The organism is Sporosarcina sp. P32b (assembly GCF_002743335.1).
Taxonomy (GTDB): Bacteria; Bacillota; Bacilli; order Bacillales_A; family Planococcaceae; genus Sporosarcina.
The window spans coordinates 56,552-114,222 of record NZ_PDZB01000005.1 but is presented as its reverse complement, the minus strand read 5'-3'; the positions used below and the strand labels follow the sequence as shown (position 1 = coordinate 114,222).

At 40.8% G+C, this 57,671-nt stretch carries 58 protein-coding genes, 5 tRNA genes and 1 riboswitch (2 of these 64 running past the window's edge); of the genes, 12 read left to right on the top strand and 51 right to left on the bottom strand.

Going from position 1 to position 57,671, the window contains the following annotated elements; all coding sequences use genetic code 11:
• On the bottom strand, window positions 1-474 hold the 5' portion of the coding sequence (locus CSV64_RS06050; RefSeq protein WP_099633862.1) for a DsbA family oxidoreductase. Its footprint begins 237 nt before the window's first position; 474 of the gene's 711 nt are visible here — the first part of the coding sequence; it begins with the start codon at window positions 472-474; its stop codon lies off the left edge, out of view.
• 99 nt (window positions 475-573) lie between these two features.
• Here CSV64_RS06050 and CSV64_RS06045 point away from each other — a divergent pair, with 99 nt between their 5' ends.
• Entirely contained in the window at window positions 574-1,953 is a 1,380-nt protein-coding gene (locus tag CSV64_RS06045; RefSeq protein WP_099633861.1) for an FAD-dependent oxidoreductase, read from the top strand.
• Between the two features lie 50 nt (window positions 1,954-2,003).
• Here the strand turns inward: CSV64_RS06045 and CSV64_RS06040 are convergent, their stop codons facing one another.
• On the bottom strand, window positions 2,004-2,930 hold the full coding sequence (locus CSV64_RS06040) for a manganese-dependent inorganic pyrophosphatase (RefSeq protein WP_099633860.1): 927 nt from the start codon (window positions 2,928-2,930) through the stop codon (window positions 2,004-2,006).
• A gap of 53 nt (window positions 2,931-2,983) precedes the next feature.
• On the bottom strand, window positions 2,984-3,430 hold the full coding sequence (locus tag CSV64_RS06035) for an RrF2 family transcriptional regulator (protein WP_099633859.1): 447 nt from the start codon (window positions 3,428-3,430) through the stop codon (window positions 2,984-2,986).
• A 214-nt stretch (window positions 3,431-3,644) separates the two neighbouring features.
• Between CSV64_RS06035 and hmpA the strand changes: the two genes are divergently transcribed.
• Entirely contained in the window at window positions 3,645-4,832 is a 1,188-nt protein-coding gene (gene hmpA / locus CSV64_RS06030; RefSeq protein WP_099633858.1) for an NO-inducible flavohemoprotein, read from the top strand.
• Window positions 4,833-4,874: 42 nt separating this feature from the next.
• Here the strand turns inward: hmpA and CSV64_RS06025 are convergent, their stop codons facing one another.
• The 12 genes from CSV64_RS06025 to CSV64_RS05965 all read right to left on the bottom strand — a co-directional run bounded on the left by CSV64_RS06025 (window position 4,875) and on the right by CSV64_RS05965 (window position 17,938).
• Entirely contained in the window at window positions 4,875-5,924 is a 1,050-nt protein-coding gene (locus CSV64_RS06025) for a YkvI family membrane protein (protein ID WP_099633857.1), read from the bottom strand.
• Between the two features lie 51 nt (window positions 5,925-5,975).
• Window positions 5,976-6,572: a DNA-3-methyladenine glycosylase gene (locus CSV64_RS06020; RefSeq protein WP_099633856.1), complete on the bottom strand. Its 597-nt coding sequence runs from the start codon at window positions 6,570-6,572 to the stop codon at window positions 5,976-5,978.
• Between the two features lie 21 nt (window positions 6,573-6,593).
• Window positions 6,594-8,330, bottom strand: a complete 1,737-nt coding sequence (locus tag CSV64_RS06015; RefSeq protein ID WP_099633855.1) for an ABC transporter ATP-binding protein — start codon at window positions 8,328-8,330, stop codon at window positions 6,594-6,596.
• 20 nt (window positions 8,331-8,350) lie between these two features.
• Window positions 8,351-9,013, bottom strand: coding sequence for a uracil-DNA glycosylase (locus tag CSV64_RS06010; protein ID WP_099633854.1), 663 nt, complete (start codon window positions 9,011-9,013; stop codon window positions 8,351-8,353).
• A gap of 108 nt (window positions 9,014-9,121) precedes the next feature.
• The gene (locus CSV64_RS06005; RefSeq protein ID WP_199168441.1) at window positions 9,122-10,264 is read right to left on the bottom strand and encodes an MFS transporter; all 1,143 of its coding nucleotides are present in this window, start codon (window positions 10,262-10,264) and stop codon (window positions 9,122-9,124) included.
• Between the two features lie 649 nt (window positions 10,265-10,913).
• Entirely contained in the window at window positions 10,914-11,876 is a 963-nt protein-coding gene (locus CSV64_RS05995) for a siderophore ABC transporter substrate-binding protein (protein WP_099633851.1), read from the bottom strand.
• A 33-nt stretch (window positions 11,877-11,909) separates the two neighbouring features.
• A complete protein-coding gene (locus tag CSV64_RS05990) occupies window positions 11,910-12,671 on the bottom strand; it encodes an iron ABC transporter ATP-binding protein (RefSeq protein WP_099633850.1) in 762 nt (253 codons plus the stop codon).
• Complete coding sequence (locus CSV64_RS05985; protein WP_099633849.1) at window positions 12,668-13,618, bottom strand: iron chelate uptake ABC transporter family permease subunit; 951 nt, start codon at window positions 13,616-13,618, stop codon at window positions 12,668-12,670. The genes CSV64_RS05990 and CSV64_RS05985 overlap by 4 nt, the downstream gene beginning before the upstream one ends.
• Window positions 13,611-14,561: an ABC transporter permease gene (locus CSV64_RS05980; protein ID WP_099633848.1), complete on the bottom strand. Its 951-nt coding sequence runs from the start codon at window positions 14,559-14,561 to the stop codon at window positions 13,611-13,613. The genes CSV64_RS05985 and CSV64_RS05980 overlap by 8 nt, the downstream gene beginning before the upstream one ends.
• 240 nt (window positions 14,562-14,801) lie before the next feature.
• On the bottom strand, window positions 14,802-15,647 hold the full coding sequence (locus tag CSV64_RS05975; RefSeq protein WP_099633847.1) for a DUF6612 family protein: 846 nt from the start codon (window positions 15,645-15,647) through the stop codon (window positions 14,802-14,804).
• Between the two features lie 269 nt (window positions 15,648-15,916).
• On the bottom strand, window positions 15,917-17,185 hold the full coding sequence (gene hflX / locus CSV64_RS05970) for a GTPase HflX (protein ID WP_099633846.1): 1,269 nt from the start codon (window positions 17,183-17,185) through the stop codon (window positions 15,917-15,919).
• A 51-nt stretch (window positions 17,186-17,236) separates the two neighbouring features.
• Entirely contained in the window at window positions 17,237-17,938 is a 702-nt protein-coding gene (locus CSV64_RS05965; protein WP_099633845.1) for a VOC family protein, read from the bottom strand.
• 288 nt (window positions 17,939-18,226) lie between these two features.
• Between CSV64_RS05965 and nfsA the strand changes: the two genes are divergently transcribed.
• Together nfsA and CSV64_RS05955 are read left to right on the top strand one after the other, a co-directional pair.
• Window positions 18,227-18,958 (top strand): oxygen-insensitive NADPH nitroreductase, encoded by a 732-nt coding sequence (gene nfsA, locus CSV64_RS05960; RefSeq protein ID WP_099633844.1) that lies wholly within the window; start codon window positions 18,227-18,229, stop codon window positions 18,956-18,958.
• 22 nt (window positions 18,959-18,980) lie between these two features.
• Window positions 18,981-20,174, top strand: a complete 1,194-nt coding sequence (locus CSV64_RS05955; protein WP_099633843.1) for a class I SAM-dependent methyltransferase — start codon at window positions 18,981-18,983, stop codon at window positions 20,172-20,174.
• Between the two features lie 56 nt (window positions 20,175-20,230).
• On the opposite strand, the gene CSV64_RS05950 is transcribed toward CSV64_RS05955, so the two are convergent.
• Window positions 20,231-21,415 carry a MalY/PatB family protein gene (locus CSV64_RS05950; protein WP_099633842.1) on the bottom strand — a complete coding sequence of 395 codons (1,185 nt, stop codon included), beginning with the start codon at window positions 21,413-21,415 and terminating at the stop codon, window positions 20,231-20,233.
• Window positions 21,416-21,561: 146 nt separating this feature from the next.
• Between CSV64_RS05950 and CSV64_RS05945 the strand changes: the two genes are divergently transcribed.
• Complete coding sequence (locus tag CSV64_RS05945; protein ID WP_158233006.1) at window positions 21,562-23,790, top strand: S-layer homology domain-containing protein; 2,229 nt, start codon at window positions 21,562-21,564, stop codon at window positions 23,788-23,790.
• A gap of 51 nt (window positions 23,791-23,841) precedes the next feature.
• On the opposite strand, the gene putP is transcribed toward CSV64_RS05945, so the two are convergent.
• Window positions 23,842-25,323 (bottom strand): sodium/proline symporter PutP, encoded by a 1,482-nt coding sequence (gene putP / locus CSV64_RS05940; protein WP_099633840.1) that lies wholly within the window; start codon window positions 25,321-25,323, stop codon window positions 23,842-23,844.
• 227 nt (window positions 25,324-25,550) lie between these two features.
• Between putP and CSV64_RS05935 the strand changes: the two genes are divergently transcribed.
• Window positions 25,551-25,874 carry a YbjQ family protein gene (locus CSV64_RS05935; protein WP_099633839.1) on the top strand — a complete coding sequence of 108 codons (324 nt, stop codon included), beginning with the start codon at window positions 25,551-25,553 and terminating at the stop codon, window positions 25,872-25,874.
• Between the two features lie 45 nt (window positions 25,875-25,919).
• Here CSV64_RS05935 and CSV64_RS05930 read toward each other — a convergent pair whose 3' ends face one another.
• Entirely contained in the window at window positions 25,920-26,114 is a 195-nt protein-coding gene (locus CSV64_RS05930; protein ID WP_099633838.1) for a YwbE family protein, read from the bottom strand.
• 124 nt (window positions 26,115-26,238) lie between these two features.
• Here CSV64_RS05930 and CSV64_RS05925 point away from each other — a divergent pair, with 124 nt between their 5' ends.
• The gene (locus CSV64_RS05925) at window positions 26,239-26,679 is read left to right on the top strand and encodes a YtoQ family protein (RefSeq protein ID WP_099633837.1); all 441 of its coding nucleotides are present in this window, start codon (window positions 26,239-26,241) and stop codon (window positions 26,677-26,679) included.
• Window positions 26,680-26,922: 243 nt separating this feature from the next.
• The gene (locus CSV64_RS05920) at window positions 26,923-29,751 is read left to right on the top strand and encodes an ATP-binding protein (RefSeq protein ID WP_099633836.1); all 2,829 of its coding nucleotides are present in this window, start codon (window positions 26,923-26,925) and stop codon (window positions 29,749-29,751) included.
• A 55-nt stretch (window positions 29,752-29,806) separates the two neighbouring features.
• On the opposite strand, the gene CSV64_RS05915 is transcribed toward CSV64_RS05920, so the two are convergent.
• From CSV64_RS05915 to CSV64_RS05850, 14 genes are all read right to left on the bottom strand, one after another.
• Window positions 29,807-30,172 (bottom strand): response regulator transcription factor, encoded by a 366-nt coding sequence (locus CSV64_RS05915; protein ID WP_099633835.1) that lies wholly within the window; start codon window positions 30,170-30,172, stop codon window positions 29,807-29,809.
• 15 nt (window positions 30,173-30,187) lie between these two features.
• Window positions 30,188-31,807: a diguanylate cyclase gene (locus CSV64_RS05910; RefSeq protein ID WP_099633834.1), complete on the bottom strand. Its 1,620-nt coding sequence runs from the start codon at window positions 31,805-31,807 to the stop codon at window positions 30,188-30,190.
• Window positions 31,808-31,932: 125 nt separating this feature from the next.
• On the bottom strand, window positions 31,933-33,282 hold the full coding sequence (gene glmM / locus CSV64_RS05905; protein ID WP_099633833.1) for a phosphoglucosamine mutase: 1,350 nt from the start codon (window positions 33,280-33,282) through the stop codon (window positions 31,933-31,935).
• A gap of 52 nt (window positions 33,283-33,334) precedes the next feature.
• Entirely contained in the window at window positions 33,335-34,315 is a 981-nt protein-coding gene (locus tag CSV64_RS05900; protein WP_099633832.1) for a CdaR family protein, read from the bottom strand.
• On the bottom strand, window positions 34,308-35,144 hold the full coding sequence (gene cdaA, locus CSV64_RS05895; RefSeq protein ID WP_099630572.1) for a diadenylate cyclase CdaA: 837 nt from the start codon (window positions 35,142-35,144) through the stop codon (window positions 34,308-34,310). Before cdaA ends, CSV64_RS05900 begins: the two co-directional genes overlap by 8 nt.
• 152 nt (window positions 35,145-35,296) lie before the next feature.
• Complete coding sequence (locus tag CSV64_RS05890) at window positions 35,297-35,932, bottom strand: anti-sigma factor family protein (RefSeq protein ID WP_099633831.1); 636 nt, start codon at window positions 35,930-35,932, stop codon at window positions 35,297-35,299.
• A gap of 12 nt (window positions 35,933-35,944) precedes the next feature.
• Entirely contained in the window at window positions 35,945-36,508 is a 564-nt protein-coding gene (gene sigW / locus CSV64_RS05885; protein ID WP_099633830.1) for an RNA polymerase sigma factor SigW, read from the bottom strand.
• 181 nt (window positions 36,509-36,689) lie between these two features.
• Window positions 36,690-37,595, bottom strand: coding sequence for an arginase (gene rocF, locus CSV64_RS05880; RefSeq protein WP_099633829.1), 906 nt, complete (start codon window positions 37,593-37,595; stop codon window positions 36,690-36,692).
• 29 nt (window positions 37,596-37,624) lie between these two features.
• Window positions 37,625-39,730 carry a sensor domain-containing protein gene (locus tag CSV64_RS05875; protein ID WP_099679266.1) on the bottom strand — a complete coding sequence of 702 codons (2,106 nt, stop codon included), beginning with the start codon at window positions 39,728-39,730 and terminating at the stop codon, window positions 37,625-37,627.
• Between the two features lie 202 nt (window positions 39,731-39,932).
• Window positions 39,933-40,007: transfer RNA gene (locus CSV64_RS05870), tRNA-Gln, on the bottom strand.
• Between the two features lie 37 nt (window positions 40,008-40,044).
• Window positions 40,045-40,129, bottom strand: a tRNA-Tyr gene (locus CSV64_RS05865).
• 52 nt (window positions 40,130-40,181) lie between these two features.
• Window positions 40,182-40,256 (bottom strand) — tRNA-Glu (locus CSV64_RS05860).
• A gap of 13 nt (window positions 40,257-40,269) precedes the next feature.
• Window positions 40,270-40,345: transfer RNA gene (locus tag CSV64_RS05855), tRNA-Thr, on the bottom strand.
• Between the two features lie 10 nt (window positions 40,346-40,355).
• Window positions 40,356-40,430 (bottom strand) — tRNA-Asn (locus CSV64_RS05850).
• A 173-nt stretch (window positions 40,431-40,603) separates the two neighbouring features.
• Here CSV64_RS05850 and CSV64_RS05845 point away from each other — a divergent pair.
• Entirely contained in the window at window positions 40,604-41,269 is a 666-nt protein-coding gene (locus CSV64_RS05845) for a polysaccharide deacetylase family protein (protein ID WP_099633827.1), read from the top strand.
• Between the two features lie 25 nt (window positions 41,270-41,294).
• Here the strand turns inward: CSV64_RS05845 and CSV64_RS05840 are convergent, their stop codons facing one another.
• Window positions 41,295-41,984, bottom strand: coding sequence for a KinB-signaling pathway activation protein (locus tag CSV64_RS05840; protein WP_099633826.1), 690 nt, complete (start codon window positions 41,982-41,984; stop codon window positions 41,295-41,297).
• A 138-nt stretch (window positions 41,985-42,122) separates the two neighbouring features.
• On the opposite strand from CSV64_RS05840, the gene gerD reads away from it, so the two are divergent.
• Window positions 42,123-42,713, top strand: coding sequence for a spore germination lipoprotein GerD (gene gerD / locus CSV64_RS05835; RefSeq protein ID WP_099633825.1), 591 nt, complete (start codon window positions 42,123-42,125; stop codon window positions 42,711-42,713).
• A gap of 22 nt (window positions 42,714-42,735) precedes the next feature.
• Here the strand turns inward: gerD and CSV64_RS05830 are convergent, their stop codons facing one another.
• From CSV64_RS05830 to CSV64_RS05815, 4 genes are all read right to left on the bottom strand, one after another.
• Window positions 42,736-43,794 carry an Mrp/NBP35 family ATP-binding protein gene (locus CSV64_RS05830; RefSeq protein WP_099633824.1) on the bottom strand — a complete coding sequence of 353 codons (1,059 nt, stop codon included), beginning with the start codon at window positions 43,792-43,794 and terminating at the stop codon, window positions 42,736-42,738.
• 76 nt (window positions 43,795-43,870) lie between these two features.
• Window positions 43,871-44,584, bottom strand: coding sequence for an N-acetylmuramoyl-L-alanine amidase (locus CSV64_RS05825; protein ID WP_099633823.1), 714 nt, complete (start codon window positions 44,582-44,584; stop codon window positions 43,871-43,873).
• 182 nt (window positions 44,585-44,766) lie between these two features.
• On the bottom strand, window positions 44,767-45,069 hold the full coding sequence (locus CSV64_RS05820) for a rhodanese-like domain-containing protein (protein ID WP_099633822.1): 303 nt from the start codon (window positions 45,067-45,069) through the stop codon (window positions 44,767-44,769).
• A gap of 78 nt (window positions 45,070-45,147) precedes the next feature.
• Window positions 45,148-45,738, bottom strand: coding sequence for a hypothetical protein (locus tag CSV64_RS05815; RefSeq protein ID WP_099633821.1), 591 nt, complete (start codon window positions 45,736-45,738; stop codon window positions 45,148-45,150).
• 157 nt (window positions 45,739-45,895) lie between these two features.
• Between CSV64_RS05815 and hpaB the strand changes: the two genes are divergently transcribed.
• The gene (hpaB, locus tag CSV64_RS05810) at window positions 45,896-47,335 is read left to right on the top strand and encodes a 4-hydroxyphenylacetate 3-monooxygenase, oxygenase component (RefSeq protein WP_099633820.1); all 1,440 of its coding nucleotides are present in this window, start codon (window positions 45,896-45,898) and stop codon (window positions 47,333-47,335) included.
• A 22-nt stretch (window positions 47,336-47,357) separates the two neighbouring features.
• On the top strand, window positions 47,358-47,459 hold the full coding sequence (locus tag CSV64_RS17080) for a nitric oxide synthase oxygenase (protein ID WP_143565194.1): 102 nt from the start codon (window positions 47,358-47,360) through the stop codon (window positions 47,457-47,459).
• Window positions 47,460-47,505: 46 nt separating this feature from the next.
• Here CSV64_RS17080 and CSV64_RS05805 read toward each other — a convergent pair whose 3' ends face one another.
• The 14 genes from CSV64_RS05805 to CSV64_RS05740 form a co-directional block, all read right to left on the bottom strand.
• Window positions 47,506-47,907: a DUF3889 domain-containing protein gene (locus CSV64_RS05805; protein ID WP_233190412.1), complete on the bottom strand. Its 402-nt coding sequence runs from the start codon at window positions 47,905-47,907 to the stop codon at window positions 47,506-47,508.
• Window positions 47,908-47,934: 27 nt separating this feature from the next.
• Window positions 47,935-48,630 (bottom strand): thiaminase II, encoded by a 696-nt coding sequence (gene tenA, locus CSV64_RS05800; RefSeq protein WP_099633819.1) that lies wholly within the window; start codon window positions 48,628-48,630, stop codon window positions 47,935-47,937.
• Between the two features lie 90 nt (window positions 48,631-48,720).
• A riboswitch (TPP riboswitch) is annotated at window positions 48,721-48,823 on the bottom strand.
• A 104-nt stretch (window positions 48,824-48,927) separates the two neighbouring features.
• Complete coding sequence (locus CSV64_RS05795; RefSeq protein ID WP_233190411.1) at window positions 48,928-49,365, bottom strand: HicA family toxin-antitoxin system; 438 nt, start codon at window positions 49,363-49,365, stop codon at window positions 48,928-48,930.
• Between the two features lie 415 nt (window positions 49,366-49,780).
• Window positions 49,781-50,605, bottom strand: coding sequence for an urease accessory protein UreD (locus CSV64_RS05790; RefSeq protein WP_099633817.1), 825 nt, complete (start codon window positions 50,603-50,605; stop codon window positions 49,781-49,783).
• Window positions 50,598-51,218, bottom strand: a complete 621-nt coding sequence (ureG, locus tag CSV64_RS05785) for an urease accessory protein UreG (RefSeq protein ID WP_085427438.1) — start codon at window positions 51,216-51,218, stop codon at window positions 50,598-50,600. The genes CSV64_RS05790 and ureG overlap by 8 nt, the downstream gene beginning before the upstream one ends.
• 37 nt (window positions 51,219-51,255) lie before the next feature.
• The gene (locus CSV64_RS05780) at window positions 51,256-51,942 is read right to left on the bottom strand and encodes an urease accessory protein UreF (RefSeq protein ID WP_099633816.1); all 687 of its coding nucleotides are present in this window, start codon (window positions 51,940-51,942) and stop codon (window positions 51,256-51,258) included.
• On the bottom strand, window positions 51,935-52,390 hold the full coding sequence (ureE, locus tag CSV64_RS05775) for an urease accessory protein UreE (RefSeq protein WP_099633815.1): 456 nt from the start codon (window positions 52,388-52,390) through the stop codon (window positions 51,935-51,937). The genes CSV64_RS05780 and ureE overlap by 8 nt, the downstream gene beginning before the upstream one ends.
• 10 nt (window positions 52,391-52,400) lie before the next feature.
• Window positions 52,401-54,119 carry an urease subunit alpha gene (gene ureC, locus CSV64_RS05770; RefSeq protein ID WP_099633814.1) on the bottom strand — a complete coding sequence of 573 codons (1,719 nt, stop codon included), beginning with the start codon at window positions 54,117-54,119 and terminating at the stop codon, window positions 52,401-52,403.
• Window positions 54,116-54,439 carry an urease subunit beta gene (locus tag CSV64_RS05765; protein ID WP_099633813.1) on the bottom strand — a complete coding sequence of 108 codons (324 nt, stop codon included), beginning with the start codon at window positions 54,437-54,439 and terminating at the stop codon, window positions 54,116-54,118. The genes ureC and CSV64_RS05765 overlap by 4 nt, the downstream gene beginning before the upstream one ends.
• A 30-nt stretch (window positions 54,440-54,469) precedes the next feature.
• Window positions 54,470-54,772 (bottom strand): urease subunit gamma, encoded by a 303-nt coding sequence (locus CSV64_RS05760; protein WP_099633812.1) that lies wholly within the window; start codon window positions 54,770-54,772, stop codon window positions 54,470-54,472.
• Between the two features lie 710 nt (window positions 54,773-55,482).
• Window positions 55,483-55,875, bottom strand: a complete 393-nt coding sequence (rpsI, locus tag CSV64_RS05755) for a 30S ribosomal protein S9 (RefSeq protein ID WP_085131997.1) — start codon at window positions 55,873-55,875, stop codon at window positions 55,483-55,485.
• A gap of 19 nt (window positions 55,876-55,894) precedes the next feature.
• Window positions 55,895-56,332, bottom strand: a complete 438-nt coding sequence (gene rplM, locus CSV64_RS05750; protein WP_029053249.1) for a 50S ribosomal protein L13 — start codon at window positions 56,330-56,332, stop codon at window positions 55,895-55,897.
• A 174-nt stretch (window positions 56,333-56,506) separates the two neighbouring features.
• Entirely contained in the window at window positions 56,507-57,244 is a 738-nt protein-coding gene (truA, locus tag CSV64_RS05745) for a tRNA pseudouridine(38-40) synthase TruA (RefSeq protein WP_099633907.1), read from the bottom strand.
• A gap of 5 nt (window positions 57,245-57,249) precedes the next feature.
• Window positions 57,250-57,671: the 3' portion of an energy-coupling factor transporter transmembrane component T family protein gene (locus CSV64_RS05740; protein ID WP_099633811.1), read on the bottom strand. Its footprint extends 376 nt past the window's final position; the window shows 422 of its 798 coding nt (coding positions 377-798); its start codon lies beyond the right edge, outside the window; the stop codon is at window positions 57,250-57,252.

The window sequence follows — 57,671 nt, the reverse complement described above, 5'->3', positions numbered from 1 at the left end:
ACTATACAGCATCTCTTTAGTTTTCTGAGCATCCAATCCAACTTCTGTTGCGATCGCTACGAGGACTTCTTCCGTATCGATACGCTCTCCTTCCACGAAGTAGCCATGCAAAAGACGTTCTGTTACTTCCTTCTCTACGTCGTGTGACTTAGCGAATTTCGCTAGACGATGTGCATCGAACGTATTAGATGTTTTCATTTTATCCACTTGATAGTGAAGATCAACCGTTTTTGCTTGTTCCTCTATATTTGTCATCATGTTTTCCGCTTGTTGTTTGCTGACATTATATTTACCGGCTAATCCTTCCACTACTGATAGGTCTGAAGCTACTGGTGTATTCGGATCTAGCTGATACGCCTTGAATACAACCTCTGATGTTTCCTCCAGTCCTAATTGTTTCAAAGCATGCTCCAAACGTCTTTTTCCAATATAGCAAAACGGACAAACATAATCCGACCATACTTCAATTTTCATTTTTTTGCCCCACCTTTCTATTCTCTATTTTAGATTCAAGTAAAGTTGGCAACAATGTTAATGCTTGGGCTATGTAATTTTACAGAATGAGGTGTCGGAATGAATGAATCTTTATGGCTTGCCACCGCTTATCCAAAGTCCGCATATCCAACAGTAGATGATGATATAACTTGTGATGTGTTAATCATCGGAGGCGGGTTGAGCGGTATAGCAAATGCTCATTTTTTATCTAAACAAGGAAAGGACGTTGTGTTGCTTGAGAAAAACAGTTTATTGCATGGAGCAACGGGAAATTCTACAGGTAAATTAACCGCCCAACATGACTTAGTATACGCGGACATGATTGAACAGTTTGGTGTGGAGAGCGCAAAACAATATTTCAATGCAAATGAACAGGCTGTTGATTTCGCTCGATCTATTGCGGAGGCGGATCAGCTACAAACTGCACACTCCGCGCTATATTCCCAAACAGCTGAAGGTACGGAACGCTTATTGGCAGAGAAAAAGGCATATGAAGCGATTGGGATTCCATTTACACTTGCAGGCAATGCATCCTATTTACCTTTTGAAACAGCTCACACTTTACTGATTGAAGACGAAGCTCAAATACATCCAGTACGTTTTGGGCAACAATTAGCACAGCTCGCTGTGAAACAAGGTGCACGTATTTTTGAACATGCACAAGTAGCTGCTCTGGATACGGATCGTCATTTTGTCAAACTGTCTTCATCTAAAGTAGTCAGTTATCGACAACTAGTTATCTGTTCCCATTATCCAATTGAAGCACTAGAAGGCATGCAAATTCTTAAACTGGATGTCGAGCGCTCCTATATCGCCGCGGCAAAAACAGATACTCCGTTTGATCATCAATATATCTCGGTTGATGAGCCGAAACGCTCGATACGGACAGCGACGATCGATGACCAATCTTACTTGTTGCTATGCGCTCAATCTCATCCTGCTGGCTCGGAAAAAGAAACTCAACTACATTACGACAGCCTAACAGAGGATATAAAAACGACTTTGGGGCATCCTGAAGTTGTCTACAAATGGTCGGCTCAAGATCCGTCCACACCTGATTTAGTGCCTTATGCAGGAGCTATTTCAAAGTCTTCGCCAGACGTCTATATTAGTACTGGCTATCGAAAATGGGGATTATCTAATTCCTTAGCTTGTGCGGAAATTATCTCGGATGCGATTGTCGGTCGCTCGAATGCCGCGAGCGAGTTATTCTCTCCTGGCAGAACAGATTTCGGCTCTTTATCTAGTCGCGCTTTACTATTAGCGGGACGTACGGTAAAGGAGTTTGCTGGTGGCCATATTGCGCGGACTGACTCCCCTATCTGTACGCATATGGGATGCCGCACCCGTTGGAATAAAGGAGACCAAACGTGGGACTGTCCGTGTCATGGATCACGTTTTCGTGCGGATGGAACCGTGTTAGAAGGTCCTGCCACACAGCCTCTAGATTTAGGATAAAAAAACTGTCATAGAAGATCGGGCTACCGATTTCCATGACAGTATGGGGATTACGAAAGTGCTTCAGTCAATACAGGCACAATTTGCTTCTTACGTGAAACAATACCTTTTAACAATGCCGAATTATTATTGAATGCCACATTAAATGCAGATCCTGCACGTTCAGCTTCTTTTCCTAGCGCAATGATAACAGAATCGCTATTGATGATATCCGTCACAACAAACAGGAATAAATCTAGCCCTTTTTGTTCGATTACTTCATTTAATTCCGCTTCTAGTTCGTCTTGTCGACCAAGGATATCTTGCAAGTCTACTGCATTTACTTGTGCGATTTCCATTTTCACATCACCGAATACAAACTCTTTCGAATCCAGACTAGCCAAATCCTTTACAGGTATAGAGCTTAAGTCTGCTCCAGCTTTCAACATGTCCAAACCGTAGACAGCGGCATCTACTTCTGCAATCGTAGCAAGTTCTTCAGCTGCTGTCTTGTCTTGATCTGTAAATGTTGGAGATTTGAATAATAATGAATCCGATACAATTGCAGAAAGCATTAAGCCCGCAATGTTCTTTGGAATTGCAATGCCATGCTCTTTGAATAATTTGTTCAAAATCGTTGCCGTACAACCTACTGGCTCCGCGCGATAATACAATGGATCGCTTGTCTGGAAGTTCGCGATACGGTGATGATCAATCACTTCCAACACTTGTACATCATCCAAGTCATCCACACTTTGTTGTTTCTCATTATGATCGACTAAGATGACTTGAGATGTTTCAGGTGCCGCTTTTTCAATTAAGCGTGGTGCTTCAAAACCAAATGTTTCAAGCGCATACGCTGTTTCTTTTGTAATATTTCCTAGACGGACAGCTTCTGCATCCACTCCGATTTGTTGCTTGAGATAGGCATACGTAATCGCAGATGCGATAGAATCTGTATCCGGGTTTTTATGCCCAATGACTAACACTTTTGACATTTTTTAATTCCTCCTATTTCACTATGTTTACTCACTATATTCTACCACACTATTCAGGATTGACTAGTGGGAAATAGTAAAGAATGTATTTCTTCCTTATTGTGAAGGAAATCAGCAATCGTGTAACGGTCTAGCACTGCGAAGTACGCTTGAAGTGCTTCATATAATACACCCCTTAGCTGGCAGGCCTGCGATAACACACACATATTTTTATTTGGATCAAAACATTCGACTAAGTGAAAATCGTCTTCTGTTTTTCGAACTAGTTCCCCTACATTAATGCTATTTGGATCAACACTGAGACGAATTCCACCACCACGACCACGAATGGTTTCAATCAATTCCAGTTTTCCTAACTCATGGACTATTTTGGTGAGGTGATTTTTCGAGATTTGATAAGCATCCGAGATTTCTTGAACAGTGGATAATTTATCCGATTGCTTAGTAGCTAAAAAAATCAGAACTCGCAGCGAATAATCTGTATACATCGTTAAACGCATAATATCACCACTTTCTACTCCCTCCCCATTATAGCATTTTCAATCGAAAAATCATTGATTGACACTGAGCATTTCAGGCAAAAGCCTGACTACTTTTTGAATAGAATGTGACAACATTCACATTTCTTTTTTAAACATGTATTTATAATGTATCTTTTGGATTCAAATTGATTTATGATAGAGATATCAAATACGGAGAGGTTGTGCATTATAAATGTTAGATCAAAAAACTATCGACGTTATTAAATCCACAGTACCAGTATTAGAGGAACACGGAACAGCTATTACTACAGTATTCTATAAAAACATGTTCGTGGCTCATCCAGAATTATTAGATATATTCAACCACGCTAATCAATCCCAAGGGCGTCAGCAAACAGCTCTTGCAAACACAGTATACGCAGCAGCGCAACATATCGATAACCTAGAAGCCATTCTACCGGTTGTTGTACAAATCGCGCATAAGCACGTATCTCTTGGAATCTTGCCGGAACATTATCCAATTGTCGGAGAGTATCTGTTAAAAGCCATCAAAGAAGTACTTGGCGATGCAGCGACTCCTGAAATTATGGATGCATGGGAAGCCGCTTACGGTGTAATTGCTGGCGCATTCATCGGTGTAGAAAAAGATATGTATGCGAATACAGAGAAATCCGATGGCGGATGGCACTTATTCAAAGACTTTGAAATCATTGACAAAGTAGAAGAAAGTGACGTCATTACTTCATTTTACTTAAAACCTGTTGACGGCAAAAAATTACCATACTATTTGCCAGGACAATACATTACGATTCGTATGGAAATCCCAGGCGCGAAAAATATTGTCAACCGCCAGTACAGCTTGTCTCAAAAATCAAACGATGAGACTTTCCGTATCTCGGTTAAACGCGAAGATACATTATCACCAAACGGCGTAGTATCATGCTACTTGCATGAAAATGCGAGTGTAGGCGACATCGTGGAAGTGAGCCCACCAGCAGGTGACTTCTACTTAGATCCTACTGGTACAGCACCTGTTACTTTAATCAGTGGTGGAGTTGGTATTACACCAATGAAAGCTATGTATTCAACTATTGCAGACTTGTCTCCAGAACGTGAAGTAGCATTCTTGCACTCCGCACGTACACGTAGTCAACAAGCATTTGCGAATAAACTAGAGCAATTAAATGCAAAACTACCGAACTCTACGTACAAAGCTCTTTATTCAGAAGAGGGAGACGGCATGTTCACACGTGAGTTCCTAGAACAAAACGTTATTGCGGGCAGCGATGTCTATGTATGTGGACCAACTGGCTTCATGGAGTTCGTACTGCAACAACTTACTGCTATGGGTATACCTGAAGATAAACTTCACTTCGAGTTCTTCGGCCCGGCTGTAGCACTTCAATTACAATCTGTTTAAGCAGAAACAACCCCCGCGAATGAATCATTCGCGGGGGTATTTTTATATTCTCTTTGGCATACGAATCGAAGCCCTAATGAGTGCAATTACTAAAAACAGACCTAAATAGCCAACAACCGGATACAGTGTATTGACCAATTTTGTAAATCCAAAAAAGCTTAATGCATAGCCTATTACTAATGAAAATGCTACAAACAGCTTAAACTTCATCGTTCCACTTTGAATGAAGCGAGCACCAAACGCATAGAACATACTAACTGCTGTATTGAAGATCATGCCGTATAAAATAACTGCCATGAAGATCGCAAAGATTGGTGAAATATTATTGATAATGGCAAGCATCGGTAAATCTGCTCCCGCCACATTTTCCACTTGTGAAAAAATAGCCAAGTGACTTAACAGAATTAAAATACCTAACACAAGCCCCCCTACAAATCCACCCCGTGCTGCAATCTTTTCATCTTTTTCCGCCCCACCCATGACAATAGCCATTGAAGCGCCTACCGCAATATTAAATGACACATAGTTAATTGCGGATATGAACCAGTTAGGCAATGTCGTTGGCAATGCTTTTGCAACAGGATCAAGAACTGCGAATGTTGTATCCATCGTGACGATACTGTAAACAGATACGGCAACTACTGTAATAATTAAAAACGGTGTCACACTCCCGATTATAGCCACCACTTTATCTACATTTAATAATATCGTCAAGAACACCAAGATGATCATAAGCAAACTACCTACAAACGTCGGCAAGCCAAATTGCTGATGTAAGTTGGCACCGGCACCCGCTAGCATCACTACACCCACGCCAAATAGGGTAAAAATGATAATACCATCCACAATTACACCTAAGTAGCGGCCACTAATTTTATAAATCACTTCTTTATGTGAAGGTGTTCGCATTCGACTTCCAAGACGTGTTAATGTCATGCCTAAGTAAGCGAATAGTGCCGTACAAATCACTGCGCCAATCATGCCTAAGTAACCGAAACTCGTAAAATACGTCATGATTTCATTACCGGAAGCAAATCCCGCCCCTACGATAATCCCAATAAACGCACTACCCATTCTCAATATTTTCTTCATAATTTCCCCTATTCTTCTCTATAACCACACAAATTCGAGATGTTCTATAATCTATTTTCTGTATTTTGAGACGAACGGGTTGTCTTTTTCATAGAAACGCCAAGGATAATGCACGGCTTCACCAGTGTTGCCAATCCCTACCCGCGGACCCGCTTCTATTTCAGCCTGTGGAAAGCCTTCTGCTATATAGAGAGGCCTCTGTGTCCAATGATGGCCGTAGTATGCCATCGTCACGCCAAGAGCTTTGGAGAGCTTGCCGGGCCCATTTGTAAGATCCGTTTCTTTCTTAATGTGTATGCCGCGGCGTTGTTGCATATGACTTACTCCCTCTATTGGTTCGCCCGCCCGTAGTAACACAGCATGCGGTGTTCCCTCTTGTGCACAGACAACATTCATTAGTGTGTGGGTATGCATCTGATATGTATAGACAGAACCAGGACGGCCAAACATCACTTCTGTGCGCTTCGTTCTCCGATTGCCATAACTATGCGCAGCACGGTCTTCAGCTCCGTGATACGCTTCTGTTTCCACAATTCTCACCACTGATAATCCTTCAGGTTGCTCATGGACAATATATTGTCCGACTAAATTACGAGCAAGTTCGAGTACGGGTACATTAAAGAAAGATGAATCAATCGGTTCATACATATTTTCTTCTCCCTTCAGTTTTCACGCCAATCCTTGTCCTCTCGCAAATTCACGGTAAAGATCATGTGTTTTCAATAGTTCGGCGTGATTTCCTCTACCGGTAATCTGTCCATTCTCTAAAAACAGTAATTGATCCGCATGCACTACAGTTGCCAGCCGGTGTGCAATAATAAGCGTAGTTCTGCCTTGCATCAAGTGGCGTAATGCTTCTTGTACATGTGTCTCCGAACCGCTATCTAAATTCGATGTAGCTTCATCTAATAATAAAATCTCAGGGTTATGCAATAAGGCACGCGCGATCGCAATACGTTGGCGCTGGCCGCCTGATAACTTCATACCACGCTCTCCTACCATCGTATCAAATTGATCCGGCATATCTTTGATGAATGTATACGCATTGGCTGCTTTTGCCGCTTCAATGATCTGTTCAAGGGGTGGTCTCTTTTCCAAACCGTACGCAATATTATCTACTATGGTTCCGCTCAATAACGGGCTTTCCTGCGATACGTAACCTATACGTTGGCGCCAATCAGATAACGGAATCATTTGGATTGGATCTGCTCCAAGCCGTATTTCCCCCGCAGTCGGTTGATAAAATCTCTCCATCAAGGAAAAGATTGTGGTCTTCCCTCCACCGCTTGGTCCGACGAATGCCGTTACAGTTCCTTTCTCAGCAATGAATGAAATTCCGTTCACTACTCCTTTTCCCTCTTCATATGAAAAATGAACATTTGAAAATGCAATGGCACCTTCCGTCTCCGATGAACGTTCACCGTCAGACGGCTCAGAATTCATTCGCAGAATCCCTTGAATTCTTTCTGTCGCCCCTACTGCTTTTTGAAATGAAGTGAAAAATTGAGCCATTTGTGCGAACGGCACGATAATCTGAAATAGCAAGAAAATAATTGCAACCAACGTTCCTGCAGATAATTCTCCTTTTGCAACTTGAGCTCCTCCATATCCGAGAATCACTACTAGGATACCCATCATCGTCAACATCATGATAGGTGAAATAACCGCCTGGATTTTCGCTTCTTTCAGCCCATATCGGAATAGCGATTGAATGGCAACTTTGCCTTTCTCTCCTTCAGTAGGTTCTGCGCGGTATGCTTTCACTAAACGGATATCTCCAAGCACACGGCCAAGATGCCCCGAAAATTTTGCCATCTCAGCCTGTGTCGCTTTTGCTACTTTGTGCATTAGGCGCCCAAGCGGATACAAGATCGCCATACTTACAGGCACACTGATCAACATGATAATCGTCATCTTCCAATCGAGTACCAATAAAATAATGATCGCCCCAACAATCGAAATCATCCCCGAGATGAACGATACTAGGTGCTCTGAAACAAGGGATTTTAATACGGTCGTATCTTGCGTAATCCGACTCATCGTTTCACCCGTTTCATTTCGATCAAAATATGGAACAGGTAAGCGCAGTACTTTTTGCCATAATTGATTACGCAAATCCGCAACTACCGTCTCACCGATAAAGGCTAGCATATAGTAGGAGAAACCTCCGGCGATTGCTTGTACCACGAATAAAACGAGCAGAAAAACACCCGTTTTCCAGTTCAATAATTCACTTGTAAACGAGTCCACTAAATCTTTAGTAATCAGTGGCACAGCTAGTCCCGCAGCTGTTTCAACTAGGGATAACAAGAGGGCAAAGATTGTTACAGCTACCGGCCAATGCAATGTCTTGACCAGGCTCATAAAGTTTTTAACGGATCCTTTAGGTTTTACTTGAGCATTCATGATGTTTCCTCATTTCTATCTCATTCAAACGGATGTTGCACTTTTCTTTGAAGGTATTCACCTATGCGGTGCCAATCGGCTTCCAAGTCAGGTCTAAGGGATGGGCGATAAAACACGGATGCCGGATGGAATGTCGGTAATATAGTGTACGATTCGTCCGTTAAACTATATTGTTTATCTTCTAATGCTGCTAAATATTGCACAGGTTGCGTCAGTACTTGCCCATGAAGAGCTGTAACCTTCGCATGTTTTCCTAGCAATCGTTGCAAGCCAATATTCCCTAGTGTTACGATGAGCTTTGGTTGAAGATTGGCTACTTCAAAATCGAGCACTTGCGCATGAGCCAATTGCTCTTTTTGTGTGGGTGGACGATTATACTTACGTTCCGTCAAACTACCATCCCGTTCTTTCTTTGTCCCCCATTTGTACGGTCTACTGCGAAACGAACTCGTCATATAAACATCTTCACGTGTTAACCCAATCGATGCAAGGGATTTCATCAATTCATCACCTGCACGACCGATGAACGGAACACCATGTATTGCTTCATGTTCCCCCGGTGCTTCTCCAATTAGTAAGAGTGTCGGTGATTTCGGACCTTCCCCGTGAACAAAGCCTTCTACTGGAAATCCTTCGCTGCGTTCTAAAGCTATACGCGCAATTTCATCTGGTACACGAAACATCGTATCCACTCCTTTCTGTAATTATAAAGGTTTCGATGTCGAATCAAAAATGTTAACCATCGAAAAAGCCGCCCCCATTTATGTAAAATGGAAACGACTTACTTTATACTATGTTAACTCAGTTTGTTTTGTTTCTGTTCCAAGGAAAATAACAGCCAGTACACCTACCATAATTGCTGCGCAGAATATGCCAAAGATAATTCCGAAGCCGTATCCTGCCGTTAACAAGGAACCAACGAGAAGCGGTCCGAAAATACCTCCTACACGCCCCACTGCAGCTGCAACCCCGGAGCCTGTCGCTCGGATCGCTGTAGGGTATTGTTCCGGAGAATAAGCATAAAGAGCTCCCCAAGCACCCAAGTTAAAGAAGGATAGAAACGCACCAGCCACCATCAACGTAGTCAATGTCTCCGCATTACCGAAAGCAAGAGCACTGAGCGCCGTTCCAAATAAATAGGTAGCGAGGACGAATTTACGCCCCATGCGCTCGATCAACCATGCGGCACTGAAATAACCTGGTAACTGTGCCAATGTCATCAATAATACATAGCCGAAACTCTTAATTAGACTAAAACCCTTGATCACCATAACGCTCGGTAGCCAGAGGAACATGCCATAATACGAGAAGACCACAGCAAACCAAACGATCCACAACATAATTGTCCGCTTTCTAAATGCAGGAGCCAGTAATTGCTTTAGTTTCTGTCCTGTCGTTTGCGATGTTTTTTCTTGCTCTTCAAACTTCTTGGAGTCAGGCAAATTACGTCGTAAGTAAATTGCATAAAATGCCGGTAGTGCTGTGATAATCAGAGCTACTCTCCAACCGAATTCCGGGATAACGAAATACGCTATTAAAGCCGCTATGAGCCAACCCGCTGCCCAAAAGCTTTCGAGTAAAACTACTACACGTCCCCGCTCTTTTGCAGACACGCTTTCCGAAACTAATGTAGAAGCAACGGGCAACTCTCCACCTAACCCTGCTCCTACTAAGAAACGCAAAGCTAAAAATGCCCATAATGTCGTTGTCAACGCGGATAAGCCACTCGCAACTGAAAATAAAACCAAAGTCATCATAAATACTTGCTTGCGCCCAATCCGATCGGCCAATAAACCGAATCCGAATGCTCCTATTGCCATACCGATGGAGTTTACGCTACCAATCCAGCCCATCTCAGTCGAAGTCAGATTCCACTCTACAGCTAATGCAGCAATAACAAATGACAGAATTCCAACATCCATCGCGTCGAACATCCAGCCTGTCCCAGCGATACCTAGTAATTTATTCCGAGATATTTCTTTCTTTTTCACAAGGCTTCTACCTTTCTATTGTGCAATCTTTATATGTCTTTACAGGTGTCATTATAGCACTTTTTATTTGTATTTGACTAGTTTTGTTTTTTGGTTTGTTTTGGTGGTTTTGGATGTGGGCTAGGGCGAGCGAATGCGGAACATGATTGAGCGGGTAGGCCGAGGTAATGAGCGAATACGGAACGTGATTGAGCGGGTAGGCCGAGGTATGAGCGGATGCGGAACATGATTGAGCGGGTAGGCCGAGGTAATGAGCGAATACGGAACATGATTGAGCGGGTAGGCCGAGGTAATGAGCGAATACGGAACGTGATTGAGCGGGTAGGCTGAGGTAATGAGCGAATACGGAACGTGATTGAGCGAGTAGGCCAAGGTAATGAGCGAATACGGAACGTGATTGAGCGGGTAGGCTAAGGTATGAGCGAATGCGGAACATGATTGAGCGGGTAGGCCGAGGGGATGAGCGGATTCTTAACACGATTGAGCGGCCAAACATCGTAATTGGGCTCAATCCAACAAATTAAAGCTAAAGAACAATCAACAAGCATATAAAAACCCCGGAAGACAGAGTCTCCCGGGGTTTCATTCGTTCTTATAGTCCAGCTTCTACTTCTTTGATCATTTCTTTGATTGATTGAAGCCCGCCACCAGATAGGTACCAGTATTCACCGTTCAAATAAACCATTTTGTCATTTTGGAATGCGTTTGTTTTCTTCACAAGATCGTTTTCAACAGAATCTTTTGCTGTTGCGCCGTTACCAATAGCTGCGTCACGGTCGATTATGAAGAGAATATCCGGGTTTGTTTCTAAGATATATTCAAACGTAATATTTTGTCCATGTGTAGAAACTTCAATTTTTTCGTCAGCGGGTTCAAAACCGAATACGTCATGTACTAGTCCGAAACGTGAGCTCGGGCCGTATGCACTTACTTTTCCTTCAGTTGCTAAGATGATCAATGCATTGCTGTCGATACCTTCAGTCTTAGTTTTGATGTCTTCGATGCTTGCATCTACATCTGCTAATTCAGTATTCATCTCATCTTCTTTATCGAAGATTGTAGCGATTTTGCCCATGTTCTCTTTGAAAGAATCCATGTAGTTAGCTGTATCAATACCCATGTAAACTGTTGGTGCAATTTCAGATAACTGATCATACAAGTCTGTTTGACGTCCAGAGATGAAGATCACGTCTGGCTTCATTGCATTGATTGCTTCAAAGTCAGGCTCTTTCAAACTACCAAGATTTTCATATTTCTCATCTTCGTATTTAGAAAGGTAACCTGGTACGTTTGATTGTGGAAGACCTGCAACTTCAATTCCTAGCTCATCCAACGTATCTAATGTTCCAAAGTCAAAAACGACTACCTTTTCAGGGTTCTTTTCAAGTGTTGTTTCACCAAGTTCATGTGTAATCGTTACTTCCTTGCTTTCTTCAGCTGGCTTGTCTTCAGGTGTTGCATTGTCTGCAGGTTTTTCTTCGTCTTTCGCACCGCCACAAGCAGCTAGTGCAAGCATTAAGATTAATGCGAATAGGGAAAGGGTAAGTTTCTTCATTTCAGTATAATTCCTCACTTTTTATGATTTATTTTAAGAGTTAAAATACACACAAATACGGCAATCTTTCATTTGTTGAATCGGGATTTCCATATCATAAATTTCACGTAATGAATCTGAGGTAATAATATCGTTTGTTACTCCGTCCTTGACGACTTTTCCGTTTTTCAACGCAACGATACGGTCTGAATAGACAGAGGCAAAGTTGATGTCATGCAAGACGATGACCACCGTTTTGCCAAGATCGTCGACTAGTTGGCGCAAGATTTTCATGATTTGCACGGAGTGTTTCATATCCAGGTTATTCAGTGGTTCATCGAGCAAGATATAATCGGTGTCTTGTGCAATCGTCATCGCAATGAAAGCTCGCTGACGCTGACCGCCGGATAATTCATCCAAATAAGCTTCTTGCATGTCTGTCAGGCCCATATACTCCAACGCCTGATCCACCATCCGCTCATCTTCTTCCTGAAGACGGCCCTTACTATGCGGGAAACGGCCGAACGAAACAAGTTCACGGATGGTAAGTTTGACATTCATAAAGTTGGATTGCTTTAAAATCGCGACGCGCTTAGCAAAATCATTGGATTTCATATCTTTCACTTTGCTTTTATCGAGCAATACCTCGCCCGTGTCGGCATCCATTAAACGACTTACCATTGATAGAAGAGTAGATTTACCAGCCCCGTTCGGTCCAATGAAAGATGTGATTTTTCCACGGTGAATATTTACACTGACCTTTTCGACGACTGCTTTTTTCCCATAAAACTTCGTTATCTCACGAACTTGAATCATGAAGATCGACTCTCCTTTAATAATAAGTAGATAAAGTAAATGCCACCGACAAAGTTAATGATCACACTGAGTGTGGTCGAGAAAGAGAAAAGACGTTCAACGATCCATTGACCGCCTACTAATGCAATGACACTCATCAACGCAGCACCAGCGATTAACACTGAATGCTTGAACGTGTTGAAGAATTGGTAAGACAAGTTGGCTACAATTAGCCCGAAGAAAGTAATCGGACCTACAAGTGCAGTGGACACCGCAATCAGTACTGCCGATAAAATCAGCATGATCTTGACGACCGACTGATACGGCACACCTAGATTGATAGCTGTATCGCGTCCCAATGATAAAACATCGAGTTCATTGATATAGCGCCAACCGATAACAAGTGTGATAACCAATATCGATAATGCCCACCAAACGAGATCACCATTGATATTGTTGAAACTCGCAAACATCTTATCTTGCACACGCAAGAATTCATTCGGATCGATCATCACTTGCAGGAATGTCGATATACTTCCGAAAAATGTACCTACGATGATGCCGACTAGTAATAAGAAATAAATCGGCCTATTCCCTTTACCAAATAAAAAGTGATAAAGCAGCAAGGCGAATAATATCATGGCACCTACCGACAGCATGAAGTTAAACTGCTGGTTGACCAGTACAAATGATGTAGATCCGAAAAAGAAAATGAGTACGGTTTGCAGCAGGATATAGAGTGAATCCAATCCCATGATACTTGGTGTCAAAATGCGGTTATGTGTGATTGTCTGGAAAATAACTGTGGAATATGCCACTGCTACACCTGTTAAAATCATAGCCACGACTTTGACTGCTCTTCTAGGAAGTGCATAGTCATAGCTGCCGTTCAAACCTTGAAATAGATACAACCCGCAAAAGACTAATGAGAATGCCAATAAAATTAGCAGTTTCGTTGAGTTACGCATAGGCTTTCCCCCTAAACAACAAGAACAGGAAGATTGCGCTTCCGATGACACCGACCATTAAACTGATCGAGATTTCATATGGGAAGATAATAACCCTGCCTAGAATGTCACAGATAAGAAGGAAGATTGCACCTAGCAATGCGGTATGCGGCAATGTCTTTTGCAGATGGTCTCCTTTGAAAATCGAGACGATGTTCGGAATGATTAACCCTAGGAAAGGAATCAGACCTACTGTCAATACAACGGTTGTCGTAATTAGTGCCACTAAGATCAGTCCGATATTGACGATACTCTTGTAAGCGAGTCCTAAGTTCTTGGAGAAGTCTTCTCCCATACCCGCCACTGTAAATCGATTCGCATATAAATATGTAATGATCAACACAGGTACACTTATATACAAAAGCTCATAACGACCTTTCATGATCATAGAAAAGTCTCCTTGAAGCCAAGCCGACATATTCTGGATCACGTTTGCTTTAAATGCAAAAAATGTGGCGATGGAAGATAAGATATTCCCAAACATCAATCCGACTAGCGGAATGAAAATCGCATCTTTAAATTTAATACGATCAAGAATTTGCATAAACAAGAATGTACCAAGTAAGGCGAATGTAAATGATACCGCCATTTTTTCTAATAGTGTCGCGTTGGTAAATATCAACATGGACACTAAGATTCCAAGTTTAGTCGCATCCAACGTTCCTGCCGTAGTAGGAGAGACAAATTTATTGCGGCTCAGTTGTTGCATAATCAAACCTGCAATACTCATCCCTGCACCTGCAAGCAATATCGCGACTAATCGTGGAACACGACTTATTAAGAATATTTCTGTTGCTTCCGAGCGCCAGTCCAATAGGTCCGCTGGTGTGATTCGGCTTGCACCGACAAACAGCGAAAGAAATGATAAAAGTATAACTGCTGTAATTAAGTAACGTTTCTTCATGAAGAACTCCGATATCGAATATTTGAGCATTTCTCACTTAAATGAAAATGATTATCATTCGCTCAAGAACAACATTACCGCGTTTAGCATATGATGTCAATATCTAAATGAAAATCGTTATCAATACTTTTCACTAATTGACGATTACGGGACTAATGCACCGTTATTTATTCATCCATATGAGATCATACGAAAAAACCGTTTTCCGTATGACACGGAAAACGGTGTATTCATTTACTGTTAATCCATTTCTTTAGCACTATCCAGTATTTCTTTCGGTACTTTGATTTCATCAATCTCATTGATCTTGGTCATAGTACCTTTAACATTCTGTGTGACTTTAACTTGCTGGCCTTGTTCCTCCATTGCCATGATCATATCCATGTCAAAGTCTTTTGTGAAGAATGTCTTTTTATCGATAGTAAATTGCAGATCAATTTTTTCAATTTTCATATCGACGTTATCCAACTTCGCTTCATCTGCTTCCGCTGGCATGTTCTGATCCAACATCTCTTTCATAAGCTCACTGAATTTTTCACCGGAGCCTATCAACGTTAGAACATATTCATCGTCGGTCTCTTCAAATGTAAAGTCTTCTGCATATTCCTCATACATAGTGAAGTCCACTGGTGATTCAGTCATTCCTGCTGTTTGACCGGTGACTTCTTTATACATTTCATTCGGCAATTTGATCCAACTACCTGACTCTGGATTCTTCATGAAGAAGCCTTCTTGAGTCATATATTGTTCTATCGCTATTTCTTCACCATTAGCTTGCATATTCATCGTTTGACGAATTGCGAGCGGTTCAAGAATCATATCCATCTCAATTGTTGAATTCATTTCTTTTTTCTCATCGCCCATTTCTAACGTTTGCATAATGTCCATATCCGAATGCATGCTTTGCTGGGTTTCAGCTGCTGCACTCGCTTTTTCCATTACTTCACCCGCTGTTAGTTCACTTTTGACGACCACTTCTTCTTTTTTTCCTGTCATAGGATCTTCTTTAGGTTCAGCAGTTTGGCCGCAGGCACTTAAAACAAACGCTAACGTCCCTACAGTGAGAATGGTTGTCCATTTTTTCATACAGTCCATCACTCCTTATATATTGTTCTCGCTTTGTTGTGCGGTTAGTTAAGATAGATCTTCAAATCCACCTATTGTATGAAGCATGAAATACAAATTAGTAGGCAATATCAACGATTATCTAACATGTTTTTTCTTGTTTTTTATCAAGAGGTTTAAATTCTTAGTAATCGGGCAAACTAGATGCATCCCACCCCCTTTCTCTTCTTATAAAGATAAAAGGATTTGGCTGCATGCAATGCGCATGCAGCCCTTTTTTTTATTTACATTCACTTCATTATGAATTCTTGTAGGCGTTCACATTCACTTTCGGGCATTTCCACGGTCATCAATGTACCTTCTTCTTCGTATGCTGTATCTTTAATCGAGGCATTTTCATTGAGATGTGCAACAATTTCTCCACGATCGTATGGAATCATTATTTTACACGTGACATATTGTCGGAACAAGTTTTGCTGAATCAATGTTAATAATTCAGATATGCCTTTATTTTCGCCAGCTGACATCCAAATACTTTGATCTTTTGTACGCGGATAGGAGATTTCAGTTAAGTCTGATTTATTATATATGTTGATAGTAGGAATACTCTTTACTCCTATATCCCCTAATGTTTCATTGGTCACATCCATCATATGACCGTGTTCTTCATCGGAAACGTCCACAACATGCAACAGTAAATCGGCATTCTTGGCTTCTTCTAGTGTCGAACGGAATGCTTGGACAAGATGGTGAGGAAGTTTGGATACGAATCCTACGGTATCTGTTAAAATAAACTCTTTTTTATCTTGCAGTTTGATTTTTCTTACAGCGGTTTCGAGCGTTGCGAATAGCATGTCTTTTTCACTAACTTCTTTGGATTCATCCACATCTGTATATTGCAGCAACCGATTCATTAACGTGGATTTCCCAGCGTTTGTATACCCCACGATCGACACAACAGGTATGCCGCTTCTGACACGCTGTTTTCGCTGCGTTTCCCGTTGATCACTTACATGCTCTAGCTCACGGCGAAGCTTCGCGATCTGATCTTCAATTTTCCGACGATCGAGCTCTAGCTTTGTTTCACCCGCCCCTTTATTCTGTAAGCCGCCTCCTGTGCCACCACCTTGCCTACTGAGTGATGCACGAAGTCCTACGAGTCGCGGTAATGTATATTGTAGTTGCGCCAATTCGACTTGCATCTGTGCTTCTCTATTGCGCGCGCGCCTCGCAAAAATATCCAATATAAGCATAGTACGGTCAATAATTTTACACTCTAGATCTCTCTCCAGATTTCGTAACTGGGAAGGCGATAATTCATCATTGAAGATTAATAAATTAGCTCCGGTTTCTTCATACACTTCACGAATTTCACCAATCTTTCCTTTCCCAATATAAGTAGATGGGTTTTTCCGTTCCAAGTTCTGTGTCACTTCACCTATGACTTCCACATTGATTGCTTCTGCCAAATTCTTCAGTTCTTCCATCGCATATTCGAAGTGCAAATCCTTTTGTTCGTGCACTCCGACTACTACGGCCTTTTCAATTAACACATCCATGCTAGTATCCCCCCGACATCTTTCTATATAGTTTACCCTTCGTTCTGTTTGCTAATCGTTCGATATGAAATGAACTTCCGCCAAACGTTGCACCGTTTCACTTTTTTCTATAAAGTGCAAGACCATGTCTCCGATTCGAATATCATGTGCATCGCCGACTTTCTGCGATAATAATACCGCCCATTCACCTGCTTCTTGCAAAGGTTCTTCCACATGAAAAACACATTCTGAAACTTTTCGCTGTGGATGGAAAGTCGTTCTTGCACCAGTCTTGGCGAGACGAGCTTTTCGCTGTGATTCGGGTTCTTCCCATTCAATGAAAAACGGATACGGCAATTCATTGGAGACAGTTTGTTCGATAAACAACATCTTCCATCGAAGCAACTCACCGTTTTCTGTTTTTCGTGAGGCATTGAGGATTTTTGTTGTAGTGAAACCTTTGTTATCGAGTTCATCTTTCCATTGTTCCATATCTTCAACCGAAAAGCATACATTCGCCCAGCCATCTCCGTATTGCTGATCATGAAAGTAGTGTGCAATGAGTGGCAAATGCGCTGCCGCCACCCTCGCTTTGTCTTCGTCCTCTACTGTCAGCCATTCGATATAGGCATTATCAACATATAATAATGCGTTTGCTGTTCCCCAGTCTTCATGCTGTCCACCCGCTACTGCCCGTTTACCTTTTGCACGTTGCTCTTTAACAATGCTCTGTACATCATTCTGGGTGAAATAGACAATATGGTCGAGTTTCATAGTAAGCCCTCCCTCCTCAATAGATGATTTCCCTCTATCATATCAAACCTGTCTTACCAAACGGGATTCACCGACCTATCCCGTAAATGAAAGTCCCGCTACATTCCTACTGTTTTTGGACAACGAATATACGATGCGAGACAATGATGCAATATAACCTCTCATAGTATGAGAACAGCTACAATCTAAATAAGCTTCAGTGTTTCCCGAAAGGTCAGAATAGTGTAGGATAAAAGAAGAGTTTCAGGAGTATTTATGTCCTGATGATAACGAATGCGGAGGGATTGTATGGTAATCGATTTATTAAAATCTCACTCATCGGTTCGTCGTTACAAAGATGAGCCGATTTCAAGAGAAACAGTTATGGAACTAGTTAAAGCAGGTCAGCACGCAGCAAGTTCTCACTTCGTGCAAGCCTGTACCGTAATGTATGTAACAGACACTGAAAAACGCGGTCAATTAGCTGAGCTATCCAAGAACCGCCGCCAATTCTATACAGCCGGTGCGGTATTAGTATTTTGTATGGATTATAACCGCTTATCTCACGCTGCTCGTTTACATGGTCAGGAAATCGACTATACCGTAGTAGAGAATGTGCTAGTTGGCGCGGTCGACGTTGGTCTATTCGCACAAAATGTCGTCATTGCTGCCGAATCCAAAGGCTACGGCATTTGCTATATCGGCGGCGTACGGAATGCGATGGAAGAAATTTCAGAAGTACTGGAATTACCGAAAGGCGTTGTGCCTCTATTCGGATTGTCTATCGGTGTTCCAAATGAATCCAATGGAGTCAAACCACGTTTACCTGTAGAAGCCGTTTTGCATGAAAACACGTATAACGAAGAACAGTACACTGATCTATTACCAGCTTATGATGAAATCATGAAAGAATACTATGCAAGCCGTGACTCCAATCAACGTGATGCAATGTGGACAAAAGAAATGGCCGATTTCCTTGAATCACCAAGAAGAACGGATCTCCAGGCATTCTTAGAAAAACAAGGATTCTTATTGAACTGAAGACAGACAGGAGTGTCAAACAATGTCAGTAGATGACGTGCTGGAACTACTCCAGCGACGCATGGCAGATGGAACATTCATCCGTGCCACAATTAGTGGGCCACGAATGAAATCCAATGATGTGAAGCGAATTAAATTAAAACCGCTTGAACTAAAAGGTGAATTTTATATTCAATTTGAATATCAACATGAACGTGTTCTGAAGCATGACAACGTGGCGCTAGAAGACGTGGCGCAGCCCTTGCACGAGGCTTTGGAAAACTTTAAGCAATTCCACATTGATTTGTCAGATGAAACGATGCAGATTCAAATATCCAAGAAGATGAAAGTTTCTATTAAACGAATTTTCCTCAATACCGAAAAGACAGTAGACTATGCGCATAATCGTACGAAGAATTATGCATTGCATGAAGGCACACCTTACCCATTTCTCATTCGCCTTGGTGTTCAAACACCCGAAGGTAAGGTTAAGAATCAAAAACATGATAAGTTCCGTCAGATCAATCGCTTCGTCGAACTGATTGATGACACGCTTTCCCACTTGCCAAAAGACCGTCCGATTCGCATACTCGATTTCGGATCAGGTAAATCTTATTTGACGTTCGCACTGTATCATTACTTGCGAATCGAAAAAGGTCTGGATATTCGGGTGACGGGATTAGATCTGAAAAAAGAAGTCATTGAAGAATGTCAAGAAATCGCACGTGATCTGCAATACGATCAGCTGGAATTTCTAGTAGGCGATATCAATGAATATGATGGGGATACCGCAGTCGATATGGTCGTCACGCTTCATGCATGTGACGTGGCTACGGATATGGCATTGGCTAAAGCAGTTAACTGGGGGGCTTCCGTCATCCTATCTGTTCCTTGTTGTCAGCATGAGCTGTTTTCACAAGTTCATGCTCCGGCACTCGATATCATGTTGCAACATGGCCTAGTAAAGGAACGTTTTGCTGCACTCGCAACCGATTCCATCCGCGCAGAGTTGCTAACATTAGTTGGTTATGAAGCACAACTCGTCGAGTTCATCGATATGGAGCACACACCGAAGAACATCTTGATACGCGCTTACCGGACTACTAAACAACCAACTGTTGCGCAAATTGATCGTTACACAGCATTCAGGAATATGTTGCAGGCGAAGCCTTTCCTGGAGAATGAACTAAAGCCTTTGCTTGGTTTTCTACCGACAAATGACAATTACAGTATATAATAGCGAAAAGATCACCTCTACGTCATATTGACGAAGCGGTGATCTTTTTATATTACTTATGATTGGGGCAAGTGCTCGATGATAGTATCCACTGCTTGCTTAATATAATGTGGTTTCGTTCCAAGGTTCAAACGAATGAAGCCTTTTGAGTTTTCCCCAAACCACTCTCCGTAGTCAATTGCTAGTTTACATGTATCTTGTACGAATTCCTTTACACCATCCGGCTGGATATGTGCACGCAAGTCAATCCATAATAAGTACGTTCCCTCTAACGGCGTAACGATTAACTTAGGCGCATGCTCTGCGAACTGTTCAACCGCATAGCGTTCATTAGATTTCACGACTTCTCGTAACCCTTCAAGCCAGTCCACCCCATGATTATAAGCCGCTTCTGCAGCCGTCATTCCTAGCATATTGACTTCTGTTTGATTCACGGAATTCACATACGTATCGAACTGCTTTAGTAACGCTTCATTTTCAATAATGATCTGGGATGTTAACAAGCCTGCCAAGTTGAATGTTTTCGAAGCAGAAGTTACCGTAATAACACGCTCTGCGTACTTCCCTCCAGAGACAATTGCAGATGGTATATGTGTATGATCGCCAAACGTCATATCATGATGGATTTCATCCGATACAATCAACACGTCATGCTGTTCACAGATTGACAGGAGTTTTTCCGCTTCCTCTGCCGTCCATACACGGCCAACGGGATTATGCGGTGTACAATGAATGAATAGTTTCACGTCATTCTCGATTATTTGCTTTTCAAAGTCTTCAAAATCGATTGTGTAAATACCTTCCGTATTAATAAGTTCGCTACTTATCAGTGTACGACCCGTATCTTTCACTGCGTTGGCGAAAGGATAATAGACCGGGGATAGAATAATCACTGCATCCTGAGGTTTTGTAAATGCATTTACAAACCAGTATAATGCCGTCACGACGCCTGTCGAAAAACGCATCCATTCTTCTTTCACTTCATAACCATGACGCTCACGTTCCCAATTAATAAACGCTTCAAAATATGATTCAGGTGCATATGTATAGCCGAACACCCCAAAATCCACTTTTTCTTTCAATGCCTCTATCACTTGCTCTGGTGCTTTAAACTCCATATCCGCTACCCAGGCAGCAAGTAAATCTGCATCACCGAAACGTTCCTCAAGCTTGTCCCATTTCAGCGAGTTCGTACCCTTTCGATCAATTGCATAACGCTCTAAAAACTGTTCTTTATTCATATAGAAACCTCCTCTATTATCATCTTTATAGTAGTCATTCTATTCCGATTGTATCATATGTCCCTATTTGCTTCCTACGTTGTCGTTATGATTTATTTTGGGGTATACTAGAGTATTGAAGCAACATTTAGGTGGAGGTTATGAACGTGAGAAAATGGAATACCGCAATGGGTTTACTAGCACTACTTTTCATTTGTTCCATTCAGCCTGTCAGCGCACAAACGACAGATATAAAATATATAGATGTCCCTAATCATCACTGGGCGAAAAATGAAATAATGCAGCTGGATGAAATGAAAATCATTACAGGCAATTTCGATATGCAGTTCCATCCTGAAACACCGCTAACAAAGGGTCAAGCTGCTGTCTCTTTATCTAAAATTTTCGGATCAAAATTTATTGATAAATCTTATGGATTTTCAGATATCGCATGGGGATCGGATAAAGCACGTTTTGCTTCGACCGCTGTCGAGAACGGCTGGATTCAACCAAGCAAACAAGGTGTTTTTGGCTTTGACGAACCATTGACGAAGACAGAACTATGGAATTCATTCATTACGGCTTTTGATATGGAAAAGGACTTTGGTAAAGTGTTATCTACTAGCTGGCCTTCTAGTTTGGATAGATCAACGCTGAAAAACATTCCTGTTTATACGTTTCCTCAAGTAGAGGAGTTTCTTCATTACGGCGACTCGCTCGTATCCAGAGCATACTTTTCAAAAGCATTGCACCGGATACTAGTAGAAACTAATCGTATTAAGCAACCAAAGCAGTTCACACTTTCCACTCCGGAAGAGTCTGTTACCTATAGAAAAAGTGTTCCCGATACTTATTTAGGAAGTGTTCCGTTCAGTACACACCCTCTTTATTTGCGCTCCAAGGATGCCTTTGAATATAAAGAATTTACACAAACTGATTATGGGTTTTCACGTGATAGTACCTATACGTATGCCGTTGGAAAAGAAGGAGCAGAAATTAAATTAACTGTTCGTGAATTACCTAATAAAGATGTATTTGTATTCTCGGAACTAAATAATCCAACAGACGAATCTATTACGGTAGAAGTACTTCAAAAGGAAGAGGATGTTGCGCGTATTAATTTATTACGCTATGATCGCTATCCACTCATGCGTGAAAACACAGATTTGGCTGATGCTGATATGACCACTTATCCGACAGGTCTGTTGCGCTTCATCAAGACAGATGGCACAGTAGAAGAGCGGATGATTGGACAGGCTTATCAATCCAAAAAATTATCCCTTCGCTATGATAATAACGAACAAAGCGTCTCGCGTGAACTTCTTGAAGAGCAAGAGAATTTCTCCTATGCATTAGCTGGAAAAACACTGCTATCCTCTTATACACTACACGCCAACACAGGGGAAATTGCTGACCACTGGTATGTCGATTCAGACGAGCAGTTGTTTAATTCAAAGAATGATATATTCAAGTGGATGAGAGAAACTAGTCAGAATCACAAAAAGCGGAATAAGTGGTACACAGCTGAAGGCTCGTATAATAAATTGGCTGACTCGACTGAACCGATGCCCGTTACAGGTCAAAACTACGGTCGAAATTTATTGATGCTTAAAGAAGATCGCGCATTGACACTTTATCATGAAAATAAAGGACGGTACTATGAGAATCTGGTCTATAATGCCTTCGTCAACTTGAAAAACTTCAAGCAGGACAAAGACTACTGGGAAACGGAAGTAACAAGTACGTATCTTAAAAACTTATATGATATTCACGCACCATTTATTGATACGCGTTTCAATGAACAAATCGCTTTATTCTATTATAATATCGGCGATGAGTTTGGAATTCCTTCTGCGAATGAACCACTGCGTGATTATGCTGACCTTCTCGTTTCCCAGCAAGGTAAAGGTAATATTAATCGAGTAGCCAGTGATGCGTATTATATTGCAGACTACTTTCCAATAAAACAGCAAGTCACTACCCATACATCCATGAACCATGCACTCGGTGGTATGAATATTTTACTCATGTCTTACCAGGAGTTCGGGGATTGGAGATATCTTCAAACCGCACGTAATATCCAGCGAGCCATCGTCTATCAAAAAGATAAATGGATTCGTGATTCCGGAGATATTTGGTATAAAATCTCTCCAGAATCCACTTTCGAAGGCGATGATTATAAACATCTGACGCTAGAAGATTTAATTGAGTCCTATCAACTTTGGCAACAAATTGATCCTAGTTACTTGCCTACGCTAAAGCAACTAATTATTTCTAAAGCCACCTTCTTATCCAATGAAAAACTCGGCTATACGACGAAGATTAAAAAAGGCTTGAAAGATATTGGATTGTACGAGTATTTACCCGATGGCGATGAAGTTACCGACGCATTATAAAATATACAAAAAGAGCTATCCGTGCACACTGTGCAGGATAGCTCTTTTCGTTTATTTTCCTTCTTCAATTAACTCTATTGTATCATCAAACTCTTTTTCAATAACCGAGTCATGTTTATACGTTATTTTACTTACTACAACCGCAACAAGAAGACAAATCACAAACCCTGGAACGATTTCATATAATGAACTCGATAAGAACTTGACGTTACCCCAAATACCGACTGTAATTGCACCAGTGATCATACCGTATAGCGCACCTTTAGCCGTTAATTTTCTCCAATATAATGATAAAAGGATGATAGGACCGAATGCCCCACCAAAACCTGCCCAAGCAAACGAAACCAACTTCAAGACAGATTCTTTATTTGGCCAAGCGAGCACCATTGCGACAATCGTCACGAGCAGAACAGCTAGACGACCTAAAAATACATAACGACTATCCGTAGCATTTGTTTTGAAAACCGCTTTATACAAGTCTTCAATCAACGCAGAGGAAGTCACAATCAATTGGGAGGATATCGTACTCATGATAGCTGCCAAGACTGCAGCTAGCATAATGCCTGCAATTAGCGGATGGAAGATAATCTGTCCTAGAACAATAAAGACTGTTTCTGGATCCGCTAAGTCCGCGCTATTTTGCTGAAAATACGCGATACCGATTAATGCAGTAGAAATTGCACCAATCAAACTTAGTATCATCCAACCAATCCCTATCCGTCTTGCACTTTTTGTCTCTTTAACTGAGCTGATTGCCATAAAACGGACGATAATATGCGGTTGCCCAAAGTAACCGAGTCCCCATGCAAGCGAAGAAATGATACCTACTACACTCACACCTGATACAAAGTTAAACAGCGAAGGATCAACTTCTCTAATACTCGCCGCTGTTTCAGAAAATCCACCTGTAATGAAAATACCAAATGAAGGCACTAAAATTAACGCTAAAAACATAATCAATCCTTGAACAAAATCAGTATAACTGACGGCTAAGAATCCACCAAATAACGTATAAGCTAGCACGACTACTGATACAATAATAAGCCCCGTATGATACTCTAATCCAAATGAACTTTGGAAGAACTTACCACCCGCTACCATACCTGAAGATACGTAGAACGTGAAGAATGACAAGATAATGATTCCTGAAGCTACTCGTAGTAAACGAGAAGTATCTTTTAATCTGTTCTCGAGAAAACTCGGAATCGTGATAGAGTTATTCGAGACTTGTGTATAGGCACGTAAACGTGGTGCCACAAACAACCAGTTCAAATAAGCACCTACCGTCAAGCCAATCGCCAACCATATTTCACCTAATCCACTTAAATAAATTGCGCCCGGTAATCCCATCAAAAGCCAACCCGACATATCGGAAGCTCCCGCACTCAGTGCTGTAACAGCCGGTCCGAGTGAACGTCCACCAAGCATATAATCCGTCAGGTTCGATGTACGTTTGAACGCATACCAACCAATGAACAGCATAGCCGCCATATAAACGATTATGGAAATAAGCTGATACATTTGTTCTGTCATACTATCATCTCCTTTTTTCTATCTATGTACTCATACTACCTGATAGGTAGCGAGCTTTGAACCTTTATTTCGAGACTCGTAGAATATGACTATTTTTCGATACGATTCCCTGGGAAATTACTTCATTTGACACAGAACAAATAAACGTTTTATTTTCACACTTTACATTTATTTGAAACCATTCGTTCTATCATAACGTATATATATAAACCAAAGGGGGAGATCGAATGTTACACACGACAACTAACATGCTACAAGGCCGGACAATTGAAACGTATCACGGGATCGTATCAGGAGAAACTATCATGGGAGCAAATATCGTACGAGATATTTTTGCATCTGTCACCGATATTGTAGGTGGACGCAGCGCTGCTTATGAAAGCAAACTAACTGAAGCACGTCAAACAGCCATTGATGAAATGTCCCAGAAAGCGAGTGCTATGGGGGCGAATGCTGTCATCGGTGTAGACTTAGATTTCGAAATGGTACGTGAAGGCATGATGATGTGTATCGCCACCGGTACAGCTGTTACGTATCGGGATGGAGAATAATCATTAATAGAAAAAAGAGAGGGGTTCCCCTCTCTCTTTTTTCTATTATCCTAATATTTCTGCTACGCGTCCAACTTGTCCGTCTTCAAGTCGCACTTTAATACCGTGTGGATGGAAGCTGGAATTGGTCAACAAATCTTTGACAACACCTTCTGTTTTCACTCCACTACGCTGATCTTTCTTTAAAATAACAGCTACACGTAACCCAGGTTTTACATCTGAACGATTTTGTCCATTCATATACTCATCTCTCCTCTTTTTATTCAGTGTACCATATTCATGAACTCTTTCTCCCCCAGTACATCGGATGAAGCAAGATCGGATGCATGGTACAATAAAGAATATCAAACTAGGAGGGGTTTTCATGCGATTAACAGTATACCTAGCTGGGGAAATTCACACGTCTTGGCGAGATGAAGTCAAACAACAAGCAAAGGATCTACAATTACCGGTAGATTTTGTCGGACCCATGGAAGACCATGACCGTTCAGACAACATCGGAGAAGAAATTCTTGGACAACAACCGGATAAAATCTTTAAAGATGCCGCAGCTTCAAGCCTCAACAACTTACGAACAGAACTATTAATGAAAAAATCAGATGTCGTCATTGCATTATTTGGTGAACAGTACAAACAATGGAATACTGCGATGGATGCCAGCGCAGCAGTCGCTTTCGGGAAACCACTCATTCTGATTCGTCAGGAAAATCATCACCACCCATTAAAAGAACTATCCCGTAAAGCACATGTTACGGTAGAATCGGTAGATCAAGCAGTTTTAGCATTAAAGTATATTTTCGAGTAACTATGTCATTGACTCGCTAGAGGACAAGCCTATTAAATTATCGGCTTGTCCTCTTTTTTCTCTACTGACTTCTATGATTACCACCTCAACTATCATTTACTTTTGGCTAGTCTTCATACATAATGTTTTTGACCTATCACATCTCAAAAAAAAAAATTTCTTAACAGAAAATTCTATCTGTATATAACATGTCAAAATGGTAGAATAGGAGTAGTTGCGAAAGTGGGAAGGGGCAATCGGGTCGTGCAGAAAAAAGGAATTCGCCAACAATACATAAAAGTATTTATCGTATCAATAGTCATCGCGATCATCGGAATGGGTAGTATGTATTTCTATGCTAGTAGCTCTTGGGACGAACTAGAAGATCTACAGCAAGATTCAATAAATAAATCGGAATTGATTGAAGAAATATCCGATTCGATTCAAGATCTATTCTTTCGGATACGTGGTTACTACGCTTTTCAAATAGAGGAAGAACTAAACTTTGCTTATCAAGCAATCGAAGACATACATTCTTATTCCAGTGAATTTAAATCTCTTCCACTAAATGCAGATGAACAGCAAATCATTGACGAAATCGATAACTTCTTGATGGAATACGAAAATGTCACCCTTCCAAAAGCGATTCATTTTGTTGAAGATGATGATTATGATGGATTACAGGAATTGGCAAAGAGTGGTACCAACCTAACCGTCAACAGTTTCCTTAAATATGCTAATGAATACGAAGATTCTTCAAAGGAAAAGATGAAACTCGCATACGATAATACGATGCAACAAACTAAAGCATTCTTTTTGATTATCACCATCTTCGGCTTTACCTTCTTGCTTATTCCAATCTATATGGTTTGGAACGTTATCAACCGGGTGGTTAAGCCGGTAGAGGATATCACGCGTGCAGCAGATCAGTATGAAACAGAAGGCACCGTCTTATTCCAGCCTATTCAGTCAGAGAATGAAATCGGTGCTCTCTCGCAATCCATTCATAAAATGATGGAACGTATACAAATGAATGAGCAAGAGCTTCTTGCCCAAAATGAAGAGTTGATTACACAGCAAGATGAATTATTCAATCGCCAGACTAAAATGGAATTCGCTTTATCTGAAGCTCGATTTACCCGTATTCGTTTAGAACGTTACAACGGTTTGAGTCATATTTTATCATTCTCGTTGGATAAGCAAGAAGTATGCGACCAAACTTCCGACTATTTAAATAAAATCTATCAATCCGATTTAAGTTTTCTTTGGCTTCCTAAAAGTGAAATTCATACGTTGAAAGGTATTTCACAACAGTTTTTCAATGAAATTAAACAAGAACGGCTAGATTATATAAAAATCCGACTTGAAACAGAGCCCTATTTTATCATCAAACGAGAAGCAGTATATGAAAAAGGAATAGCTGACAGTACTACGTATGTCTATGATTTTGTGACAGGTATCTACAATGTCGCTAACGAATTAAGTGTCGTTTCCGTTCTCTCGCGTATCGGCAAGCCGTTTACGGATGACGACCAAAAAGATTTATACGGTTTGCTTAAGCGAATTGCGATTGCGGTGGACCGGATTGAGCAATACGAACTCATTAGTCATGAACGTCAATTGAATCAGAATATCTTGGATAACATTAATGAAGGAATTCGTTTCGTTTCAAATACAAGTGAAGGCGATAAGTATAATACAGCCTTATTTGATTTACTTGGCATGGAACCGGAAACGGAACATAAGGCATGGCCAAGAGAAGAGTGGACAGAGTATTTCCTGAAGCAAATTAATGACCCTGTTCAATACAAAGCATTTCTTGATGAGGCAATCCGATCCGAATCCACGGAATTCATAAATAACCACTATACACTATCATTGCCTTCTAAAAAGTCTCGGGTTATGAATGTGTATAGTGTCCCAATTATTATTCAACAAGAAAAAGTGGGTACGATTTTCGTACACCGTGATATAACGCATGAACACGAAGTCAATAAAATGAAAACAGAATTGGTGTCGACTGTCAGTCACGAGTTACGAACTCCTTTATCAAGTATACTCGGATTCTCTGAGCTTTTACTGAATAAAGATATGGATGAGCAACGCCAAAAACGCTATCTTGAAACTATTCACAGCGAAGCAAACCGATTGACCGCCCTTATCAATGACTTCTTAGATTTACAGCGGATGGAATCAGGGCGTCAATCATATTCAATAGAAGATGTATCGGTTAATACAGTAGCTGAAAAGGCTGTATCCTATTTGAGAATACAATCCCCTCGCCATACTTTAAAGATTCAAGATCTCACATATTCATCTATAGTCAGAGCGGATTATGATCGTGTACTGCAAGTATTCATGAATTTAATTGGAAATGCTATTAAGTTTTCTCCTGAAGGTGGAAATGTCAATATTACGCTGTTAAATCAACAAGACGCAATTGTCGTTTCCATAGCGGATGAAGGGATTGGCATCCCTTCAGATACTATTGGACATCTATTTGAGAAATTTTATAGATTCGATAATAGTTATAGTAGAAAAATTGGCGGTACCGGTCTAGGTTTATCTATATGTAAGGAGATTATACAAGACCATAACGGACAGATTTGGGTAAGTTCTGAAGAAAACGTAGGGACGACAATCTTCTTCTCCCTTCCTTTGAAACAGCAGTTGCCAATAGAAAAGATTGACTACGACAAACCTTTAATTGTCATAGTAGAAGATGATGTGAATATTTCATTATTACTAGGAGAAGAGTTAGCAAGCAATGGATTTTCAGTCATTCATCATTCCAAAGTAAACAAAGCATTTGTATGTATTGAAAAACTACAACCGGCTGCAGTCGTCGTCGACCTTATGCTAGAAGAAGGTGAAAACGGTTGGGATCTAATTAGCCAAATGAAAGAACATACTAAAACTAAATCAATCCCGATCGTTATATCTTCTTCATTGGAAAAAGAACCGTTACTGATGAAAAAGTTCCATATTAGTGAGTATTTGACGAAGCCTTATCCTCTTAGCGATTTATCATCCATTATTATGGAAACAATAGAACGATCTGATGGACTGATTTTATATCCAGAGAACAACTAAAAAGAACGTCCTTTTCCTTACGGAGAGGACGTTCTTTTTTAGTTATGTACTGTAATTAAAATAGCGACTTAACTAATTCTACTAATTCACTCGGGCTAAATGGTTTGGGTACAAAGTAAGAGGCCCCTTTGGCTAAAGCAGTATCCTGATCCGCTTGCTGTGCCTTCGCAGTAAGCATAATGATAGGTGTTGTTAGTTGTAACGATTGTAGACGTTCCAATAATTCTAACCCCGTCATACGTGGCATCATATAATCTAAAAGAATGGCGTCATATGAATTTCTTTGAATTTTTTCCAAAGCTTCTACCCCATCTTCTGCTTCTTCTACTTGAAACCCTTCAAATTCCAAAGTGTCCGTGAGCAACATGCGTAAAATATCTTCATCGTCTACAACTAACACTTTTTTTCCTATATGAGTCAAAGTGGGCACCTCCTTCTATTCTCTTTTATCAAATAAACGATTAGCTAATTTATCAATTCTTCCGAGGACTTCTGATGGTTGAAATGGTTTAATAATATAGTCATCTGCTCCAAGCCAAAGAGCTGCTTTAATATCATTTGCACTTTTTCTAGCTGTCATCATGGATACTGTGACGTTTGTTTTAGCATGGTCGCTCTTTAATCGACTTAATACTTCTAGACCATCCATTTTTGGCATGACACCATCAAGTAGTACGATGAAATATGCGTCTGGGCTGTACCAGTCATCTTCCAGAAACGAAGGGCCGTCAGCATACGTCTTCACTGTAATATCAATGTCCGAGGACTTTAACTCCATCAACGTTTGCTGAAGGATCTGCCTAATGAATGAGTCGTCATCTACAATAATGACAATCAACTTTCTCTTCACTACCCGTTTTCTCTGGTCGTAAATTACAGTTTGATTTCGCCCTGAACGCTTTGCTTCGTAAAGAGCCTGGTCAGCTGCAGATATCAAGTTTGCAGTATTCCCCTTATATGTCGCACTGCCCGCGGAGAAGGTTACTTGGAACGTCTCTTCATTAGAAGTGAATATAGTGTCATTAAATTTTTCCCGAATGCGATCGACGGCATGCACAGTATCTTCTGCTTTGATTGTATCAAATAATAAAGCAAACTCTTCCCCACCATAGCGGAATACGTAATCACCTTCACGTTTTTCTTCTTTAATGATTTCACCGAACTTCCTTAGAACTTCATCGCCGACAGGATGTCCATACAGATCATTTACTTGTTTAAAGTGATCCAAATCTATTATGACCAGTGAGAAAATCACTTCGGATTGATCGGCTTTTTTAGCCAATGTATTAATAGTCTCGTCGAAGTAGCGTCGATTACCTACACCCGTCAAACTATCTGTAATCATACTGCTACTGACCGCATGTTGACTCATTTGTCTATTGAATAAATAAGGGAAAAAGACATCCAAATCAAAAGGTTTAGGTATTAAATCCATGGCCCCTCTACGATATGTTTCAATTAGAATTTCTTTTGTAACCTCTTCACTCGAGATAGCTAAAGTCGTATTTTTTTGCCGCGCGGGTTCTGCAATTTGATCAAGTACTTCAAAACCTGTCATATCAGGCAACTTCGCATCTATGATGACAATACTTGGTCTCATAGAGTAAAATTGTTCAATTCCGCGCTTCCCATTTAATGAAATAATTACTTGAGCTCCAAGCTTCTCGAGCAACTCCTTTAAATTGGATACAAATTCTAAGTCTTGATCAATAATTAGAACGAATGTCTCTTGATCAAGACGGTTGACGTAACTATCCGGTAATTGAAATTCTTCTTTTTTCACAGTAATGGTATCATCAAAATGCGAACGAATACGATTCTTCAAATTTTCTAATGAAGAAACGGGTATTTTCTGATCGTTGGAAGATGTTAGAATCTCTAATTGTGACGCACAAAAGAGAGACAACTGTTGCAACCCGATTGTCCCAGACGTTCCCTTCAATTTATGAAGAAAATAATACAACTCTCTTTCCGTTAAACTACCACGCGCTTTCCACTCTTCAAAGATATTCTCTGTTCGTTGTGCAAGCATATTCTGATATTTTTTTTGACTCACTGTTTTCCTCTCCGTTCAGCGGAAGCATTCCCATTTCGGCCTGTACTTCTGATTCCCCGGTATTCTACTTCTACAAAAAGAGAGCTGGTAATATAGAATTCCCTATTACCAGCTCAACAATATATTTACTCTAGACCCATTTCTTCTTTCACTACTTGTGAAATTCGATCTGCATAGTCTGCACATTGTGCTTCGGTTTCAGATTCGACCATTACACGGACGAGTGGCTCCGTACCCGAAGGTCGTACAAGAACTCTTCCCTGGCCGTTCATTTCTTTCTCTACTTCATTAATAACTCCAACGATACGCATATTATCCATTACCGCATATTTATCCATTACACGAATATTAGTTAATTTTTGCGGATACACTTTCATTTCACTAGCTAATTCCGAAAGTTTTTTACCTGTTTGCTGCATGATATTGACGAGTTGCAATGCTGTCAGTAAGCCATCGCCTGTTGTATTATAATCCATGAAAATAATGTGACCTGATTGCTCTCCACCAAGATTATAATGATTTTTACGCATCTCTTCTACGACGTACCGATCCCCTACAGCTGTTTGAACACTCTTCATGCCGAATTCTTCTAGAGCTTTATAGAAGCCCAGATTACTCATCACAGTAGAGACAATAGTATCTGATTTTAATCTGCCCTTGCTATGTAAATATCGAGCAACAATGAACATAATTTGGTCACCGTCAACAATGTTTCCTTTTTCATCAACAGCGATGAGACGATCTCCATCACCATCAAATGCTAAACCGATATCAGCACTTTTTTCTACTACAAGTGCTGCAAGTGCTTCGGGGTGTGTAGACCCAACACCATCATTAATGTTCAAGCCATTTGGAGAAGCACCCATTGTGGTTAAGTCTGCATCCAAGTCCGCAAAAACATGGGTTGCCAAGACCGAAGTTGCACCATGTGCGCAATCAAGTGCCACATGGATATTCTCAAAGTCCTCATCGACAATTTGTTTCAGGTATTGAATATACTTTTGACCGCCTTCAAAGTATTCCGTAATGGTTCCAACATTCCCACCAACCGGACGAGGCAATGTATCTTCTTCTGCATTCAATAGCTGTTCGAATTCTTCTTCCTGTGCATCAGTCAGTTTAAAACCGGTTTCCCCAAAAAACTTAATTCCATTATCTTCAACCGGATTATGTGAAGCTGAAATCATCACACCTGCTTGTGCGTTCATGACACGTGTTAAATAGGCTACGCCTGGTGTACTGATTACGCCTAATTTCATAACTTCCACGCCAACAGATAATAGACCTGCTATTAGCGCATTCTCAAGCATTAAACCAGAAATCCGTGTATCTCTTCCTACTAATACTTCTGCTTTTCCTTCTACATCTTTAGTAAATAAATATCCACCGATTCTTCCTAATTTAAATGCCAGTTCAGGTGTAAGTTCCTTGTTCGCTACACCTCTGACGCCATCTGTTCCAAAATACTGTGTCATGTTGTATTCTTCCTTTCGATCTTATCTTAGTAGATCATGTTTGGTACGTGCTTTACGATTCTTTAGTATCATCCGTCTTTTTCGATACGTCGGATATTTCACCTGAAACCTTCACCTGGATTTTTAATTTAGCAGGTGTCACTTTAGTAATTCCTTCTGGCTTTTTCACATCTACTTCCACTTTCCCGGATTTATCTATTTTATCTATATCCAGTTCTACTGGAATATCTTTAATTGCGTCCACTGAACTCTTTGGACCGTACATACGAATGAATTGAACTTCGGGTACGGCACTTTCAATCGTTATTCCATCCGGAGATTGTCCCTTTTGTTGCAACTTCAACGGAATTTCACGACTATATTCCTGAATATCCACTTTGACGGTGACTTCTTCCGGATCTAATGCAACGGATAGCTTATTCAAGTCCCGATCCAACACACGAACACGTGACTTTTGCTCAAAAGGCTTATCTAGGCTACCGTCACTAGCAATAGAGACCTTTACGAAACTAATGGCATCCACCACGCTTTTCGCACCTGTAACATTAATTGAAGAGGGTTGGACGCCCATGCTTTTCACTTCATAGCCTTCTGCTAGCAATCTAGTATTCATCTCTGGATCAACACGAAATGATTGAGTTACCTTTTCCTCAATATTGATAGTAACTGTTGCAGGGTCTAGCCGAACATCCAGTTTATCTGATAAATTTTCTGCTTGTATACGCACACTATGTTCACCAAGTGTCAAGTTTTGCAAGTCTAATTTCAATGTAAAGTCCTTTAGCAATTTAGTAGTCTGTACAATTTGGGCGGGTCCTTCAATTGTCATATTGACCATGTCAGGTACTCCGGTTACTACTAAATTTTCCGTATCGTAGTATACTTCTACGGGTACGTCTTGCATGAGATCAAACACATCGCCTATTGTATTACGACTTGATTGGTCCTCTGCTTTTACTGATAAAAACAGCATAATTGCTAAAAACAGAGCAGTCAGTCGTAGAAACCAGGGGCTATCCATGAATTTATCCATTTTTTCTCTTCCCCCACTTCCATAGAGAAGTATCTGTTTGTCCTGTAGTGTTACCGAACCATGAAATACGTAATAGCTTTTCAAATTCCTCGATATCTAATTTTCGGTTAATTTCCCCATCCGCAGCCAGACTTATAGCACCCGTTTCTTCGGAAACAATGATAGTTACCGAATCAGTGACCTCACTGATACCAAGTGCCGCACGATGTCGTGTACCGAGCTCTTTAGAAATAAACGGACTTTCCGACAAAGGTAAATAACAACCCGCAGCAGCAATACGATTTTTCGTCACAATGACTGCACCGTCATGTAGCGGTGTGTTTGGAATGAAGATATTAATGAGAAGCTCGGAAGTAATATGTGAATTCATGGGGGTGCCTGTTTCGATATATTCACTAAGACCTGTTTCCTTCTCAATCGTGATTAACGCACCAATACGTCGCTTCGCCATATAACTAACGGATTTGACGAATGCCTCAATTAGTCGATCACGTTCTTCTTCCTCCTGCATAGCAGTCCGCGCAAAGAGTCTGCCCCGTCCTAGCTGTTCTAACGCTCTACGCAATTCTGGCTGGAATATAATGATTGCAGCCAAAAAACCGAATCGCAGTACTTCTTCCATCATCCATTGAAGTGTCTTCAAACCGAGCCATTCCGTAATATAGCGACCGATTAAAATCACAAATATACCTTTTAATAATTGGACAGCTTTTGTTCCTTTAATAATGGTAATTAATTTATATAGTACGAACCAAACAAGAAGCACATCCACAATATTTTTCAGTATTTCTATTGGTGCTAACGTTGTTGCTTGCTCCAAACCCGGCATGTGCTTCCCCTACCTTTTAAAAAAGTTCTTATAAATTTAGTATAACATAATTCCCAACTGACATGCCCAACTAAAGGGTATTGTACGTCTGAGTGAAAATTAAAAAAGTGATGCATAAGCCCGTAAGCCGCATCACTTTGTAATTTATTTTATCACTCATTTTCAAGCTTTTCTTCTTTCGACGCAGGGATAATTTCCTTTGCCACAGATTTCATCTTATACCACAGCCAATCAAAGATTTCATTGATTTCTTCACTTGATCCCGTTATAACCGCAGTCGAAGCCATATACTTAGAACCTCTAATGACCGTGACATCGCCATCAACCTCTCCTTCTATTCGAAGGTTCCCATTCTTCACGACAAGGTCTCCAACAACTGTTTCGCCTGCCGGTACAACAACCGTTTCTCCCTCAACAACCAGATTAGGCTGTTTCGTAAACGAAAACTGCTGTTCATTTTCAAAACTCGAGAAGAAAGATGCACTCATCAGTAGTAAAAACATCGCAGCCGCCACCATAAATGGATGTTGACGTAACCACTTATTCGGACCTTTCTTAACCGTCTGTCTTGGCAATCTTGCAGTCACGCCATTGACAAAACCAGTGGGTGCTTCCACTACATCTACAGCCTTAAATAAAGTAACGGTTTGCTCTAGTTCCTCAAATGTTTCTCTGCACTCAACACATAACTTCAAATGTTCGTTCATAATCTGCTCTTCTTCATTGGTGATTTCACCATCTAAAAACGCATGCATATAATGGACAACATGTTTAGGACATTTTTCCATGAATCTAACCTCCTACATACTCCCCATTTGTTGCCGAAGCGCTTCTCGTCCTCGATGTACTCGTGTTTTTACTGTGCCGAGTGGCATCTCCAAGATGTCAGCGATTTCCTGCAACTGTAGGTCTTCCATATATCGTAAAATAATAATCGTGCGGTATTTATCGGGCAGCCTGTTTACTTCATATTGAACACGATCTTTCATTTCCATCTTTTCTACTTCTTCTTCAGGTAACTGTTGTACCATTGCGATTTGCGAATACATGTCCAAGCCTTCAGTCCCTGGAACTGTAGCATCCAAGTAGTAATCGGGTTTTTTCTTACGTATACGATCAATACATAAATTGGTGGCAATACGATACAACCAAGTAGAAAATTTCCGCTTTTGATCATAGGTTTCCAAATTTACATAAGCGCGCACAAAGGCTTCTTGTGCAATATCTTCCGCCTCTGCTGCATTGTTCAACATTCGGTAGCAAACTTGATATAGACGGTGTTGAAAATGGATGACGATTTCCTCAAAAGCTTCCTGATTACCATGTAAAACTTCTTTTACTCGTTTGTTAATTAATTCGTCCAATAGGCTTCACTCTCCGCTCTCATGCGGCTGTCCCTTTATATACGTTAGAAACTACATTTGGTTTCACTTTTTTCATTTATTATGTCCATCTCTACTTTATCATTATTCAGACTATCAGTGATAGCGATTTCCTTAATACAAAAAGTGATCAAAACCCGCAGGCTTTAATCACTTCAACGAATTATAGTAGTTTTTCACCAAATAATGATCCCATCAGGCCGACTGCCACATCAGCTGTCTTATTGTACTTGTCGAGTATAGGATTAACCTCAACGAATTCCGCGGATGTAACAACATTTGCATCTTCTAGCAATTCCATAGCCAGATGACTTTCACGGTATGTGATCCCACCTGGCACCGGCGTTCCAACTCCCGGTGTATACAATGGATCCAAACCGTCCAAGTCTAATGACAAATGAACACCATCTACTTTTCTTGATGCAAAATATTCAAGTGTTTGCTGTATGACCGCTGACATTCCGTAACGGTCGATTTCGTGCATAGTAAATACTTTTACGCCTTTTTCTTTAATCAATTGTCGTTCACCAGGATCTACTGAGCGTGCTCCAATGATTACCACGTTTTTAGGATTGATTTTCGCTCCCTCACTATGCACATTTACCAATTGGTCATGTCCCAGCCCCATACTGACCGCAAGCGGCATACCATGGATATTTCCTGACGGAGATGTTTCGCTCGTATTCATATCTGCATGCGCATCATACCAAATAACACCAAGATTTTTATAGTGTTCCGTCAACCCTGCAAGTGTACCTATTGCAATACTATGATCTCCACCAAGCACTAATGGAAACTTTTTGTCCTTTACTATGGCTGAAATTTTCGCAGCAAGCTCTTCAGTCGCTTCTGTCACTTCCGTTAAGTTCTTCAATCCTGCTTCATTACACGATAGATCATGAATAGGAGAAACCGAAATATTCCCTTCGTCTGTTACATGATGCCCCAATGCCTGCAGGCGATCTACCGCTCCTGCATAGCGAATCGCGCTTGGTCCCATATCTACTCCACGCCGGCTCTGACCAAGATCCACGGGGACTCCGATTAAAGAAATGTCTAGTTCGCGCATAGTTATCCTCCCACCTGATATTCATATTTTTATGTAGAACGGTATTCTCTAATTTCACTCGCGCCTTCTAGTGACATCGGTCGGCCGTAATAATAGCCTTGCCCTTCACGGCACCCTAACTCATAGAGCATTTTTACTTGCTCAGGTAGTTCTATTCCTTCTGCCACTACATTCAATCCCGCCGTATCCGCAAGAGTTACAATCGCTTTGACAATAGCTTGACTGTTTTCATTTTCCAATATATCCCGAACAAAAGACATATCAATTTTTAACGTATCGGCTGGAAGCTCTTTAATATAGCTGAATGTACTATAACCTGTACCGAAGTCATCAATCGCAACAGTAATGCCTTCACTGCGGAGCCTTTGAATGGATTCTTTCATGCCATCCGTATCCATAAATGAACTTTCTGTGAGTTCTAATTCTAACATCTCAGGTGGTACATGGTATTCTTTAATGATATTCAATACAGAGTCAACAAAGCCCTCTTCTTTCATTTGGATTGTTGAGACATTCACAGCAAACCGATATGTTTCACCAGCCGCAGCTTCTATCTCTGCACGCCTACATACTTCACGCAAGATCCATTCTCCAAGTGGTATGATGATTTTCGTTTCCTCAGCGAGCGGAATGAATTTATTAGGCGGAATAATACCTAAATCCGGATGTTTCCAACGTACAAGTGCTTCTACGCCAGTCAACTTACCTGTATCCAGTAACACTTTCGGTTGATACTCAAGATAAAAATGTTGTTGTTGCACGCTTTTTCTCAATTCATTTTCCAACAAAATTCGCTCTAATGACATCTTTGAAGTACCCGGCTCGTACATTACTGTATCGCCGCCACCTTGTAACTTCGCCTTACCTAATGCCAATGTAGCTTTAGTAACCAAATCGGAAGGTTGATTGGCGTGTTCGGGATACAAAGACACACCACAACTTATAGACAATGTGTAGTTTTGTTTTCCAACTTGGATAGGTTGTTCCAAAAAAGTACGAATCTCCTCCGCATGATTGAAGAACTCTTCTCTGTCCTTCAATCCGGATATGATGAATGCGAATTCATCTCCCGCAATACGGGCTAACAGGCTTTCAGGACCTGTTCTCTTTTTCAGTCGTTCTCCAACCATTGCCAATAAATAGTCTCCCGCTTCATGCCCAAGTAAATCATTTGCATAGCGTAGACGATCAATATTCATATGAACAAGTGCAAATAATTGATTGCGGGTACGTGCTCTTTCAAATGCCAAAGCCATCTGTTCTCTAAATGAATTTCTGTTCATTAAGGAAGTCAATTGGTCATTATAGACTAGATACTTAATTTTCTCGTCTGATTTCACACGTTCTGTAACATCTCGCATGACGACTAAAAGTTTGTCTTCATATTCAATCAATTCCTTTACTTCATCAATCTTGGCCTCCATAATATGTAATCCATTTCTACTATCTAAAAAAGAAAACTCCAAATTAAGTGATTGGCGTTGATATCCTCCAAATTGCAAAATTTTCTTTTCTACTTTTTGACGATTTTTCTTATAGATATAAGAATACAATGAATTGGAATATAGTTCGTCCACTGAATGTCCAAGAAGCTTCTGAAAAGAAGGAGAAACATAGTAGAACTTCCCTTGCCGATCAATGATCGCAATATAATCAGATGCATTATCCGTAATAATTTCGTAAAGATCCGCATTTTTTTGGATCTCTAGTTCCATTTTCTTTCTCTCGGAAATGTCATAGCGAATTGCGATGTATTGATAAGGTTTTCCTTTACCATTTAAAAATGCAACAATCGTTGTGTCTACCCAGTAAGTTGACCCATCCTTAGCACGATTGCATATATAGCCACGCCAAGTATTACCCGTCCCGATTGTTGCCCACATCTCTTTAAAGAATGCTGCGTCATGATAACCTGAGTTTACAATACGTTGATTAGCGCCAATTAATTCTTCCCTTGAATATTTTGAGATTTTTTCAAAGTGTTGGTTGGCATATTGAATCGTTCCTTTTGAGTCAGTGATTACGACGATAGCTGCCTGTTCTAATGTATAGGCAATATCACTAAGAACCTTTTGTAATTCTTTTTCACTACTAGACTTAACAAATACATCCATACCGTTTAGAAACTCTTGCATAGCTATATCACAATCCCTATATCTGGTTATTTTTCATTGTCCATACAAGATAAACTACCTATATGTGTTACAGATTATTATACATGATAATTGTAATTGTTCTATATGATTAAGTATTTTACACAACAAAAAAACCCTTTATTATTTATTAATAATAAGGATTCGACGGATTTATTATTGAATTGTAGGTACTTTAATAAAATGGCTGGGGTAGCTGGATTCGAACCAACGAGTGACGGAGTCAAAGTCCGTTGCCTTACCGCTTGGCTATACCCCAATGTATAGCTGGTTAGTTTTTAAAGGTGAAACAAAAATGGTGGTGGGGGACGGATTCGAACCGCCGAACCCGGAGGGAGCGGATTTACAGTCCGCCGCGTTTAGCCACTTCGCTACCCCACCTAGTTAAAATTGCGATAAGCTTCGCATTGCTGTTTTTCTTTTAAAAGTTAATTGGTGACCCCTACGGGATTCGAACCCGTGATACCGCCGTGAAAGGGCGGTGTCTTAACCGCTTGACCAAGGGGCCATGATAGTCTTCATGGAGCTTCCAGCCGGACTCGAACCGGCGACTTCTTCCTTACCATGGAAGCACTCTACCTGCTGAGCTATGGAAGCATAAAAAAAATGGCTCCGCAGGTAAGACTCGAACTTACGACCGATCGGTTAACAGCCGATTGCTCTACCACTGAGCTACTGCGGAATAATAATATGTTTAGTACGCTTGACGACAAAAACCATTATAGCATGCTTGCTAACTCTGTGCAACAGATACTTTTAAATCACTCAAGCTTTTTTAATTATAGTGGGCTTAGTCATAGACGTCAAGAGTTTTTCATACAATAGTTTAGACTTCACATAATTAAGGAGATTGGCATGATAAAAAAACTTCTCTTCCTTTTTGTATTGATTGCAATATTCTTAGCTTTCGTTCCCCAATTGGCCAAGCCTTCTTCTACCTTGAAGACAGTTTTCCGATTGACTGAACAACCTGCAGTGATAGTGAAAGGTATCCAAGGTTCGGCATTGACCATTAATATTTCATTCGGTGAAAAAGAAGTGGAGGAACTTCTTGAAAACCTGTCGCAGCCCTATCCTCTATTATTTATCGATAGTGACTGGGCTTCACGCTTCCCTCACATTACAGAGAAAATTAAGCAACGTTCTCTTCCTGTCGCATTACTCGGCACTGAGGGTCAACAGTATGAAAGTGATTCCAATCTTTTAAGCGAGCAACTTCAAACGTTTGAAGAGTTGTTTAGCATGCGTCCTCTTTGGTTCCGGACGACAGATGAAGAATTCCCCTTAACACTCCTACAAGAATTGAACGAAGCAGAAATCAATGCTTTAGGATCTACCGTTCATTGGTCTGGCGGCACACTACCGAAGGCTGCTAAGGGAGAAATTATTGCCGTTCCATATGCTCAAAATGAACACGTAGCGATAGCTGATATTCAGCGACTAATTGCCAGCCGTACTTTTCAATCTGTAGAAGACTTGTTATTTCAGTCAACTGTGAAAACAAAAAAAATTCCACAATAAAGAACTGACGGGAGATGATCTCCTGTCAGTTCTTTTTAGATTTCTCTACTTGTTTCTTCGTCTTTTTTCTTTCATTTCTACGTTTATCCAGCTTTTCTTTATCAATATCGGATTGCTTATTGTATTTAGGCAATACTAATAATTGATAAGCATTCACTGCGAGTAGTGGGAATAAAAGAATGGTTACCCATTCATCTTTATTACCTGAAGTAACCATAAGTGCCGGCAACCATTCAAGCGTCGTGATGACAATCATGAAAAATAATGCAGAAATCAATGCATGTTTTTTCGTCCACTGTGCTTTGAAGTACGCTGTCACTACGGATACTGCAATCAAAGTAATCAGTAAGAAAATATACAGAACCGTGCGGCTCGTATCTGCTTTCGTCAATTGGAAGCGGAAGAAAACTAAGTCAAACAGCACGACTACTATGATCAGCATTTGAACCCAGTTCCACAAGGTAAGTGTACGGAACATATTGACACCGAACTGATGAACGGTCAAATAGGCGAAGAAGCCCATCTGCGCGACTACACTCATCGTAAATCCTAAGAAAATCATCCATAAAAAGGCACCAAGAAATTGCCAGATCTCGCCTGCCTGTAAGTATCCATAAAAAAAGTCCCAACGTACAATTAGACCGACAACCGCTGTAATCGCTCCGCCAATTGCCATTGCGCGTAAGAAAAATTTAACCCAATTTCGTATTGTCACAGCACTGTTCCCCTTTTTATCATGTCCATCCTAGTGTATCAACGATCGACAAAAAAATCTATTTCATTGAACGATTCATGCATATTCCTTCTTATATTGTGAACAATAAATGAAAATACAAGTGGAAGGTTGAGTGGAATGAAAAAATTTGCTGTTCTTTTTCTATTCCTTCTATTTCTTACAGGTTGCAGCGGAGGTCATCAGGCGGCACCAAGCTATGATGAGATGAAAAAGATGATGACAGATGCAATCCAGACGGAAGACGGAAAAAAGGCACTCCGTAAATTGATGACAGATCCCGAATTCAGGGAGTTACTAGTACTTGAACAACCCGAGGTCAAGCAGAGCATTGAAAATGTATTGCTTTCTAAAGAAGGCGAACGTTTTTGGAAAACAGCTTTTGAAGATCCAAAATTCACCGAATCCATCGCAAAAAGCATGAAAAAGCAACAAGCGGATATCATGAAAGATTTGATGGGAGACGCTTCTTTTCAAAAAGAAATGGAGAAGTTTTTTGGTCAACCAGACATGATGAAACAAATGGAGAACATCGTGAATTCAGCAACGCTCAAGAAGGAAATGGAGAAGGCCATAGAGGATACAATCAATAGTCCCCTCATGCAAGCGAAGTGGCAAGAACTGATTATGAAGGCAGGAAAAGGTGCTGGAGGGGAATCCGCTAAAGATGGCGGTAAAGAAGAAGAAAAAACAGACGAAGAAGGAAAATAATCCTTTCTTCGTCTGTTACATTTTATTTTTCTGTTTTTTTAATTACCGTATCAGCAACATCTAAATAGATTTTTCCTATCGGATGATCTTCTGCATAGACGGAAGGTGCAAAATCCGTTTCGTTCCAGTCAGGCTGACCGAGAGGGATTTGTCCTAATAATTCAGTACGAAGTTCTTCAGAAAGACGAACACCGCCGCCTTGCCCAAAGACATACTCTTTCTCGCCTGTCGCTTTCGATGCGAACCAAGACATGTTTTCAATAACTCCGAGTAACTCATGTTCAGTCTGTAACGCCATCGCCCCTGCGCGTGCTGCAACGAATGCTGCTGTTGGGTGTGGAGTAGTAACGACAATTTCTTTTGATGCTGGAATCATTTGATGAATATCAAGCGCTACGTCACCTGTTCCTGGTGGTAAGTCGAGCAACAAGTAATCCAACTCGCCCCAGTCCACGTCGCGGAAAAATTGATCCAACACTTTCCCAAGCATAGGTCCACGCCATACAACGGGTGCATTATCTTCAACAAAGAAGCCCATTGAAATTACTTTAACACCAAAACGTTCTACCGGCATGATGCGATCTTCCCGTACTTCAGGCATAGCTGTAATACCCATCATATCCGGTACACTGAATCCATAAATATCCGCATCGATCAAGCCAACTTTTTTACCCCGTCTGGCTAGGGCTACTGCTAAGTTAACGGAGACCGTAGACTTCCCTACGCCTCCTTTACCAGATGCAATCGATATAAATTCAATATTGGATACGGGGGATAAGATATCTTGTGTTTCCGCTTCAGTAACAGTACCACGGAATTGCTCTAATACTTCTTTAGGCAACTCTTCAAATCGAATACCTACTGAGTCGGCACCTGCTTCTTTCAACACTTCTACTACTTTTGATTGTAGCGTCAATTGCTCTCCGGTATTCACTTTCGCAATCGCGACTTTAACACTGACGTGTTCTTTCTCTGGTTTAATGGTTACATCCACAATACCATTCGTTTCTGCCAATGTTTTATGTAAAAACGGATCTTCCAATGCGCCAATCAGTTCACGGACTTGTTGTTCATTAATCAAATTCAACACTCCTTAATGAATTCATTCACTCCTTTTCAGTATATCATATTCCCTATTTACCCAAACGTCATATGCTTCATTGCTCATCAGCAAGTTGATATTTCACTATTCCATCTACGATCGCCGCAGCTACTTTTTTCTGATACGATTTATTTGCCAACAGTTTTCTTTCTTCCGGATTGGACAGGAAACCCGTTTCTACCAATACAGCTGGAACCGGTACTTTTTTCAATAAATAGACCCCTGTGATTTTCATAGCTTCCCGCTCAGTATTTTTCAACTGATCACGCAATTCATTTTGGATAGACGTAGCCAATTGCTTACCTTCCGGATGACCACCTGGATGATAGAATACTTGCGCCCCTCTCCAACGTTCTTCTGGTATCGCGTTAACGTGCACGCTAATAAACATATCCGGCTTCGAATCGACTGCCATGCTTTCACGCAGTTTCAAGTCAGCGAACTTTCTGCTTCTCAACGAAGTAAACTTCTCGGATGGCGCATGTTCTGCTACTGCATCTCCACTTTTCTCCCTCGTCATTTCTACAGTTGCACCTTTTTTCTTTAATAGTTTACTCACTTCATGGGAAATGTTTAACGTAATATCTTTTTCAATAAGTTCGCCTGCCGAAGCACCTCCGTCTTCCCCACCATGTCCAGGGTCAATGAGGATACTTACCCCACCAAGCTCCGAGGGCAGAAAGAAACCACGATCAGATGCTTTGACTCCATATAAAACTCCACCTAATGAGAAAATTATTAGCAACCCTGCTACAAGCCACTTTTTCATACAGACACCGCCTTTTTCTTTCACTATACGCTTGGACTTTTAAGGTTATGTCTACACTGTAGCGGATTAGTGAATTAGAGGACGGGATGCATCGTTGCGCTGTGTTCCAACTTCTATCCCTTTTAATAAAAAAAGCTGTCGCAAGAAGTTTTCACTTCTTACGACAGCTTTCGTTTAGTCTATTATTTTGTTTCGCCTTCCCATGCTAGCATGCCGCCTAACATGTTTGTTACATCAAAACCTTCGTCTGCCATAAGCTCTTGTGCACGGCCACTTCTGCCGCCTGAACGGCATACTAAGATGTAAGGTGTTTCTGCATTCAAGTCATGCATTTCGATAGGTAGATTGCCGAGAGCGATATGTTGTGCACCTGGAATCATGCCTTCCGATACTTCATCATCTTCACGTACATCAATGATATTGAGTTCTTTACCGCTTTCCAATTGCTCTTGTACTTCTTTTGCAGTCAATTCTTTTAAAGTCATGAATGATATCCTCCAAAGTGTTTAATGTACTCTTATTCTATCTTGCTAGGTCAAGCATTGTCTATTGAAATGAACTAATTAGAGTTGCTGTAATTCTTTCATTGTATGCCCACAATTTTCCCATAATCTAGTTGTGTCCGCCACTTCGACAATCGCAGGGATATAGCGTTCGGATTCTTTTATAGGCAGTTCCAGACCAGATACAAATAAAGACAGTTCCATCATGAAGTCGCCGCCACTTACTTGTAGATTATATACTAGTTCAGAGACTTCTTCGTCTACATCCAATTGATTACCGAAGTCCTCTTTCAACATATTCTTTACTAGTAACTGCTCTGGCGTTTCTTGAAAATACTCTTCGTCAATGTAACGTAGTAATTCTTCTTTTCCCGGTACATAATATGGCTTTCCAGCTACAATTCTTTTCAGATTTTCCTTTTCATCTTTTTCGCTTGTCGCTTCAGCTACAAATTCATTTGATTGAATATAGACAAAGCTTTCCTCTAGTTTTTCTTGCACCCGCGTAGACTGCAAATAGCTTTCTATTTCATCCAATGAAACCTTTTCTTCGTTTTGATCATTGTAAATTTCAACAACTTTTTCAATAGGCACAATCCCATATAAATTTGTGCACGCCACGATATACTTCATTGCCAATTCTTCATCCATTTATCAACACACCTTTCGCTTATCCCGATAAATTCCCTATGTACTCTTTCTGTATTGTATCAAAACTATTGTCTCTTGTTCAAAACGAGAACTGTTTTGATCATTCAGGACGATGTCATAATATACTATAGTAACTAGAAAATTCAGGAGGAATGATATGGGCGCTATAAATGGCAATGAATTTGTCCGTAGAATGGATGAGCAGAATACTGAGATTTGGCTGGATGGTCAACAATTGAAAGGACCTATTTCTAAACACCCTGCTTTCAAAGGACTTATAGAAACGAAAGCTTCTCTATATGATTTACAACTATCACCTTCACACAGTTCTCGCATGACATACACTTCTCCCGTCACCAATGAGCAAATTGGCCTTTCTTACTTACAACCGAAAACCAAAGCGGATCTACAGAAACGTAGAGTAATGACCGAAGAATGGGCAAGACTTTCCTGCGGCTTACTTGGTAGAAGTCCCGATTATCTTAATACCGTCATTATGAGTTTCGCCTCTTCTTCTCCTCACTTGCTCGGCAAGGAAAACTGTTTTCCAGAACATATTCAAGCGCTGTATGAACGAGCAAGAGAAGAGGACCTATCCTTTACACACACCTTCATTACACCACAAACCAATCGATCTCAAAGTGCCTTTCACACTTCAGATGAACCCATTTCCGCAAAGATTGTAGATAAGACATCAGAAGGTCTCGTCATTAAAGGAGCTAAGCTACTTGCAACACAGGGCGGCGTGACGGATGAAGTATTGGTGTTCAGCACGCCTTCATTTCTTGGAGATTCTGATGAAGCTTTCGCCTTTTCAATTCCTTCCGCTACAGAAGGTTTACGTTTTCTTTGTAGAGAGTCATTCGTAGGCGGGAGTTCCACATTCAATCACCCTCTGAGTTCAAGGTTTGAAGAAATGGATGCTGTAGTTGTTTTCGATAATGTTCTCGTCCCATGGGATCGTGTATTCTTTCATCACAATCGCGAAGTAGCTTCGGAGTTTTTTTCTATGAGTTCATTCCATCCTTTTGCTACACATCAAGTCATTACAAGACAGATAGTCAAAACAGAGTTTATGCTGAATTTGGCAGAGCAGCTCGTCCAAACAATTAATGTATCTGAATATCTCCACATTCAGGAGAAACTATCAGAAATAATTATTGGGCTCGAAACGATGAAAGCACTACGAGATAAATCTGAAGCCGATGCAGCCCTCAATCAATGGGGATACATGTGTCCAAGTGAAATACCACTTCAAGTCGCTAGTAATATTTTTCCGAAAGTCTACCCACGTTTCAGTGAGATCATCCAACTAATCGGTGCGAGTGGGATGGTGGCGTTACCTACAGATAGAGATTTCCAATCGTCCATTCAACCTGATCTCGCAAAGTACTTACAAGGAGCTACGAAACCCGCGATAGAACGTGTACAACTATTTCGATTAGCTTGGGATTTAACAATGAGTTCGTTCGGCACAAGACAAACACAATATGAACGATATTTCTTCGGTGACCCGGTTCGCCTATCAGGTCACCTATACCGATCCTATCCGAAAGATGCAGGGCAGGAAATGATACGCCATTTACTTTCAGATTAAATAAGATTCAGGTAATTAGGCAGTGTTATTTCCATGTACACCATCCGCCACGCATATCTATCACAAGCGATATGTCAATGATATCTTGACCCCCAATTTCTTTTATCAGAAAGACTCTGAATAAATTAACGCCCCTACGCCAGATTATATGGTATAGGGGCGTTGTTTTATTAAACAGGTATTTCTTGAAAGTCGATGCGAATAAATTTACCTGTTTCAGCTGAATAGGTGACAGTCACGATCACACCAAATTCTCGTTCGTCCTCTTTTAACCAAAGTTGAAACTTCTCCACACTTGTGACTTTCTTTGAATCGGTAGCGATATGCAAATAATCCTTGATATCTGCCTGGGGATATCTGAGCATCGTTTGCTTGATAGCAAGTCTTGACCATTTCGCATATGCCGGCACTTCCACTTTACTGAGTGTAGCAATTGGCGCATCACTAGTACCCGACCCACTTGTCAATAACACTCCAAGTACCAAACCTAATTTTGCAAAGATGGCGCACACCTCCTTCAAGAATAGCATGCGCTGTTTATAACCAATCGATTCTAAATAAAAAACATCCAACTAAAATCGTCAGATGTTTCTTATTTATTATATTGTAATCGTCTGCTCTTCCTGCACTCCAGGCCACATTTGTTTAGTATAGGCCATGTCCCAGAACATATACTCATAACGAGTCGTATTAAGGAAAATTTCCTCTAATCTCACTAATTCCGATTCAGGCTTTCCTTCTGCCGTTTCATCCATTAATTCTAAGCACCAAGTAGCCAACTCGCCAAAGTCTTTCGATGAATACATGCGAATCCAGTCACCATACAACGGATGATCCAACGCACCTGGCAACTCAGCAAGCTCTTTGCCAATCTCCCAGTAGCTCCACGCACACGGCAATAATGCAGCGACGACTTCTGCTAAAGAACCGTTTTGACTAACATGTAGCATATAATGCGTATACGCTAGGACAATTGGAGACGGCTTGGCATTCTCAAGCTCCTCTTCGGTAATGCCAAAACGAGCTGCATATTTACGATGAAGATCCATTTCCGTGTTTAGAGTTCCGTTAAGTAAGGCAGCAAATTTCCCCATCGTCTCGACATCAGTCGCTTTCATGGTGCCTACGGCAAACACTTTCGCATAGTCAATTAAATACAAATAGTCTTGCACCATATAAAAACGAAACTTCTCCTGATCCAACGTACCATTTCCAATCTCTTGGACAAATGGATGATTGTGATTCTGTCTCCAAATCGGTAATGTTTTCTCTAATAAACGCTCAGTGAACTTCATGTATACTCTCCCCTTTTTCATAGTAAATGAAAAAACCACTTCTTGACCAGAAGTGGCGGAGAGATATCACAGAGCACAGAAATCAGCTACGTAATATCTACACCACTTCCTTACGCCGGTATGAACCGGATCAAGTTAAAGGGTTAAAGCAATTTGCTTCTCTCAGCTCCACGGAGCACCCCTAGCGGTAACGACTATTTCATTTGTATATCCATTGTAGGCATATCTTGTCAGAAAGGTCAAATAAATTGAGATTGCACTCTGTCTCACGTACAAAACAGTCACGCAGTTTCTTTTTTATTCTAGATGTTCTTTTAGCTTTTTCTGAACATCTTCTTCAATTTTCTTCACGCGCTCATCTTTTAGTTTACGTCTTGGTTTAGGATGAAACCATTCGATTTCGCCATTAATAAATGTCCCTTTAAACTCTTCGCCTTGGATCTTCAATTTAAATAACTGAAGTGGCCGTGTTTGATTTCTACCAAGCGAACGTTCGATTTCAATATCATCTGCTTCATTTCTAATTCCTTGCTCGGATAACAGTTCCAAAACTTTTTCCTCTATGGCAATTACCTCTTCTTCGCCGACATCTTGCTTAGGATGTGGATGAAGCCACTGGATTTCACCTTCATGATAGTCACCTTTATACTTACGTCCTTCTAATATGAGCTTAAACTGAATTCGCTCGTACGGCCTGTCTTCAAAAACTTTTTCTGCTTCAAAGTCATCAACCACAGGAAACACCTCCAAAATAGTATGAAGTCTCTTTTTATAGAATAGGCTATTTTACTTCATCCATCACTACTAATTCAAGCGATCTAGCCTGATATTTAATTTCTCAGCCATTCCTGCCCACTTACATTTTCTCTTCTCATTTCAAATGATATTTGAATATATCTCAGTAAGTAGTGATTGTCAAATCAATTAACGATGTTACCTATTATGTGTAATTAGGAAGTAGAGTAAGGTTTCGACCTTATACTTTATAGTGCATATATATAATGATACCCAAAATTCCATATTTCAATCATTTGAAATATGGCCTTTAATACTTCCACTATTTGATAAACTTCAGCGTAGCAACTATAAATATAGTTTTACTTCAATTGGTAAAAAAACCCGACAACTCTTTTGAATTGTCGGGTAGGTCCTAGTACTTCCGTAAAAAACTTGGTTTCGTTTGATACCATTCGTCGCTAATTATATGGTGACAGACTGAAATAATTCGCTCTATAACCTGTGTATAGTTTGCTAATATGCGAATCGTGAAGCCGGGAACAGCAAGCTTGGATAATCCAAATGCAAACTCCCCATCTTCTCGTTGAATCGCCTCATACAATCGATCCAATAGAGCATCACTCGTTTTTTCACCAACGACAATTAACGAACCTAAATGTGTGTATCCTTCCATAAAGCCTAACGCATTCATATCTTGTGATGCCGGATGGAGTTTAATATGGTCAAATGCAACAAGCTGATCATCCATATAAATCTCTGTTTTCAAACGAAGCATGTCGTAACTGAATTTTTCACCATCCGGCGACCAGCCGGGAGTCAATATATCGGAATACAGCAAGGTTGCCCCTTTTTCCATATATATACTATTTTTCTGATAACAACTGGCATCTTTGTATGCAATCAGTGCATCCGGTAAGTACTCTAGATAACTGTCTTTTTTCATACGGAAAATCGTCTCTTGGTACACTGGCTTGGTAGGCGTTCTATATACTTTCGTGGATGACTGGGTCGTCAACGTCAGCATAGCTCCCTCACCAAGTGTGACTTTCATTTGATACCGATCTCCATCTAAATAGCCACCGCCAGGATTCAATAAATAATAGCATGGATAACTATTCTTATTGAAATAGACAGGACGCATCACTTTAAATGCGCCTTGGAAGTAGACAGTTTTCGCCACGGAGCGGCCTAGCCGATTTTCCATGACGAGGTCAAGAACGCCTGTCCATTCAGACATCTTGTCCTAGTCCTTTTAATAAAGCATGTTTTCTGACCCACTCTACCACTTCATCTAGTCCTTGATCGTCTTTTAAATTGGTGAAAAAGAACGGTTTCTTTCCTCTAAATATCTTTGTGTCAGATTCCATTACCTCAAGCCTTGCGCCGACATATGGAGCTAAGTCTGTTTTATTAATAATAAATAAATCAGACTTAATCATTCCTTGCCCACCTTTACGTGGGATTTTTTCACCTTGCGCCACGTCAATTATATAAATGGAAAAGTCAACGAGTTCCGGACTGAATGTAGCTGCTAGGTTATCCCCGCCACTTTCTACAAAAATCAGCTCAACATCGGGATGTTTTTCCTTCAATTCATTAATTGCCGCGAAGTTCATCGATGCATCTTCACGAATTGCCGTATGTGGACAACCTCCTGTTTCTACTCCGACAATGCGGTCTTCTGGAAGAATACCGTTCGCAACTAAAAACTTGGCATCTTCTTTCGTATATATATCATTAGTAATAACCGCCATACTTACTTCGCCCTCTAAAGCGCGTGTAATCTTTTCGACCAGCATAGTTTTTCCTGCACCAACTGGTCCGCCAACACCTATTTTAATTGGTCCCATTCTAAGCACATCCTTAATATCAATTTCATTGCGTTCATTATGAACTAAAAATACGTATGCCAACACGTTCGTGCTGCATTTGTGAAAGCTCGAGTCCTGGAGATACGATACCAAACTCTTCTGGATCTAACTCCATTATTTTATCTGTTGTTTGTTGAAGTTGTTGTTGAAACGTGTATATAATCTTCTGTCCAGCAGTTTGTCCAAGCGGGATAGCCCGCACGGCATTTTGCACAAGACTAACAACCGTCGAGTATAAATAATATAGAATTGTTGTATTCTTTTCGACTTGAAGGTGATGTCCAATCATTGTAAATACAATAGCCGGATGGCCAAAAGCTTCTTTGTCCTGAATTTTCTGCGCGTAAATAGATAACATCGGTATATTGTAAATGGATTTTGCAATGTCTAACATCCGATCTCCCATGCGCTGAGTACCATCACGTGATTCGCGGGCGAGATTCTGCACAGTCAGTATGCGATCCAATTCCCAAATCTTATCAAGATCTTCCTGATCCAATGCATCATAAACAAGTCTTACAGCCAAGCCGTCTGCATAAGCAAGTTGTTCATGCACATAGACATGTAGCCATTCGGAAAACGTATTGGCGTCTGTAACCTTGTCCTTCTGAATATATGTCTCCAGTCCGAATGATTGGCTAAAAGAGCCGATCGGGAAACTGGAATCGCATAGCTGCAGCAAGGATAGTGCATGGTTAGTCATGGCTATGTCCGATATGACGGAAAGCCTTGGCTACTTTTCGTTCTTCTCGCTTAAATGGAATACCCATTTCTTTCAACAAATCCTCAACTAAATAATCATATTGCACGAGCATATCTTCATCCTCAAACTGCGCAGGCAAATGTCGATTGCCTAGCTGATGAGCAATCGTCCCCATTTCAAGCATCGTGCGTGGGCTAATAATAATTAAATCATCAGAAAGCACATCAATCAGAATGATATTCTTATCATCCATAAACAGAATATCTCCCGCTTCTAAATCACGTGGGTTTTTTAATCGAATGCCAATTTCACGTCCATGATCAGTTTCCACGCGTTGAATTCTTTTCATTAAGTGTGCACTTTCTAAGTACACTTTCTCTTTGTGACGGCTTTCATACTCACTTGGATCTAAATCCCTAATATTCATCAAGACTTCTTCTACAATCATTTTCTTCACCTCAGAATAAGAAATAGCGTTGCCCCATTGGCACTACGTCAATCGGATCGCATGTAATCAGTTTTCCATCAATTTTCACTTCATACGTTTGTGGATCCACGTCAATATGTGGTGTTGCTGTATTTAACTTCATATCTTTTTTCGTCAGATTGCGTATATTACGGACAGGCAGCACTACTTTATCAAGTCCTAGCTTCTCTTTTATCCCTTGATCATAGGCAATTTGCGAAACAAACGTAATGGAACTTTGAGACAATGCCTTACCGAGCGTTGCATACATCGGACGATAAATCATCGGCTGCGGTGTCGGAATCGTTGCATTGGCATCACCCATTAAGCTAAAGACCGCCATTCCACTTTTCAAAATCATTTCCGGTTTAACTCCAAAGAATTTCGGATCCCATAGAACAAGGTCCGCCATTTTTCCGACTTCAATTGAACCGATATACTCTGATATACCATGAGCGATAGCTGGATTAATCGTATATTTGGCGACATAGCGTTTTACCCGATTATTATCCGAATGCTCACTATCGCCTTCCATAACTCCAAGTTGCTTCTTCATTTTGTGAGCTACTTGCCATGTACGAAGTGCAACTTCGCCGATACGGCCCATCGCCTGAGAATCGGAGCTTGTCATACTAAAGACACCTAAGTCTTGCAAGACATCTTCTGCTGCAATCGTTTCATTGCGAATGCGCGAATCCGCAAATGCGATATCTTCTGGTACAGAAGGATTCAAGTTATGGGCAACCATTACCATATCCAAGTGCTCATCAATCGTGTTAATTGTATATGGCAATGTCGGATTAGTAGAAGCCGGTAACACATTCATCATGCCAGCAGATTTAATCAAATCCGGAGCATGACCGCCTCCTGCACCTTCTGTATGGTACATATGGATACCGCGACCATCAATCGCCTTGATCGTATCTTCAAAAAATCCAGATTCGTTTAATGTATCTGCGTGAAGTGCGACTTGCACGTCATATTCATCAGCAATCCGTAATGCATGATCGAGAACAGACGGTGTCGCGCCCCAATCTTCATGGACTTTCAAACCAATCGCACCTGCAATTATTTGTTCCGCTAAAGGAGCACCCGCTGCTGCATGCCCTTTACCTGTCAAACCAATATTAATCGGTTGTCCATCCAAAGCCTTCAACATGGAATGAAGATGCCAAGCACCCGGTGTCGCAGTCGTAGCTCGAGAACCATCTCCTGGTCCTGCTCCACCGCCTATTAGTGTGGTAGTACCCGCTGTAAGTGCAACGTCTACTTGTGCCGGATTAATGAAATGTACGTGCGTATCAATTGCACCAGCAGTAATGATCTTACCTTCCCCCGAAATAACTTCAGTGGAAGTTCCAATAATAATATCTACTTTGTCTTGCACGAGCGGATTACCTGCTTTGCCGATACCCGAGATTTTACCGTCACGAATAGCTAGATCCGCTTTATATATTCCTGTATAGTCAAGCACGACAACATTGGTAATGACTGTATCAGGTACGCGTTCGTCTTCTTCGCGCGTAATGAAAGGATGTTGTCCCATTCCATCACGAATAACTTTACCGCCACCGAACACAACTTCTTCTCCATATTTCGTATGATCTTTTTCAATTTGGATGAACAAATCTGTATCTGCTAGTCGGACAGAGTCTCCGGTTGTCGGTCCATACATTTGAGCATATTGCTCTCTATCCATTTTAAAACTCATTTTGCATTCCCGCCTTCCAATGCTCCGTCTACTTTATTATGGAAACCATAAACTTCTCTTTCTCCAGCATAGTCAATTAGCTGCACTTCTTTTTCATCACCGGGTTCAAAACGAACAGCAGCGCCTGCAGGTATATTGAGACGTTTCCCGTATGTCACTTCTCGATCAAACTTTAATGCATTATTCACTTCGTAAAAATGGTAATGGGAACCGATTTGGATCGGTCTGTCGCCATGATTAATAACTTGTACATGTATACTTTCAGCGCCTTCATTACAAATGATCGGTTCGTCTTTTAAAATATATTCGCCTGGTATCATCGTTACGTCCCCTTTCTTTTTATAAACCATTTATCTGATCGGATTATGCACTGTGACTAATTTCGTCCCATCAGGGAACGTTGCTTCTACTTGAATGTCATCAATCATTTCTGGAATACCATCCATTACATCTTCACGAGATAAAATTGTCGCGCCATAAGCCATGAGTTCTGCAACTGTTTTGCCGTCTCTGGCGCCTTCCAACACCTCATATGTAATAAGAGCCATTGCTTCAGGGTGGTTCAATTTAAGTCCTCGGTCCCTTCGTCTTCTGGCAACGTCTGCCGCAACAACGATCATTAATTTATCAATCTCACGCGGTAGTAATCGCATGGTTCAACCTCCTAAAATAAAATAATATATTATATTGCAGTAATCTTTTTTCTCCAAACAGATTAAAACCACAGAACATTTTATAAAGTATAAAAATTTACAATGGTCTACTATACTCATCAATTGCCCTACACATTTTTATTCATTCATACAATTCAATTGATCCAAAGCAAGTCAGAATAGAAAAGTGCAACTTGTCACAGTTTACCCAAATGCAAGTTAGCATAAACGTCGACTGCTTAACACTTCGCAGACAAAAAAATATTATTAGCGGCAGGAATACTTTTTCTGTCTAATTGTCTCTGAGTTCGAATCATATGATAAGGTAACAATTTTCAGTAAATGGTCTAGTCGCAGTTGATTCATTAATGACTCATTACATCAGGGGGTGATCCATGAGCCTCTCAAATAGCTAAAACAACCGGAAATGAAGGGTAGTCTACTTTCTCTATTACAAAGCTTTAGAAAGTGTTTTGGAGTTACTGCTACTAATTTATTGTACAGTTTCTCGGTGAAGATTCAAGTGTTCCCGCTTACCTAGGGGTCTGGCAAGATATCTACTCATAAAAGTACAACATGTACTAGATAACATGCTAAGATCCCCTATTACTATATAGCGCCTACAGGAGGTCAAACATTATGAGTAACTCATGCTAGACGCAAAAAAACCCTTCTCATAAAGTAATGAGAAGAGCTTTTGAAAAAACAAATTAACGTTTTGAGAACTGAGGTGCACGACGAGCGCCGCGAAGACCTGGTTTCTTACGTTCCTTCATACGTGGGTCACGTGTTAGGAATCCTGCTGATTTAAGTGCTGCACGGAAATCAGGATCTACAGTAAGCAATGCACGAGCAACGCCGTGACGGATTGCGCCTGCTTGACCAGTGTAACCTCCACCGTTAACGTTAACGTGGATATCGTAGCTTCCAAGTGTTTCCGTTGTAACTAGTGGTTGTTTAATGATTTCACGAAGTGTTTCGAATGGTACGTAGTCCTCTACGTCACGATTATTGACGACAATTTTGCCTTCGCCAGGAATTAGACGTACACGAGCTACTGAACTTTTACGACGGCCAGTGCCGATATATTGTACTTGTGCCAAGTGGGTTTCCTCCTCTTAATTAACCGCGAAGCTCAAAAGCTTCTGGTTTTTGTGCTGCATGCTGATGTTCTGGACCAGCAAATACGTGTAATTTCTTGATAGTTTGACGACCTAGAGGACCGTTTGGAAGCATTCCTTTAATCGCAAGTTCAAGCATTTTCACAGGGTAGTTAGTACGCATTTCAAGAGCAGTACGTGACTTGATGCTACCTGTGTAACCAGAGTGACGGTAGTACATTTTATCTTTTAATTTGTTACCAGTCAATTGGATTTTTTCAGCGTTGATAATGATCACGTGATCACCTGTATCAACATGTGGTGTAAACGTTGGTTTATGTTTACCGCGTAAAAGAGTTGCAACTTCTGAAGCAAGACGACCAAGCGTTTGTCCTTCAGCGTCGACAACTAGCCATTTACGTTCGACTTCGTGACCTTTAGCCATGAATGTTGTGCGCATATTGTATTTCCTCCTAAAATATCAAATCTGTTCCCTTGTTTTCTCTATCCCTAAACACAAATAAACTTCCGGGGCTTGTTTGTGGGGTTATTGAAATACCATTTATCATGTTATACTTTATTTTCAATAAAGTCAAGCGTTTTTATGAATACACCAGGATTAGTTGCCATGGGCTTAATAGGTAACCTCTAGTAAGTACAAACCGTGTGCTGCCGCTGTCTTCCCTGCCCTTTGACGATCTTTCGCCTCGAGAATTTTTTGGACATCTTCCGGCTCGTCCCAACCGATGCCAACCGCCAGCAAAGCACCTGCAATCGTGCGTACCATATTGTAAAGAAATCCATCACCTTCCACTTCAAGTATCAGTTCATCCCCAAGACGTTCTAGTGTTAGTTTTCGGATCGTGCGAACTTTATTCGAAGTAGCTGTCTTCGCCGAACAGAAACTTGTGAAGTCATGAGTGCCGATTAAATAGGCGGCGCCTGCATTCATTCGTTCCACATCCGGATTCCATCTACCTAAATGGACGGCAAAGTTACGCTCGAATGGACTTTGCAATTCCCCATAGGACCATTTATATCGATATGTTTTACCTTTTGCACCGTAACGAGCGTGGAAATCTTTAGACACTTGTTCAATCGCGGTTATGCGTACGTCCTTAGGTAGCAGCACATTCAATGCCATCAGCCAGCGATCACCTAAATCAAGAGGTGTGTCAAAATGAATGACTTGACCGAGTGCATGAACACCTGCATCCGTTCGTCCGCTTGCTACAGCATGTGATGTCGGATCTTTATGTAATTTCACAAGTGCCTTATCGATTTCTGCTTGAACCGTACGCATGCCAGGCTGAGATTGATAGCCAGCAAAATTTGTCCCGTCATACGAAACAGTCGCTTTCATTCGTTTCAATTGATTCACTTCCTCACCCACAGCAATACACCTACCAATAGCACAAAAGCGATCAAGACAGCAGTATCCCTCATTTGCCAAGATAGCTGGCGGAACCTTGTGCGACCTTCCCCACCACGGTAGCCACGCACTTCCATCGCGATCGCTAAATCTTCCGCACGCTTAAATGCACTAACAAATAACGGTACCAGCAATGGAATAACTGCCTGCACCCGTTCTTTGATGGTACCGGTACTTAAATCAGAGCCTCTCGCTAGTTGTGCTTTTAATATTTTATCTGTTTCATCCATAAGAGTTGGAATGAAACGTAGAGAAATGGACATCATCAATGCCAATTCATGTACGGGTAATTTAAGCTTTTTAAAAGGATTGAGCAATGTTTCCAATCCATCCGTAATCGAGATTGGTGAAGTTGTTAACGTCAATA

Coding starts and splice junctions, on each gene's coding strand:
- CSV64_RS05975 (WP_099633847.1), bottom strand. CDS start 15,647: ATGAAAAAATGGACAACCATTCTCACTGTAGGGACGTTAGCGTTTGTT.
- CSV64_RS05990 (WP_099633850.1), bottom strand. CDS start 12,671: ATGATTCAAGTTCGTGAGATAACGAAGTTTTATGGGAAAAAAGCAGTC.
- CSV64_RS06025 (WP_099633857.1), bottom strand. CDS start 5,924: ATGAAGAAAATATTGAGAATGGGTAGTGCGTTTATTGGGATTATCGTA.
- CSV64_RS05900 (WP_099633832.1), bottom strand. CDS start 34,315: ATGGATAAATTCATGGATAGCCCCTGGTTTCTACGACTGACTGCTCTG.
- CSV64_RS05760 (WP_099633812.1), bottom strand. CDS start 54,772: ATGCGATTACTACCGCGTGAGATTGATAAATTAATGATCGTTGTTGCG.
- CSV64_RS05845 (WP_099633827.1), top strand. CDS start 40,604: ATGATAAAAAAACTTCTCTTCCTTTTTGTATTGATTGCAATATTCTTA.
- CSV64_RS06005 (WP_199168441.1), bottom strand. CDS start 10,264: ATGTTCGACGCGATGGATGTTGGAATTCTGTCATTTGTTATTGCTGCA.
- CSV64_RS06010 (WP_099633854.1), bottom strand. CDS start 9,013: ATGTTTCGTGTACCAGATGAAATTGCGCGTATAGCTTTAGAACGCAGC.
- CSV64_RS05925 (WP_099633837.1), top strand. CDS start 26,239: ATGCGATTAACAGTATACCTAGCTGGGGAAATTCACACGTCTTGGCGA.
- CSV64_RS05780 (WP_099633816.1), bottom strand. CDS start 51,942: ATGACTAACCATGCACTATCCTTGCTGCAGCTATGCGATTCCAGTTTC.
- CSV64_RS06035 (WP_099633859.1), bottom strand. CDS start 3,430: ATGCGTTTAACGATGTATACAGATTATTCGCTGCGAGTTCTGATTTTT.
- CSV64_RS05890 (WP_099633831.1), bottom strand. CDS start 35,932: ATGGAAAAATGTCCTAAACATGTTGTCCATTATATGCATGCGTTTTTA.
- gerD (WP_099633825.1), top strand. CDS start 42,123: ATGAAAAAATTTGCTGTTCTTTTTCTATTCCTTCTATTTCTTACAGGT.
- nfsA (WP_099633844.1), top strand. CDS start 18,227: ATGGTAATCGATTTATTAAAATCTCACTCATCGGTTCGTCGTTACAAA.
- CSV64_RS06015 (WP_099633855.1), bottom strand. CDS start 8,330: ATGAATGCTCAAGTAAAACCTAAAGGATCCGTTAAAAACTTTATGAGC.
- CSV64_RS05790 (WP_099633817.1), bottom strand. CDS start 50,605: ATGTCTGAATGGACAGGCGTTCTTGACCTCGTCATGGAAAATCGGCTA.
- CSV64_RS05935 (WP_099633839.1), top strand. CDS start 25,551: ATGTTACACACGACAACTAACATGCTACAAGGCCGGACAATTGAAACG.
- CSV64_RS05950 (WP_099633842.1), bottom strand. CDS start 21,415: ATGAATAAAGAACAGTTTTTAGAGCGTTATGCAATTGATCGAAAGGGT.
- ureC (WP_099633814.1), bottom strand. CDS start 54,119: ATGAGTTTTAAAATGGATAGAGAGCAATATGCTCAAATGTATGGACCG.
- CSV64_RS05930 (WP_099633838.1), bottom strand. CDS start 26,114: ATGAATGGACAAAATCGTTCAGATGTAAAACCTGGGTTACGTGTAGCT.
- hmpA (WP_099633858.1), top strand. CDS start 3,645: ATGTTAGATCAAAAAACTATCGACGTTATTAAATCCACAGTACCAGTA.
- CSV64_RS05980 (WP_099633848.1), bottom strand. CDS start 14,561: ATGAAGAAACGTTACTTAATTACAGCAGTTATACTTTTATCATTTCTT.
- CSV64_RS06020 (WP_099633856.1), bottom strand. CDS start 6,572: ATGTATGAACCGATTGATTCATCTTTCTTTAATGTACCCGTACTCGAA.
- rplM (WP_029053249.1), bottom strand. CDS start 56,332: ATGCGCACAACATTCATGGCTAAAGGTCACGAAGTCGAACGTAAATGG.
- CSV64_RS05825 (WP_099633823.1), bottom strand. CDS start 44,584: ATGAAAAAGTGGCTTGTAGCAGGGTTGCTAATAATTTTCTCATTAGGT.
- putP (WP_099633840.1), bottom strand. CDS start 25,323: ATGACAGAACAAATGTATCAGCTTATTTCCATAATCGTTTATATGGCG.
- CSV64_RS05875 (WP_099679266.1), bottom strand. CDS start 39,730: ATGCAAGAGTTTCTAAACGGTATGGATGTATTTGTTAAGTCTAGTAGT.
- hflX (WP_099633846.1), bottom strand. CDS start 17,185: ATGGATGTGTTAATTGAAAAGGCCGTAGTAGTCGGAGTGCACGAACAA.
- hpaB (WP_099633820.1), top strand. CDS start 45,896: ATGGGCGCTATAAATGGCAATGAATTTGTCCGTAGAATGGATGAGCAG.
- CSV64_RS05820 (WP_099633822.1), bottom strand. CDS start 45,069: ATGACTTTAAAAGAATTGACTGCAAAAGAAGTACAAGAGCAATTGGAA.
- rocF (WP_099633829.1), bottom strand. CDS start 37,595: ATGCGCGAACTAGACATTTCTTTAATCGGAGTCCCCGTGGATCTTGGT.
- glmM (WP_099633833.1), bottom strand. CDS start 33,282: ATGACACAGTATTTTGGAACAGATGGCGTCAGAGGTGTAGCGAACAAG.
- CSV64_RS05765 (WP_099633813.1), bottom strand. CDS start 54,439: ATGATACCAGGCGAATATATTTTAAAAGACGAACCGATCATTTGTAAT.
- ureE (WP_099633815.1), bottom strand. CDS start 52,390: ATGATTGTAGAAGAAGTCTTGATGAATATTAGGGATTTAGATCCAAGT.
- tenA (WP_099633819.1), bottom strand. CDS start 48,630: ATGAAGTTCACTGAGCGTTTATTAGAGAAAACATTACCGATTTGGAGA.
- CSV64_RS05965 (WP_099633845.1), bottom strand. CDS start 17,938: ATGAAACTCGACCATATTGTCTATTTCACCCAGAATGATGTACAGAGC.
- cdaA (WP_099630572.1), bottom strand. CDS start 35,144: ATGCCGGGTTTGGAGCAAGCAACAACGTTAGCACCAATAGAAATACTG.
- CSV64_RS05985 (WP_099633849.1), bottom strand. CDS start 13,618: ATGCGTAACTCAACGAAACTGCTAATTTTATTGGCATTCTCATTAGTC.
- CSV64_RS05995 (WP_099633851.1), bottom strand. CDS start 11,876: ATGAAGAAACTTACCCTTTCCCTATTCGCATTAATCTTAATGCTTGCA.
- CSV64_RS06040 (WP_099633860.1), bottom strand. CDS start 2,930: ATGTCAAAAGTGTTAGTCATTGGGCATAAAAACCCGGATACAGATTCT.
- CSV64_RS05955 (WP_099633843.1), top strand. CDS start 18,981: ATGTCAGTAGATGACGTGCTGGAACTACTCCAGCGACGCATGGCAGAT.
- CSV64_RS05815 (WP_099633821.1), bottom strand. CDS start 45,738: ATGGATGAAGAATTGGCAATGAAGTATATCGTGGCGTGCACAAATTTA.
- ureG (WP_085427438.1), bottom strand. CDS start 51,218: ATGGGACCAATTAAAATAGGTGTTGGCGGACCAGTTGGTGCAGGAAAA.
- CSV64_RS06045 (WP_099633861.1), top strand. CDS start 574: ATGAATGAATCTTTATGGCTTGCCACCGCTTATCCAAAGTCCGCATAT.